This is a genomic window from Taibaiella lutea, assembly GCF_008629695.1.
GTDB lineage: Bacteria > Bacteroidota > Bacteroidia > Chitinophagales > Chitinophagaceae > Taibaiella > Taibaiella lutea.
The window spans coordinates 89,990-147,660 of record NZ_VWSH01000001.1; the positions used below are offsets into that span (position 1 = coordinate 89,990).

The window sequence follows — 57,671 nt, forward strand, 5'->3', positions numbered from 1 at the left end:
TCCAGTAAAGTAATTCTTCCTGCTCCGATTTATCCCAGCGAGCTTTTATAATCAGTTTCCTGCATTCCATTTTTTATCCTAAATTTCTTATTTTGATTATTCTCATTTTTTTTGTGGGGCTGTGGTATTTTTCCCTGTTTTCACAAACATTTTTCCAGCACAGATATGCCGCACACGGCGCGTTCAAAATGAACACGTTCTGGGAACGCTTCTTTTTCCTTTTTGCCTATATTACGCAAGGCTCCTCCTATATGAGTCCGCGTGCCTATGCAATAATGCATCGTATGCATCATGCTTACACAGACACAGATAAAGATCCCCATTCACCTTCTTTTTCAAGTAATGTATTCAGCATGATGTGGCGTACAAAAACCATCTTTGAAGGAATTGAAAAAGGAACTATACCCATTGAAGCCAGGTTCACAAAAAACTTGCCGGAGTGGACGGGTTTTGAAAAATGGGCTGATTCCATATGGTCAAAACTCTTATGGGTGCTGCTCTATGTAGTCTTCTTCATTTTGTTTGCAAACAGCTTTTGGTGGTATCTGTTACTGCCTGTTATTATTCTTATGGGCCCGTTTCACGGAGTGCTAATAAACTGGTTTGCACATAAATACGGTTACCGCAACTTTGGCTTGAAGAACACTTCGCAGAACCTTATTTCAATTGATATATTTATGCTTGGTGAATCCTATCATAATAATCATCACAAACACCCTTCATCAATCAATTTCGGTAATAGATGGCATGAAATCGACCCGATATATCATGTTATCCTTTTCCTGAAACGGTTAGGTATTGTTCGGATAGCCACGCCTACTTATACTATTGTCCGTAAGGAAGATTATAACCAATAAACCAACCGGATTGATTAGTCCTCTATAAGTGACTGGACTGACAACCGTTCAGGTACGGAGCATGCAGGAAATTGAAATGAATATAGAAACAAGCTCAATTCCAGTTATATTGACTTCAATGGAAAAGGAGCTTGAAAAGCGTTACAAGCTTTGCCTAGCCGACAAATTCATTACGTTTCCTTTTGAAATTGAAACGATAATTAAAAAGGTAGGTTTTTTTTTAATTTCTGAAAACATGTTGTTATATAGTTGCTGTTTTCATTTTACATCGTGCAATTACCTTAAATCAAAAACGAAAGGATATTTTATGACTATTATTTCTTAGCCTACGTCCTAAAGATTACCTAAAAGACTCCAATAGAACAACCTTTTCCTTTGATTAGAGTTTGATATTAAACTATAAATATGAAAGCAGCCGTATTTCACAAACCTGGCGATATCACTGTCGATAATGTGCCGGATCCCAAAATTATCGATCCAAGGGATGTTATCCTTAGGGTGACTTCTACCGCAATCTGTGGTTCCGATCTACATATCCTTAGTGGCGCAGTTCCGCAAAAAGAGGATATGATTATGGGACACGAATTTATGGGTATAGTAGAAGAGATTGGCTCCGCTATTACGAACTTAAAGAAAGGTGACCGTGTTGTCGTACCCTTTCCGATAGCTTGTGGGTCATGTTTCTTTTGTACCCATGAAGCATCGCCGGCATGTGAAAATTCAAACTATAAACATTACGGGCCTAATGGCGATATGATTGATCAAAAAGGTGGAGCGCTGTTTGGCTATACTGACTTATATGGCGGTTATTCAGGTGGCCAAGCGGAGTACGTAAGAGTCCCTTATGCCGATATAAGCCCAAGGATTGTTCCGGAGAACATGTCAGACGAGCAGGTTCTATTCCTTACTGATATCTTCCCAACCGGATGGTCTGCTATCGATTGGGCACAACTAAAAGGTGGTGAAGTGGTTGCTATATTTGGCTGCGGACCTGTTGGATTGATGGCACAGAAGGCTGCCTGGATAAATGGTGCAAGCAGGGTAATAGCAATCGACCCGTTGGACTACCGTCTCGAAAAAGCAAAAGCGGTTAATAATGTTGACATTCTTAATCCACATAAGGTTGATGTAGTTGAAGCCATAAGGGAAATGACCGGAGGCCGCGGCGCAGATGTATGTGTTGATGCAGTAGGGTTTGAACCCGAAAGGTCATTAATGGATAAATTCAAAGCTACGATTAACTTTGAGAAAGGATCAATTAAAGTCCTTGAGATGTGCTTTGAAGCTGTAAGAAGAATGGGCACAGTTTCAATAATGGGTGTATATGGATCGCCTTATGATAATTTCCCCATGCACCGGATGTTTGATAAGGGCATAACGATTAAGCAGGGACAAGCTCCGGTTTTAAATTATATAGATAAGTTGATTGACATAGTGAGTAATGGCCAAGTTGTACTTGATGATATCATAACACATAAATTGCCACTGTCGGATGCAGCGCATGGCTATAAGATTTTTGATGAAAAGCAAGACGATTGCGTAAAGGTTGTACTGAAACCATAAGAGCTCTGTGTTTTTTTAAGAAAAGTTCTTGTAATTAAGATTATTGCAATAAGAAGTACGTCTTTATGGGTGGATAAGTCCCCGAACAAAACAGTCGCTTTAAAGCTAAAAAATAACAATTTGAATATAAGGCCATTATTACTTTATTGTAATAATGGCCTTATTGGTTCTCCGTCTAACATTCCTCATACAATAATGTAATAAGATGTGCTGACTTAAAGACAACTTAATCCATATCAAATTCTATATAACTCAAGCGGGAAGCAGTTGCCTGTGCCCCACTTTTGTTATTAGTTCATTAACCTGATGTTGGTCAATCAGCCATCAGAAAGAATTTCAGTGCCAGACGATAAATGCTGAATCATCCGAGGCCAGGAATTGCAATGTGAAATTTGTCGTTAGTTCTTTATTTAAAATATTATATTCAAAGCGAGTTCTGGGTAATTTTTTTTTGTTAGGACTGGGAATTAAAATATTGATTCTGGATATGTTAAATCCGACATCTTTGTTGGAAAATAAGGTGGGTTATTTTGTTTAAGTGCTTTGAATAGCACCTACAACATAGTAACTTTGTTTGAGCTCAGGTTATCAATGACATTTTTCTTGTTACATATATTTGTATAGTGCTTATTCTTGAACTCCAGCTTTTAATAGCAACACAATTCGAAAAGTTCAGCACTACAATTTCTGCAATATAACAGCGATTTGATTTTTGTAATAGCGCCAAAGCTTTCCTCATACCTAATTTCTAATATTCGAGCCCTTCTAAGCATATTCTTAGCTTATTTTAATATGTTGTTATGCCTACAATTCACCAACGGTATCATTCCGATTTTAAAGCAGAATATTCACAAGGCAGGTTGCCTATCGATGTAATCAAAAAAATACCAAGATCCACAAGACAACGGTGGAGTGAAAACGAGAAAAAGAAAATCTGGATGCCAGTCGCTGATCAACATAATGTTGTTGACGAACTTACCATCAGGATTTTGACAAAGGGGCACCTTTCAGATTTACTAACAATTGGTTAGGAGATATGAAGGACATCACGCCGGAATCGAAATCATAATATCGCTGCCCATATTTTATTTTGCCTTCAAAGTTTTTCTTGTGAATCAGCCGACCTTTTCATTTGTTGTCCTTTGTTACTATCAACAGATAAAATTGCACATTTTGTTTCATCCGCGTATGCGGGATAGTTTACCCTTATTTCATGCCTAGGTGCGTAGCGACAAGAATAAAACAGGATTAGAGAAAGTATTAAGGTTGCAACTTTATATTTCATAATAAAAGTTTCGGTGCTGCTATGTTCAATTTTATGAAAACAAAAGCAAAGATTACCTTATGTCGTAATAACCCTCAAATACCCAGGGTACTTAATTACTTGCGATTTCCTTTATGAATTGATCGATCATGTCTCATGTGAAAAATTTTATTAATGGGTATCTTTAACAAGACGCATTTAAATGCCTGATTAGCAAATTTGGTCGCTCATTATTTTGCGAAATGGTATTGGTATCGCTGCCATGATTGACTTCCGGTCTGGAGACAACATAATACCCGTACTTAGTTTATAAAGCAAAATGTTTTCAATGGCTGTTTTGATACTTATATCGCCGCTATATGTGTAAACTGTTAAAATAACATCCATGCCTTTTTTAAAGGCTATTCTGCATTTTCGGTTACAAGTTCTTCTGCAAAACCTGCAAGGTTCTGGCAAATGCTATAAGGGTTACAACCGTATAAATTCAATGCCCTGGCATTTGATATCAGCCTGTCCGTTAATACTTTATTGTCCATTGTAAAAGCTTGTATTTAAAATCAATTATTAGTAATAGTCATATTAAAGTTTATGCATGCTCACATAAAAAGACTTCGAATGAAGGTTGATAACAGGGGCCGAGATAATAAAGTTGCATCGGCTTTTAATAAAAAAAGAGAAATGACGTTAATACTTCACACAAGTTAAAACTATAGATTCCTTAACAGATTCCTTAACAGTTACTTAGCACCTGGAAATAAATTTATGACTGGCATTATAACAGCAAAAACGAATACCGACCTTCGTTAAACCATGACGTCGCATGAAAGTGGATGAAGACGAACTTACAGATGCACGCATAAAGCAAATTGTCCTAACGCAATACGGCTACAAATAATGCAGGCAGGTTCTGTTGCAAAGGATTTAAGAATCACTCATCTGGTAGAACCGTTCGGATAAAAAATTATCTATGTTAAAAATTATTTATGTTGAAATTCAATACTTAAAGTAAACAATAACCTTTTTTATATGGTCATCATTTTATTAGTGATCGATATCAATGAGCGATCGAAGCACCGAAAAATATTCGTTCCATTTGAAATATAACAAGGGAGGAGGATTATTTTTCATCCTTAAACAGTTCTAATTTTTTGGTGTTGATTTATCATGGGCAATAAACAAGAGAAAAATAAATTCAATGGTTTCGTCACCGTTCGCGGTGCAAGAGAGCATAACTTAAAAAATGTCGACCTGGATATTCCAAGAGATGCCTTCGTTGTTTTCACTGGGGTTTCCGGTTCCGGAAAATCATCCCTTGCTTTTGGAACCTTATTTGGGGAGGCACAGCGAAGGTACCTCGAATCCGTGTCCCCGTATGCGAGGCGACTATTTAACCAGATGTCAGTACCAGAGGTAGATAAAATTGATGGCCTTCCACCTGCCATCGCTTTACAACAGCAAAGGGGCACGGCCTCTACCCGCTCTTCAGTCGGCAGTGTAACCACGCTCTCGAATCTGTTGCGTATGCTTTACTCACGTGCTGGTGATTACCCACCGGGGCAAAATATCATTTACGCAGAAGCTTTCTCACCTAACACCCCAGAAGGAGCTTGTACTGAGTGCCACGGACTTGGCAAGGTTTACGAGATATCTGAAGAAAGCATGGTGCCGGATGATACCCTTACGATCAGACAAAAAGCGGTGGCAGCATGGCCATCAGCATGGCAGGGCCAGAATCAACGGGACATCTTAACTACCCTCGGCTATGATATTGATGCCCCATGGAAAGATTTACCTAAAAAAGCCCGTGACTGGATTTTATTTACTGAAGAAACACCTACAGTACCTGTTTATGCAGGATATAACCGTGAAGAGGTTCAACGTTTTATCAAAAACAAAAGACAGCCGGACTATATGGGGACTTTTACCGGAGTGCGACGTTATGTGCGTCACACCTTCGCCAATACCCAAAGCCAGTTAATGAAAAAAAGGGTATCCAAATATATGTTAAGCAGTGAATGCCCCCTCTGCCATGGAAAACGGCTAAGGCGGGAATCATTATCTGTTAAATTTGCCGGGTATGACATCGCGGATATTGCCCGCATTCCTTTAGCCCTCCTTCAAACAGTTTTCGAACCTTTTGCTACACTTGTTCCTAATGCAGATCATCCGGAAAAAGCCATCGTTACCCAAAGGATTGCGGCCGACTTCCTGGGAAGGTTGAATGTAGCGCTGGATCTCGGACTGGGCTATCTTACTTTAGAACGCAGCACGCCTACGCTATCACCAGGTGAGCTGCAGCGCTTACGGCTGGCAACCCAGGTACACTCTAATCTTTTTGGTGTCGTCTACGTACTGGATGAGCCGTCTGCAGGGCTGCATCCAGCGGATACTGCAGCATTGCTCAGGACGATGGATAAATTAAAAGCATCAGGTAATTCGCTATTCATCGTTGAACATGAAATAGATGTGATCCGTCATGCAGATTGGATCGTGGACGTAGGGCCAGCTGCCGGTGAAAAAGGTGGGCATGTGCTATATAGCGGGTTACCCGATGGCTTGAAAAACGTAAAAGAATCTTTAACACGACGCTATTTATATGAACCTAAAACATATGCGGACTTGCAGCCCAGGATTTTAAAAGGAAAGCTAATTCTTGAAGGTATCATCAGGAACAACTTAAACAATCTTGATGTCGAAATTCCCTTAGGGATACTGACCACAGTGACCGGAGTTTCCGGATCAGGAAAAAGCAGTCTGGTCAGTCAGGTACTAGTGGAACTTGTAGCAGGGCAATTAGGCCTGAAAATGGATTTCAATGAGGATGATGCGAACATGCTAGAAAAAGATGACATAAAGACATTAGGTGGGCAAATCATAGGTGGTTTGCAGGGCATCAAAAGGCTTGTAGTTGTTGACCAAAAGCCAATCGGTCGTACACCGCGATCTAACCTGGCAACGTACACGGGCCTGTTCGAACATGTCCGAAAACTGTTTGCCAATACTAAAACAGCTAAGGAACGCAAATATGATGCGGGGCGTTTTAGTTTTAATGTCGTTAAAGGCCGGTGCCCGCATTGCGAGGGTGAAGGCTTTGTAATGGTCGAACTACTTTTTCTACCAAGCGTTTATACACCCTGCCCTACTTGTTCCGGTACACGTTACAACCCAAAGACTTTGGAAGTAAAATACAAGGATTTGAATATTTCTGATGTATTAAATCTCACGGTGGATGCTGCTGTTGTTTTTTTTGATGAAGCACCTCAGATCTCACGCGCGCTGGAAGTTGTCAGAGAAGTTGGTCTCGGATACTTGCGCCTTGGGCAGCCGGCTACAGAATTATCCGGAGGTGAGGCCCAGCGTATCAAACTGGCCACAGAGCTTCAGAGGGCCCAGCATGGCAATACTCTATATATCCTCGACGAACCCACTACCGGCCTTCATGCCTCTGATGTGGAAAGGCTGATGGCCCAACTGAACCACCTTGTTGACGAAGGCAATACTGTCGTTATCGTTGAACATGATATGGATGTAATTGCTCAGAGCGACTGGATAATTGATATAGGCCCCGGGGCGGGTGAGGAGGGAGGCCGTATTGTTATCCAGGGCACACCGGAAAAAATTGTCTCACATCGTAAAAGTAAAACAGCGTATTATCTCAAAAAGCACATGGGAAAATAATCTTCCACCACTGTGATAGATAGATTCTTCGGTGACATTCCAAGCTGCTAATTGACTTTAACGAATTTTCTTGTTGGCTTTGATTTCGAATCTGACCGTAATTTTCTATACGTTGATTTATCTAACAACTTCTCCATCTTTTTTCTATAAATGGAGATGATTAAAAATGTACTCTTTTTTCAATCCCTCTAGTTCAGGCTAAAGTAAATTTACTCCTTCCAGATCCCAAATGTGATGATAGCAGCAGTGAGGAATTATCACCAATTGAGTTACGAATTACTACTTTGAAATTTTGCTTTGCCATCTTGATAGTAAAAGTCAGATGATGATTAAATTGAAAGAGCTCGGTTTGTTTAGTATTGGTCGGATTATACGTACAGAAAATGTACCTTTTCGAAAAATCCTAAATTATTAGGTAAATTCTGAACCAATAATAGGAATATGTTGACGATTTTATTTTCCACATACAGTAAAAGGCATTACCCGAATAGCCATCAATATAGTAGGGGATTATTTCAATCCTTTATATGTCAAACCCAAACGAAACCCCATCATCTAGTCATGAAGAAACTGCCTTTTATAATCAAATAAACGAAGCTGGAAGTTTTTTCAACGGCACTTCTGAAAACACTGTTAAACTATTAGGAGAAAGCCTCATAAGTGAAGAATCTATGGCTGTCTTAATTGTTGTTACACCGAAAAATAGTAGTGACGCTTTATTGCGCACAGAATCAGGCTTGATTGGAATTTGCAATCACCATTCAGAGGAAAAATAAAGTAGAATTTAATTACTATTAGTCAAATACAAATAAAGCTTTAAATCGTATTAATCAATCATTAAATTTGCCTGATTCTGAATTAAAATTTATAATAAATTATGGAAATAAATTTAGTTGTTGAAAATTGTTGTGGTCAAAAAAGAATCACTGTTCGAAACCCGACACGGGGCACTGGAGGAACACTAGCTTATAAGCTGATTATTGATGATGGTAAAGGATCTATGGAAATGGATGACGAAGGCAATTGGGATTCCAGCGAAATACCATATGAAATCTGTAGGTGTATTGGTGAAAAAATAGCTGAAACAGCTAAGATTCGTGATTTGAAATAAAACAATGCCAATTGGGTTATTGTAATTTTTTAATTATTAAAAATTTACGTTTATAAATGCTTTGCCTATGATTGTAAATAATACGCTTTGCCTTAAAATTTTAAAAACCAGAACGGTACTTTTAAAATAGGCTCTACATCTATATCTAATTCAAATTCTCAGTTTTGTCCTCATCCAATTTTTTGTGGATGCGGTTTATATCCGTCGGCTCCTTCATTTTTTCCAGTTCATTATCATTTGATATTTCAACCCCAAGGTGTTGTTGTATCTCATGAAGCATATTGAGGATTTTGGTAATTTCCTCTTCAGCCCTAATGTTGACTTCAAATTCAACCTGGCTACTAATTTTATCTATACGACCTTTTCTGTTTTGATTAATAATAACAGTTACAGAAAGAACTATGGCAAATAATGAAACGGCCATTTCCAACAATGGAAATGGATAAGGATCAAATGGTTCAAGCCCCGGTAGCAGGTTAAGATTCCACAGTGCCCAAATGATAAAAAACAAAACACAAAAAATAAGGAATGAAATACTACCAAAAACATTCATGATGAACACAGTCAGCCTATCAGTTTTAGTTTCAGGGAAATTCAACGATGATTTAAGTTGCTGGTCACAAGTTTCTCTATTATTTGACGGCTTACGTTTCATGAGAGAGATTTTCATTGCAATTAATTATTTTGGATTATTTGAACCATAACTCAAATTACACCAGATGGTTGATTGCAAAATGATAAATGACCTGTTACTGCCCGCTTAAATTGCCCCTGCAGATTAGGCGGATAAGAGATTGAAAGCCTCAAACCAGCATATATCTATTATTTTCCGTATCCCTTTTTATTGTGGCCTGTTGTCGGATAACTTTTTAAAAGGAAAGATTATCAAAGGCAATCACAAGGTAATGATCAGCCAGGATATTTTTTTTAAGGTCAATGGGGTAATTTCTAAAATACCAGTGTCCAACGTCCAACATACTCAATTTTATTATTGCTCAGTGATTGGCTCATCATTCATCTTTAGAACATCAAAAACTTTGTACTAACAAAAAGCATTCACAAATTGGGGAGGCTTTATTATTATGATCTCTTGATACTAATATTGAACCGGTTAATTGAAGTGTATTAAAAACAATGACCTAATAGTATAGTTAGTCTAAACTATCTATACCAAAATCGATTGTAACTGTTGCTGCCGGGTCACTATCAGTTAAATTTACTTCCTGAAAGAAATAGCTGTGTACACCATTAATAAGGCTGTTCATGTCTTCGATCCCTTCACACGTTAACTTGGGTACAAAGACTGATTTTATACTATCAACATATGAAAAGAATCGCTTCATCATTTCTGACTTTTGCTCTGCCCAGCGATCTGCAACTTTCTGTTTTCTAGTTGTAAGCAAATCTATGCTATCGGCTTTTTGTTTATACAAATTCATACTATCTTCCAGTCCAGCGGGTACATCTTTCCAATCCGTACCGTAATAGGCTTTTAGAGGGGCGTATTTCAGCATGCGTATCCCAGTCTGCCAGGTTTGCTTTGTGTCGGCTGATACTGCTGCTATTAAATAATTTCCTGTCTTTAGGTTGTCAAATTTAAAATTACCATTTACGTCAGTCCTTACTGACTTAACAGGTTTAGAGCATCCGGGCGTTAGGAGATAAATCGTAGCACCGGCATCAGGAAAACTCTTTAAGTCATTGTCTTTATGAAACGCGTTTCCTGAGATAGTTTGAGCAAGTCCGTTGACAGACAGACAAGAAATAAGCAGCGAAAAAAGCACGTATTTTGACATGGGATTTTTAAGCCAAAAATAGATCTTTTTTGCTAATTTAAGCATTAATAACGTCGGGGATGTCAGCGATTCATTCGATTTCTAAAACCCATAAAATCCTCTTTATACTTTCATGATTGCCATTTGAGGAAGATGATATATAAGATTGTGTACCTTTTCTTGTTTTTGCTGCACGCCAAAGTGAATTTCTGATTATTGCGCAATGATCAATTCTCCCTCAAGGATATTTTCAATTCGATTTTGGTGTCATCATTCTGAGGAATAGAAATACAAGAATTTTACTCAAATTGGCGTATACAGTTAACTTCGTTTTGTAAACGTTATCAAGAAAAAATCCAACGTTATCAAGGTTGAATTTGTTCTTTATAATTTTAGCAATTCCTTTGTTAAAGAAATCCAAAACAGCTTACATTCATTTGTAGATAAGCAAAAAATTCGTATTAAAGATTTAGGATATTTCAATTACGTAGTTAATAGAACCAAAACATTCTCCTTCACTTTTTTAAATACATTTTATGAAACCGAAAGCCTTTGCAAGCCTTGCTTGCTTATTGTTTCCCTGTGTGCTAATGGCACAACATCCTTGGTTCCCGCCTGTAAGTTTTCCCAGCAATTCTACCATGTGCGACAACTCTGAATGAAAACTGGTGTTATTCGACGATTTCAACGGTACGCAGTTAGACCACAATAAATGGATTGATCATTTCAGTTCTGACGGCATGCCAGATGGCGATAACGACCTTCATTGGGCAGATGCACATATAACTGGCCAACATGCTCTTTGTTCAAGCGACAATGTCGTAGTGAGCAACGGTACCTGCAAGCTATTGGTGAAAAACGAACCTATATCCTGGCATTGTTCTACATGCCCCCTCCCCCTGCGTCCCAAGGATTCGAAATACCTCAGTAGCGGCACGATATGTACGCCATATCACCTCAAACCTGATGAACATAACAATTTTTTTAACAGCGGCCGCTTTGAAGTAAAGATGAAACAACCCAATTTCCCGCATGCGCATACCTGTGTCTGGACATGGTTTGGGAATACTACATGGACTGGCACATATTGGGGGGCTGATGAAATAGACATAACGGAATCCAATGGCAAGGGCAACAGCTCATTGTACCCGGATCTTGAGGACTATGCCACCAATATGTTCTATCGCGATATGAATTATGGACAAAATCATTACTTTTTACATGGTTGGGGCCCGCCTGCAGGGACATTGCCTAATCCATATCATATTGAAGAGGATAATCACAGGAACTATTCTCAGCCTGGCCAGCAATATTGGAACTCCCTCACACATACTTATATTGACATAACCGCCTGGCATACCTATGCCTGCGAATGGGATACGGCGTCCATTAAAATATACTACGACAATGCTTTGTTGAATACCATCTGGAAATACTATAAAAACAGAAATTTCTCAAAGTTTTGGATTGACTTGGGAGGGCTGCATTATAATAGCTATACAACCCAGGTTGGCTCGGGTTGCAATGCCACAGGTATTTACAAGATAACCTATGGCTACCCTTACAACAGTAACAGTTCGGAATGCAACTTCCGTATTATTTCTGATGCAGATATTGATTATCCCCAAACTAATACTTCTACCTTATTGGGTCAATCCGAGATAGACTATGTCAAAATATGGCAAAAGCATCCTGAAAATGACGGGCATGTAAACCAGTGCCCGGATAATAGTTATCCTCATCCTATTATTGACGGCCCAAGTGAAGTCTGCCCTATAGGATCCTATATCCTAAGTCCTTCTACTACCGGCACCTGGTCTTCATTTGATGATAACATTTTGTACCTCATTAATCAATCATCTTCAGGCTGCACAGTCTCAAAACAGGCCGGTGATCAATTCACACAAGGTTGGGTGGGGTTCAGTTACGGAAACGGCAATCCTGCTTGTCCGCTTAAGACGGTTTATAGAAGTGGCCTATATTGCCATGAAAGCACTAATTGGGATATAGTTATGCCTTACGTTTTAGACAACAATGGAAATGGCTACTTTCAGCTTATTTCGGAATTATACAATAAACGTGATATATCGGGTGGTACTACACCGGTTGTGAGTTGGAATATCGCTATTAACTCAGGCCAGGATTTTTATGATGAAAGTACTGCTCTAAACTATACTGTATATGGTCAATATGCATCCACACCATCTTTTTCAATGAAAGAAAGTGAATCTTACAATCTAAAGTGGACTATGAATGTCACTGACGCTTCAGGCACATGGTCCCGCAGCGGTGAACGTAATTCAAAAACGCCATTGATGCAACAGGAAGATGATAATCACACCTACTACCTTAATGCTTATATTGACGACAAAGATTATTATGATGAGGCTATTCATATTGGTGTTGCTGGAAGCATGGTAAGTGAAGAAGAGTTTGATGATACTTTATATATGAACGAAATGGTTGAAAAAATTAAAGCAAGCAATTTACAGCCTTACCTGATAACAGATGGTTGTGATGAATTTGTATCAAAAAAAGCAACTGGTTTTGACAAATCTGCCGAAGAAAACAGAAAGCCGCATTACAAGAGCAACACAAAAATATATCCTAACCCTGTCCAATCGGATATCACTATTATAGCTGGCTCGGGATTCAAAGACGGACAAAACGTCAACCTGAATATTTATGATCTATTAGGTCGTTGTGTGCATTCTGATATTTTGACTTATAGAAAGGGCAATATTATGAAGGCTCATATAAGCGAAATTCCACATGGTAATTATATTCTTGAATTAAAGCAAGGAAGTATTGAGGACCATGTTAAACTAACCAAAGCAAATGAATAGGAAAGGATAGATATTTTTAGCATAATAAACAGAAGATATCTCAATAAAACACATTATTGTAATTCAAATTACTTTTTAGTTTAATTCTGCAGTTTAATAAACAATTTGTGGTATTACCAAAAAGGAGACAATTTTATTTATTGTCTCCTTTTTCAATCCCGCTGGACTCACACCTTAAGTTGCAAGTGGCACCAAATCAATTTATTATGTTGGTCATTTTAACGTGGTCACCATTTGGTCACCATTTTTTTTGACTTTAAATGTATTATTTTGAAGAACTATTGGAAAACAAAAATACAAAACTAATCAATCATTTCCTTAAAATTCGTCGAAAATATTTCGCCGCTTCTGTAGGAAACAGACGGTAAATTGTCGAACTTTTTTGCTTATAGTTTATTGGAAATCGATGATTTTGTAAGTGCGCGTCGTTTGATATAAGAGAGTTAAAAAAGTATCAAATGCTGATTTAGGAAGGTTGCTATATTGGCATACCTGTATATCGATTTTCTATTTTTATTGAAGGTTTTTTATAAATTGGATTTTCTATTGAACCCCTGAATAAAAAAATATCAAAGATTGATTGTCAAGCGTTTTAAGTCCAGATAAAAATTTATAGCTGTTGTCAATGCTTTTACTTTGATTACCTTTTTTAAGTTTGATTGGATTTCTGTCTGTATAACCGTATGTGCTATCTATTGAAGTGGGCAGTTTTGAAAATTCTTTCTGACCATAGGTAACTGGTGAAGAAAAAATAAGCGCTGAAAATATTATAACATATACGCAGCCAGGGGAAATAAACTTCATATAGATTTATCGTCTTAATTTTAGGAATCGTTTTCGTTTAAGCAATAGGTAAGTTGCATGTTTTTAGCATTCCAAGATAAACATTTCAATTATGTCTGTGTTCTTATCTTTCACTTAAAAGCGACAGCAATGAAAAGGTTAATTATATCAGCATTAATCGTGGCAGTTTTGTTTTCTGCTTGCACTACAACCTCTGACTCCGGGGGCCAGCAATTAAAATCAAATGGTCAATCTTTTGATTCTTCGAATAATGTTGGAACGAATAATGATCAAATGACGCGAACACCAAGCAATGCCGGAGGACCTGTCAATGGCAATGATACGCTACAGGACTCTATAAATGCTTCGAAATGATGATAATTTCATCATCATTATAAACTTTTGTGTTGTCTAATGCTATTTCTTTTATTCAGTTTTCCCAATGAATTTTTATTTTATAGAGAAAGGTGTACTTCGGTACGCCTTTTTTGAACTTTTATTTTAATATGATGTGATTAATGCGGTTAACGGTTATCCTATATAATTGTTTAGTGAAATTGAAAAGTATGCCTCCCGGTATGCTTTTCTTTTTTAGCCGTGTTTAAACATTATAACTACCTTTAATAAATGATTGAGATGAAAAGAAAATTGCAGGGCAGGGATTATTTATTTAAAATGTGGGCAAAAGCTTAAAACACCATTAAAATTATATTCGAATCCTTTTCAAAAAGAAATGTCAGATAGGCTGATATTTGATTTACTCGCAAAGAATAGAATACTAATTAAAGAATGCAAAGCTCTAATTCAAAGGATTGACAATTTTTAATTTTCAGATTAATTTAAAATGCCATTTTCTTGTGCATTTTTTTTAGGTAATTATAAGCTATAAGAATTTAAGCCGGCCCAAGAATGAGCCGGCATTAACCGCGTCATAATAATTATGACTTACATACTACATAACGAACTCCATTTTGTTTATTTCCATTTACCAAATCACTAATTGCTTTGTGGAAATTAATAATTTATAAAAATAATTATTCAAAACTTAATCTTATCTTCACCTTCTGTTATTTATTCAGGGTTGAGCTATTTCTTTGAATCTTCTAGCGGATTACCTAATCCATCAAAGAAAATGAATAGTAAAAGCAAAATCACTGGGGAACCTTTTTCGGAAGAAACAAACAATTCCTATCTATTTATAAAAACTGGAATTCGTTATGAAAAATTGAATATTGCAGACTTAAAGTTTGTTAAGACAGAGGGGAAATACATTGGTCTCATTTTTAAGGATGGAAAACGATTACTCAGGATTTCATTGGTTAATTTCCTAAAAGAAAATATTCAAATTAAGTTGGTAAGAATCCATATTCTAAATCGAATTATCATCAATGTAACATCCTATGCAATTCAACATATCATCTCCATGCATTGTGACACTATCTCCGGATACCCACATGTGATTGCCATTCTTTCGCACCGAGAACGTGTTTTCCCCAATATTAACTGAGTAGTTTTTGTAAATACTGTTATCTCCTGGCATCCTTTTTACACTAAACGCATTGATTGAACTTTCGGAAATCATACCAGGTAAATTATTATTTTCCATTTTAATGTATTTTACAATGTAAGACAAGGTAGTTATAATTAAAATACAACTTCTATTATTTAACTGTTATTAACATGCCGATTGGAAGAGAGAATAATTAAAGCACACTTAATGGGAGTTAGGTGTGCTTTAATCTGGGTCAATATCAATCGTTAGGTGGATATGTGCGAAATTTTAGTGATGCTGAATTTGTAATACGGCATTTAAATGAACCAATTATCAGCAGCATGGAGAAGGTGGATATTTCTGAGCCATTTGGGCCCTTTAATTACCTGCTGCGATAAAATGAAGGATATAGTTGAGCTATAGATTACACAGATAAAATGAAAGATATGCAGGTGGACTTAAAACATAGCGTTAAATCTGCATTATCGGCTGATAAAAATGGGAAGGCCAGTCCGTAGGAATAAAATAATAAATACTTTTCATTATTGGAAACCAAGCTTTTTTTCAAATGCAAAAGATGAACCAGACTTAAAACCACCCTGGGATATGGCATATCAAACCTTTATAACATTGATACAGCATTTAAGAATGGAACTATTGAAGAAAAAAGGCGTATTGTTGGTTCGATGTTCCCCGAAAAAGTGACATTTTACAGAACAAGACATCGAACACCATAATAAATGAAGCTGTAAGGATTATCTGCCTTATAGGCAGTTGGTTAGAAGGAAAAAAAAGGGACAAGTTTAGATTTCTCTAACTTGTCCCAAAACGTGAACCCCTTGGTACAAAACTCGAACCATTTTATAGAAGATTTGAAATTGTTAGCGGGAATCAAATCAAACCATAATCTACATTTGCAATAATTTTTTCTGTCGGATGATTTCTAATAAATTTAACGTTCAAGATTGTTCTCCGACTTTTGTAACACGGTCATTTTCCTTGTCCAAATAACCTACACTGCCAGGATCAGGGAGTGTGGTAATTTCAAAAGTTGCACCTATCATTGTCGCCTGTTGACAGTATGATAGCATGGCAGGTAAACAATGGCTTATATAGTGCAACTGATACGACAGGTGTTTTAACTTTATCTGCTAACATGGTATACAAAAACAACCTTGATTCAATAAATGTTGCAATATTCACCTGTGGCGGCCCGGGCCATCCTTGTCCCACAAAAGCCTGAGCTATTGGCAATGTGATGAAGGGTCAGTTCCCAAATCTCAGACACATTTGATTGCTGCATACAGGTCAAAGAAAAAGAAGAAAAATAAAAATGGCATTCGGATCAGACTTGGAAAATTAAGGTGTTAACAAAGGTAGCAGCCACGCACCAAAGCTTATAAGGTACATTAATATAATGTACCTTATTGTTTTAAGATGTCAGTATTTATCCTTCAATGCTTCTACCAGCCTGTCCTGAATATATTGTGTCCATGCCGGGGCACAGTCATTATAACATTGGAACTCCGGAACCAATCCTTTGTGGATAAACGTGATCTTTGTTTTGTCGTTTTCCGGGGCAATCTCAAAGCTGATCTGAGTGCCTTCCCATTCATCGGTTTTCTCCACAAAGTTGAGATCAGCTTCCGTAACCTGCCAAGTCATTTTCTGGTCGGGAATAAGTTCTACTAATTTTTGTTTGTTGTAATGGGCTCCATTACCCGCGCGGAAACTAAACTCATCGCCTACCTTTTCCGAATTGCCTTCAAAAAATTCATTATGCAGACCGGACCACCAGGAACGGACATCTAAAATGGTTTTGTAAGCCTGTTGCGGTGTCTGGTCCACCAGAATGGTGGTTGTAAAATCATTGTTTTTCATTTTATTAACGAGTTTAAATATTGTATTTATTGTTTGGGTTTTAAAAATTGCAATTGTCCTAAATGATAGTCAACATGGCTGACCCTGCTGAGCACAACATTGAGCTTATTGCGGTATGGTTCCTTTTCAAAATCTTCGGCGGTAACGTTAGTGTGTTTCTGAAACCATTCGTTGGCGCTGATCGTGGCCATTTTTTCAGCCAGTTTGGTTTTTACCCTTGTCCAGTCCTGCTTTACATCCTGTATAGTGGGGATAGCATCGGTTTGTTTGTCCGGTGTCAGTACAAATGGCTGAAACATATGCTCTGCTAATTTCTCATAGCCCAGCAGAGGAAAGATCGAATCGGCCAAAGCAGTAAGGTGCCCTAACAGGTATATGCCTCTGTTCCTGCCTGGAGATACTTCTTGTAACAATTGTTCATCAGATAATTCTGACATCAGCTTGTCTAATTGGCCTGTTTTTGAATGCCAGGCATCCAGCACCATTTTGACGAATATTTCCGGTTGTTTTGAGAGATTGATTTCTGTCATGATTGTTTGATTTTAGTTATTAATAGATTGATTTGCTTAAAACATCCGTGCAATAGAGTTGTCATCCTTTATGGAACGGGCGATACTTTCCATTTGATGGTATGTAGCCTTGTATAGCAGTACTGCCATGCTAATCCTTTTCACGCCAAGCCCTGTCAATGCTTCAACAGAAAGCTTTGGTGAACCAACCATGTTTACAGGCAGCGAAACAGATGAGGTGATTTCTTTAATAAAACCGGGGTCTGCAACAGCAGGGACGAACAAGCCGTCCGCACCTGCATCAACGTAACGCTGCGCCCTTTGTATGGTGGTTTCTAATGGTGATGGCAATTTTTGAATAAAAACATCGGTACGGGCATTTATGAAAAGCGACTGATGCGTCCTGGCTAGATAACTCTTTATTCGCTCCAGTTTTTTCAGATAAATGTCCTCGCCCTGCGCATCTTCGATATTGATACCCACAACGCCACAGTCGATTAGTTTCTGTATATTATCCGTAAGTATATTTAGCTCGTTGCTGTAGCCACGCTCCATATCTACCGACAAAGGGAGCCTGGTATTTGCCTTTATCCTTTGTACTATATAAAGCAGTTCTCTAAAAGGGATTTTTTCTCCGTCTTCATAACCAAGTGAATTGGCAATAGCACCGCTCGAGGTTGCTATAGCTTCAAAGCCTGCCTGCTCTATAAGCTGCGCGCTCTTTACATTCCATGCATTGGCCAGCAGAAAGGTTTTGGGTCCATGGTGCAACTGATGAAATTTTTTGTAGTCATCCATATCTTTAGTTTTTGTTGTGATAAGCAGTTATCAGTTTTCTTTTCTCTGATTGTAGCGCAAAGCTATTGTCTATAAACCAGATTCAGGGTCGGTAAAATGGACATTATAGCGGGTTGATTTGGACAACTGAAAAGGTTAGCTTTGTAAGGTAAAATCATAGCGATGAAACATATCACATTATTATACCCGGAAGGGCAATGCAACCTGAGCACAGTAGCCTGCATCATAGGTACAGTAGAAATATTTGCAAGAGCCGGCGACTATTGGAAACAACAAGGAAATAAGCATAAATACAAGGTTGTTGTAGCTTCTACAGCACCCAAAGAAACTTACATTGGCAACCTTGTGTCATTAAAGCCGGACGTTTACATAAGCGAAATAGCCAGAACCGATCTAATTATTATACCTTCTGCAATGCCAGGGAACCCTACAACGGATAGCCAGGCAATGATCGACTGGATAAGCAGGCAACATAAAGCAGGTGCGGAAATAGCCAGTATGTGCTCAGGCGCATTTATACTCGCGGCTACAGGCATTATGGACGGCAGGAGCTGCTCGACACATTGGTCTTACGCAGACAAATTTAAAGAAACATATCCCGATGTACACCTCCATTCCGATAAGCTGATCACTGATGAAAGGGGAGTTTACACCAATGGTGGCGCTTACTCATTTCTAAACCTGGTCATTTACCTCGTTGAAAAGTATTATGACCGGCAGACGGCCATATTTTGTTCCAAGATATTTCAGATAGAACTGGACAGGAACAGCCAATCGGCATTTGCTATATTCAGCGGACAAAAGCAGCACGGTGATGATATGGTGCAAAAAGCCCAGGACTATATAGAACAAAACATCGATGAAAAATTCTCTATAGAAAGCCTTTCCTCAAGATTTGCAGTTGGTCGGAGGAATTTCGACAGGCGATTTATCAGGGCTACAGGCAACACCCCGGTTGAATATGCGCAAAGGGTTAAAATGGAATCAGCAAAGAAGGCATTGGAAAGCACCCGGAAGACGGTTAATGAAGTAATGTATGAAGTAGGCTACTCGGATGTAAAGGCTTTCAGAGAAGTGTTTCGCAAAGTTACAGGACTGTCGCCTTTGGAGTATAAGAACAAATACAATAAGGAAGCCAGAGCCGGTTATTGATGATTCCAATAGAGCATTTTTTGCAGCTTGCGAGTTAGAAAAAAATATCGTCTCTGAGTGAAAAGAATGAAATGGTTTTTCAAAAGCCGTAGATAACTGGCAATTATCTGCCTGTCAGGCATTCATTACGGTAAATTCTATAAAATAAAACAACTTATATTTTACACTACTATGTGTAAAAACAATTTTTGAAGAAAATAAAGGAAACTATACAAATAACAGATCGTCTTTTCAGTGATTTCGCTGGAATTATATTTTTATACTAAAATGCGCGTTTTTAGCGTAATTAAGCAGGTTTTAAAAAATAGGTAACTGATATGGTAACCATTTTCTTTGACTTGTTTTGATTTAATTTAAAGAGCAATTGTCTATCTAAAGATACAGATATTTGAAATTATACGAAATAAAAACTACTATTTTTTTATATTTTTCCCGTTATGTAGTAGGAACTGTAGTAAATTTCAATACTTAATCCGTGATCAAAAATGCACTGAAATGGCCATGGATTAACTCCCGAGACCGGGTTGAACTCGCGGGTGCATTTTATTTTAATGGCCCCGCCAATTTCGGCAAAGGAGGTTTTAAATGTTTATAAAAGAACTGGAGGATTTTTCCGATATTCAATTAGGTAATGTTTTCCGCGCCCGCCTTGGAATGTTTATCTGTAAAAAATACCTCACAACTTTCCTTCATTATCTTGAAGAAGCATTTATACGCAACTGGAAGAGAAAAGCATCTAAAAAGCAATGCAGGATGTTATTGTTTTCCCAATATGACAGGAATTATTTGGCTGTTAATTTCATTAAAATACTTTCACCTTTCATGATGATAGGATTTATAGGGGCTGGTGTATTCTTACATCGGTCTTTTTGTTTCATGAATACTTACTTGTCGGATAGGTTGTAATAACATTAAAATAATCGAATTAAAATTCCGTTTACTACCTCAGCCTACTACCGAAAATTGTATTGGGAAATAAAATAAATACCTTTTGGTGATTTAATTATCCTGACTGTGTTTTATCTAAAAAAATTTTGACAGCAGGCTAAAAATAATTTATCCTATTACAACCTAACAAGGCAATGTAAACCAGAAAGTGCTGCCTTTTCCATGTATGCTTTCCACCCATATATTTCCTTTGTGTCGTGTAACAATTTCGTAACACAGGTATAACCCTATTCCAAGTCCAGCGGCTTGAATATTATTGTCATCAACGCGGTAGTATCTTGAAAAAATGCTATCAAGATCCCCTTTGGCAATACCTATGCCGAAATCTTTGATACCTATCTTTACCTTGTCGGTTTCCAGATCTAAATACACCTCTATATGGTTAGTTCCGGGAGAATAACGTATAGCATTGGTTAGCAGGTTGACCAGCACCTGCTCTATTCGGTGCGCGTCTCCCTTGATTTTATACTCCCCGACAGATGAGTGCAGTGTAACCCTATAACTATCATTGGCGTGGGAAATAAGGTCAACAGCATCGGCAACAACTTCGCAAATATTAAAATCCTCATTTGCAAAACGTAATTTGCCGGCCTCTATCCTAGAAACATCGAGCAAGTCTTCTACAAGTGAGCTGAGCCTTGTAACCTGCTGAAGGCACTTCAGCACAAACATCTTGTTGCGTCCCTCCGTAATTTGCTGAGCAAGGATCTGAAGGTATCCGTTAATGCTGGTAAGCGGTGTTTTCAATTCATGGCTTGCCAGGCCGATGAACTCATCCTTCTGTGCATTGAGTTTCTTTAACTGTCCGTAAAGCCTTTCCGTTTCCTGTTGTAAAGCCTGCTCTGCGCTGATGTCGCGCGCAATCTTAGATGCACCAATTATCTTACCCCTGTCGTCGACAATAGGGGAGACGGATAGGGATATAGGGATCAGCATGCCGTTTTTAGCCCTCCGCAAGGTCTGGAAATGGTCTATCTTATTGCCTTTGCTGACTTCGTTGATAATATAAGCCTCCTCCTCTATACGGTCGGACGGAATAATCAAAGATATATGTTGTCCCACGGCTTCGGTTTCGGTATAGCCAAACATCTTTACCGCAGCAGGATTCCAACTTGTAATTATGCCTTCCAGTGTTTTGCTGAGTATAGCATCATCTGACGTATTGATAATAGCTGCGAGCACGCCCTCTTTCTCTACTGCTTTTATCCGGTCAGTAAGATCCCTTACAATCTTGGAAGCCCCTATAATCAGGCCTTTATTACTTAAAATAGGGGAAATACTGACAGAAATTGGTATCATTCGGCCATCTCTGGCCATGCGTATTGTTTCAAAATGGCTAATCCTTTCCCCTCTGGAAATGCCGTTTATTATCATTTCTTCCTCGCCTATGCGGTCCGGGGGAATAATAAGGGAAATATGTTTCCCAACAGCTTCTTTTTCCGGATACCCGAAAAGCCGCTCCGCTGCAGGGTTCCAGCTCGTAATGATTCCTTTAAGTGTCTTGCTGATAATAGCATCATCAGAAGTGGCTACAATAGCTGACAGCATTGCCTGCTTTTCTTCTGCGGGACTTAAATCTTCCGTTTTTGCCTGTATTGATCCCGCGTCATTTTTCATTGAACGAAGTTAATTATTTCTAATCCCAAAATATATTTCAACAGTCGGACAGTGTTATTGTTATCCTAATTAAGTTTTGAAAATAATGCGATATAAAGTTAAGGTAACCTTATGGGACTTTATTTGTTGTTGTCCTAAATGGTTTCATTTTTTTAAGTAATGGATTCATTTCCTAAACTATGAACAACAAAATATTAGTACTCGATGACGACCAGGATATTTTAAATATAATTTCATTTATTCTTATGAATAAGGGCTACCGTGTACTTACACTTAATAATGGAAAGGAAATTTTCAAAACAATTAAACAGTTCCATCCTGATCTTGTGCTGATGGACATAATGCTGGGAACGATGGATGGACGTATTATTTGCCGGGACATTAAAAATACATCCGGCTTGGAGAATTTACCTGTAATACTGATATCGGCGTCACACGATTTAGCGCATTGCCTTCACCAGAAAGGTGCCCCCAACGATTTTATAGCTAAGCCTTTTGATATTGGCAATCTGATTAAGAAAGTAGGACAGCATTCAGGAATGGCTTAGACCTGCATAGAACAGCGTTTTACTCTTAGACCCCACAGTAAATGGAAAAGATAATGGTAAAATAATAGTACAAGAAAAACTCATTAGATTATTCATAGGATAAGCTTACGTTCACACATTAATTGTATTAGGATTTATAATGACGCTTATAGGTCGGACTGTGCATTAACTACTTCACACTTTTCTGTTAGAAACAACTAAATAATGAAATCATATTTAATTGTGATTATGTTTTGCTCCATATTAATATAAAAATGAAAAAGAATAACCCTCCTGATTTAATATCCAAAAGCTCACCGAAGGAATTTAATGTGGCAAGAATGCCAGGAGATGGCAGTTCATACAAAAATTACGCTGTTAATATTGGAGAACATAACTTAAACTTAAGAAAAAATGGCAATTACATGCCATAATTAATAAAAAGAGCATAACCTCGCCCCCGCAAATCTTACCCGTCATAATTCTCCTCATGGTGTTCCTATCAGTCATTTATAATGAGGTGTGAAGGTGGGTTTAATAAGCTCCGGTATCTGATATGGATATCGGCTATTTAACTGGCAATTCTTATACATTACCTATGCTCCCTATTAATTGACCTGCCATCAACAGTATGGTTTCAGGAGGCTTCACGTTCTATAAAATCTTATATATATATAGTTGAGTAGTGCTCTATAATTACTGTTTGAGAGAAATAAAAGCAATAACTAAAAATTACTAAACCCTTTACAATACTAGCTATTAACAATATTTTCTGTTTGATTTCCAAACTTAAAAGATTGCAAGCCGTTAAAAGCATCTTTAGGAAAGTGAAATTTCCACAAGAATTAGAATCGAAAATAAAATTTTCCGCAAGCAATGAAGCGGTTATATTAAATGCACCGAAATTCATATGTATATACCTGTGAAGCAACCATCAATTAAAGGACTTGCCAGATTATTGAATATCACAACAGAAGAATGCAAAAAATTAAAACACGCACCTATGATAGAACAGAGAAACAATATGGGGGTTATTACAGGCTATTTCATACATATAAGTCCAAATAACGACGCGGCATTATTATCAAAGATAATCATTGTTAAAAGCAATTTTATTTGGTTCAGCGTAAAACAGATTGCAAGTATTGCGAAAATATAATATTGTAAATTCTTTATCTATAGAACATACCGGACATTAATACTGAGAACTCAAAGTTGAGGATGTGGTAATAACCTTTAGTAGCAAAGTCACTCAATAAAGTAAAACCAATAACTATTTGGTTAATTATGAAACCATTAATCCGCTCTGCATGAAGTAAAATTGCTTCTAGAAATTTCGTATCGCTTATACACTGGTCTTTTATTTGGTTGATGAGACTTATTTAAGCGATGCTATCAAGAACGCACCATTCTGCCGAATCTTAACCTTTGTAAGTAGCAATAATCTATAGGACGGTCTGCTCATAATTGACTTGCCGTTAAATCGAAAAGATAGTCGTGAGATACAACTATAAGGAAAGCTTATGAGAAGTACCAAATCAATAAGTCTATTTTTATATAACTATCTTGATTTAGATTCAGATTGCACATCCTTTGGTCGGGATGTGCTTTATTATATTATCTCACATACCTTAATAAGGAACTTGCTTTTAAATCAAATGATATTGTGGAGTTTGATTAAAGGGCGCCAATTATAGCGCCCTTTTCATTTAATAAATGCCGAACAAATTCGCATTTAATCTACTAACTAACTTTCTTTAAACTCTTGATATTGCAGCTTCATTCTAGTTATCAGCTTATTGCTTTCATTAATGATACTCCTATTTTTTGCTAGCAATTCTTTCAAACCACCATCGGGGACCTTTGAGAACAGCTTAAGTTGTGTTTTGTCCCTATCCCACATTCTCAATAAATTATTTCTGTACAGCACTAATCTTTTCGCTTCTATCATTAATCGAAGGTAGAGATAATAATTCATCATAATCGAACAAAAAAAGTGAAACATACCGGGCGGCATGCTCACTAATTCACTAAGTGATTATAATGTAGGTATAATCACTAACCATCTTAATTACCTAGCATATTGTTTATAATTCAAAAAAATTGATATTCACTGTTCTAGCTATGTCTAATCCAGACGATTTAATGGATACGCAGGTCGACGGAATTTGAAATATATTACCTAAGGAACCTGAAATATAAGATTAATTCATTTGTGGTTTTTTTAACTCTATTTGTGTTACCTTTAATACTCATGAGTTCAGTAAAGTAATTCTTCCTGCTCCGATTTATCCCAGCGAGCTTTTATAATCAGTTTCCTGCATTCCATTTTTTATCCTAAATTTCTTATTTTGATTATTCTCATTTTTTTTGTGGGGCTGTGGTATTTTTCCCTGTTTTCACAAACATTTTTCCAGCACAGATATGCCGCACACGGCGCGTTCAAAATGAACACGTTCTGGGAACGCTTCTTTTTCCTTTTTGCCTATATTACGCAAGGCTCCTCCTATATGAGTCCGCGTGCCTATGCAATAATGCATCGTATGCATCATGCTTACACAGACACAGATAAAGATCCCCATTCACCTTCTTTTTCAAGTAATGTATTCAGCATGATGTGGCATACAAAAACCATCTTTGAAGGAATTGAAAAAGGATCTATACCCATTGAAGACAGGTTCACAAAAAACTTGCCGGAGTGAAAGGGTTTTGAAAAATGGGCTGATTCCATATGGTCAAAACTCTTATGGGTGCTGCTCTATGTAGTCTTCTTCATTTTGTTTGCAAACAGCTTTTGGTGGTATCTGTTACTGCCTGTTATTATTCTTATGGGCCCGTTTCACGGAGTGCTAATAAACTGGTTTGCACATAAATACGGTTACCGCAACTTTGGCTTGAAGAACACTTCGCAGAACCTTATTTCAATTGATATATTTATGCTTGGTGAATCCTACCATAATAATCATCACAAACACCCTTCATCAATCAATTTCGGTAATAGATGGCATGAAATCGACCCGATATATCATGTTATCCTTTTCCTGAAACGGTTGGGTATTGTTCGGATAGCCACGCCTGCTTACACTATTGTGCGTAAGGACGATTATAGCCAATAAACTAACCGGATTGATTAGTCCTCTATTTTCAGGGAAGCTTAGGCAACAGATGTCTGTAACCAAATATCTGTTAAGATACGTTATTATATATCTATGGATAATCCATCCTGAACCCTCAAGGGAGTTATCGAACCAAATCCTTAAATACTTCGCCGCAATCGACGATTTTGCTAATCAAATGGCGATTTGTTTGCTATTCAAAAAAATATTGAGGCAAGTGAAAGCCGGAAGGTGTTCCTTTTTTTATTTAATAACCTTCACTTTATTTAAAATGACAATTGTCAAAGAGTTAAGGTATAAAATGACAAACAGTTAGGTATAGCGATCTGCAGATAAGCAATCGGGTTAGTATTAATCTTGTGATATGCTATAGTCAACTGAACGGTTTATGATGAAGGTGTAGCTCTGCCATTGTAATAATCATTCAAGGATTAGGCGCAAGATAATAGCAAGTACGACAGATCCTTTTAATATTAATGACGACAATGATTTTGAACACTAATAGATGTCATTGTTTCCGGCACTCGCCGAGCATAAATTTGTAGTTTAAACAAAACGAGCAGATACAATTGTATCTAATAGGTTAAAAGAAATTTATGCACTTAAAGAAACCTTTCCTGATTTGCAACACCGACCATTACCAACTAAGCGATGCAAATATTAACCTGACTCAACAGCCTGCAATGGTTATAATGCGGGATCTCAAAAATCAATATGAATTGCAGGTATTTTTAGGTGCAATAAATATAAATGAGATATTGATTTACAGGGAAAACGAATCTATTAAAATTTATAAAAATGACAGCAACTCTAAAATATGTAGTAATACACTATTGTATCATTTTTATATGCCTTCTAATGTAAACACAGATGCTCTAAAGGTAAAAAGGTCACAATTTGGAATCTGTGTGATATTGCCTAAAACCCAGAGCACACACCCATCCGTTGTCCGGCTATTGCCAATTGAGTGATAGATTAATGTGGCCAATAGTCGTTTGCCGAAAAAGTAAAGTAAGTAATAATAGGTTTCACAAATATCAAATAAAATCATGGGAGTAGCCTATTTAATAGTTGCCATAGGTATAATTGGATTCATTTCCATCATTACATTTTTAATAGGAAAGGCAAAATTCCGGCAGTGGTAGCTATGCCTTTTTATTTTGGTTCTTTGATCCTATGTATAAAATAATATTTACTTAGGTTGTAGGTTTTAATTCTGGATTGGAATTATCAAGGTTTAGTGTATCTGATGTTACAGACATAATAGGGAGGCATAGATGCCTCCCTATTATTGTTTTAGAAAAAACGGACTCCCATGATGCCATGCTGATTAAAATCAGATAGTATCATGGGAGTAAAATTACAAGTCCTTGCTCTTCTAATGGTTTATTGTCATTGCATGGTGAGGCCATTCATTGTTTAGAGGGTTTCTTAGTGATTCAAACAAATTGTTTTGCATCAAGTTCACTAATCCTTAAAAGGATAACCCGGAATCAAAGCAAGTTGGGATTGCTGGCTTATAATTTCGTTTTTCAAATCTGCAATTTCCCTTGTCAAATCACTTGCATCATCACTTGCATCAGTTACCTTATTGGAATCATGCTTCGCATCGCTTGCTGATTTTTTTGCATCTTTTGCGTTCTTCTTATTGCTCACATTTTCTGAAAGTTTATCTGCCGCGGCCACATTTTGATTTGCTGAACTCTGGGCTTTTAATATTGTGGATTGGGAATTCTTGGTCTCCTGAACTAATTTTCCTTCAAGTTCATATAGCTTGATCTTATTCTCATTGATTTTTTTACTGATCTTCAATGCATCGCTCTGATTGTTGAGCATCTTAACGTATTCCGGATTAGACCCTTGGGCAGTTGCTGAAACTACTGAAATCATAATCAAGGCCATGATGGGAAATATCCTGTTTTTCATATACTTTGTTTTATTAAAAATTAAAAATAGAAATGGTGATTAAAAACCAATACTAGCCTCTGCGATAAAACCACTGAAGCGGCCTGCCGAAAGTATATTGCTGGCATCATAATGGTCGTACTTTTGGTTAACATACTCTGCTTTCATCATTATATTTTTAGTGACGAACCAGCCTACTGAACCCACAAGTCTCGTGATAGCAATATCCTCTGTATTGCCAGGTATCGACCCTATAACTTTATTGTATCGTGCGCCTATCCAGAATAGATTGTTTGCCGGGAAGCGATATATGATGTCGGCTCCATATTGACTTACTGTCCTATTATCTGCTTCTGTTACTTTCCTTCCTTGTACCCTTTCATAAGTACCGAGCAATTCAAGTCCCTTATAATTCAAGTAAGGGTTTATTGAAAACGAAGTAACCTGATCGCTGAACTGGGGATTGAATCTTCCCGACCATGCATTCCCGTCCGTAGTCGCGGCAGTATTTTCCATGGCATAGAAATAATGGGAGCCTGTCCTGTCGCCCCAAAACAAAGTATTACCCGAAGAACTTTTGTCTGTGTAAACCGAACCTGTAATCCTCAATCTGAAATCTTTATTTACTTGTTTATCAAATCCTATTTTACCATGAAATGCAGGGCCGTATGTATTCTTTTTTCCTGTGTTGGCATCAATCTTGGAGGATTCTACTACAGTAGGATTTAATGCGCCATTAGTTACACCCACCATTGCTATAAATCCGCTTTTGGGATGAAAGTAAACCTCACCACCTATTTCCGTTGCGAATGCATCCATGATATAATTTTCTACAAAAGGATTGTAGATGCCATTGCCACCATCACTCCTGCAAAAATGCTGGTCGCCATAATCCACATCATAATCCCCGATTTTAATGGTAACACTTTCCATAATCTTATTGATAAGATTACTGTTCAGGAAAAGTAATTTATCAAACTGTACGTATCCGCCCTTCACCCATGTTTCTTCATGGTGTCTTGCAGAAAGATACATGGTAAGGTTCATCCTGATACCATCACTGAGTTGTGCATCGATATTAAGGTTTGCCATAGCCAGATTGAATCCGTTGGTAAGTGAAATCAATTGATTCGTATTGACCCCTGCATCCATGATTACTGATGCATTGTTTTCATGTTTTAATGACTGGAAATCCTGACTGAAATTACCGCCCACCTTCACTTTAAAGCCTTCGAAAGTTGTAGTGTCATTTTTGGTTGTTTCAAAAGTCCTGATACCTGTTTTATCATTGGGACGGTAATATTGCATTTGTCTTTGTGCGCTTAATGAAGGGCTTATCAGAAGCGCTGATATAAAAGCTAATTGTTGCAGAAGAATAATTTTATGTTTCATCTCAGGTAGTATGTTGTGCGCATGAACATGCGCCGTTAAAAAGATTATGAGCTTACTTTGAAATTAATGGTGATATCGTTGCCTGTCTTTAATGTACCAAGTATGGCTGTAGGAGGTTTCACTCCGAAATCGGTCATCCTTATTTTGTATATGCCTTCGAATATTAACTTTCCACCTGCAGCAGATGTAACTTTTATCTGCATCACAACAGGTTTTGTAACACCTGCAATTGTAAGATTGCCCCTTGCTGTTATGATTTTTCCGGAAGCATTTGATGTAATAACTGCAAGAGGAGCAGCAAGTACAAAAGTGATCTGTGGATGGGTGTCTGCCTTTAATGCCTTATAGGTATTTTTATTCATGGTGGAGTTGTCACTCTTGATGGATCGGACTTCCATTTTGATATTCATTGCATTCAACCGGAAGCTACCATCCTTAAACCAATTGACTATAGCATTACCTGAAACTGTTTCTACATTTTCAGCCCAGTCATGTAGATTGGAAGTGCCGTGGATGGTAACTTTATAGTCTTTGGAAAGAGGATAAGTGGTTTCCAATGCATGGGACGTAAAAGCTCCTGACATGAAAATTAATATCGATAGATACCTTGTAAGATGTGACATATTTTTATGTGGTTTTAATAAAGATTAATTAGGATGATGATTAAATTACTTTGGATGCTTAAGCATTTGTCAATATTACTTTCAATGCTTTTTCTTTGGCAGCATTACCAAAAGTGTCATAGGCTTCCATTATCTCGTCTAACCTGAAGTGATGTGTTATTAATTGCTTTGGCTTTAACTTATCAGCCTGTACAGTTTTAAATAACATAGGCGTACTCACAGTGTCCACCAGACGGGTCGTAATCGTGATGTTTTTTGACCACAGCTTTTCCATGTGCAGCGTAACGCTTTTGCCATGCACCCCGATGTTTGCAATATGGCCACCAACACCGATGACGGCTTCGCACAATTCAAAGGTTGCAGGTAAGCCTACCGCTTCTATGGCTACATCAACGCCGATACCATCTGTTATTTTCATTACTTCGATTTCAGCATCTTCGTCCACACTATTTATAGTATGCGTTGCACCAAAAGTTTTAGCCACTTCAAGTCGGTTGTCGTCCTGGTCTATTACTATAATAGTTGAGGGTGTAAAGAACTGGGCAGTCAATAGTGCTGCTATTCCTACAGGCCCTGCACCTACAATAGCTAAGGTATCGCCTGGCTTAACCTGTCCATTCAATACACCGCATTCAAAACCTGTGGGGAGAATATCACTGAGCATAACAAGTGCTTCTTCATCGGAACCTTCAGGGATTATATAAAGGCTATTATCAGCATGGGGTATCCTTACATACTCTGCTTGTGTGCCATCAATCAGATAGCCTAAAATCCAGCCACCATCTTTACAATGAGAGTACATGCCTTTTTTGCAATACTCACATTTGCTGCAAGATGTAATACAGGAAATAATTACATGGTCCCCTTTTTTAAATTTGCTTACTGCCGAACCAACCGACTCTACTATACCTACGCCTTCATGGCCAATGATCCGGCCATCGGCTACTTCAGGTAAGTCACCTTTCATTATATGGAGATCGCTACCGCAAATAGTAGTCTTTGATATTTTAATGATGGCATCCGTTTGCGCTGCTATAACAGGGTGCGGCTTTTCTTCCCACGCTTTCTTTCCCGGACCATGATAAACCAATGCTTTCATTTTATAATTTTAAAAGATGAGATGGTTAATGCTTCAATGTTTAACCAAGATGCAAAAGTCACCTAAAGCATAAGCCGGAACAATGATTGGGAATAGCGGATAAGATGAGTCTGGTTATTGGAGCCGAGCAGGCCTGAAATAATGTAAAGAGATAATGGAATCAAGGGCCTGCTTTCCTGAATAAAGGATACAATGGGAATTAAGATCAGTTTAAGAACAAAGGATACAAAACTGATTTGGATCATTGCTGCCCTTTGCACATATCATTGAACAGGTACCGGATTAACAGCAACTTTGGTGCAATCGGAAATCCTGAAGCAAAAAAAGCGATACTAATATTTTGAACTCACCACAAATGAATACAGCAATAGAGAGTGATACCCTGAAGGATATCAGGGAATGGCAGGAAAGGATAGACCAATTGGGTACTGAAAACAACCAGATGAAGGATCGGTTGGCTAAAGAAATACTTAAAGAAGTAAGCGATTCCTTTTTAGAAGGGTCTGAGGATTTTTATCAGCTGTTGCTGGATAAAGATCAGTCGATGGGCTTACTAAGGCATGAAATTGGGGGCCTGCTTACACTTGTATCCAAGACCAGTGCCTTAATGCAGTTGCATAAATACGCAACGCTCAGAAGGGACCTGGTACGTTTTGAAAAAGAATTTTATACTTTGAAATTAAGCTTCCTTGAGCATCTTATGCATTAGCTGTTGCAGTTGGCTCAATTATACATCTCCTCTAATATCCTCAGGTTAATAATTTTGATGCGGCTGCTTTCAATACTGATCAAGTTTTCGTCCTTAAGTTCCCCCAGCATGCGGATAAGCGATTCCTTTGCAACACCGGCAATAGCAGCGAGGGTATCCCTGGAAAGGTCAATAGTGTAATCCTCCTCTTTTTCGGAGTTGTATTTCCTTTGGAGGACAATAAGTGTATCTGCTACTTTTTTTCTTAAAGAATTATACGCTATTGCGAGCAATTGTTCTTCCTTGTCATTGATGTTACGTGCAAGTATGCCAATGAACTTTTTCATGATCTCCGGATTCTTTTCAATTAAATCGTCAAACTCAGATCTTGGGATAACTGCCAGCTCTGTGTCTTCCAAAGCTTCCGCGCTCTGCCTGTAAATATCACCTTCCAACAAGGCCATGTATCCGAGGAAATCACCCTTATTATAAAGCCCCACAATAAGTTCTTTCCCTTCTTCATTACGCTTATAGGTCTTGACCTTACCTTTAAGGATATAGAATAGCATGGAAGGGTGATTGCCTTCTGCATAGATAAGTTGTTTTCTCTTATGGTTATTTGTGTTCCGCCCTTCTTTCAGTTCGGACAAATAATCTTTGTCAAAAGACAATTCAATGAGTTGGTGTACCCCATCCATTGTATCGGATAACTGCTTTTTGAGTGCAGCGGCTTTCTTCAACCTCCTTGCCACGGCATTTAACAAGTCTGTGCCATCAAAAGGCTTTATGATGTAGTCATCGGCACCCAATTCCATGCCCTTTCTTACTTCACTTCTTTCTGATTTTGCCGTCAAAAAAATAAATGGGATATTTTGAAGGCTTTGATTTTCCTGCAACATATGCAGTACGCCATATCCATCCAACACCGGCATCATGATATCGCAAATTATTAGATCCGGCACCAGCTTCTTTGCTATAGCGACACCTTCCTTTCCATTCCCGGCTGTTGACACCTCATAGCCTGCAAGGTCAAGTATTTCAGCCATGTTTTCCCTTATTTCAGCATTGTCTTCAATGATCAGTACTTTTTGCATGGTTTGGCTATTGATTCAGGTTAAAGGTTAAGATGAAAGTCGTGCCTTCGTTTATGGCACTTTTGCAGGAAATATTCCCATTCATTAATTCAGCATATTTAGCTACGATATGCAATCCAAGGCCGGTTCCCTGGATGTTGACCACATTGGCACCCCTGAAAAAACGTTCGAACAAATGCTGCTGGTCATCTTTGGATATACCAAGGCCATCGTCTTTTATAGTTAAGGTTAAAATCTCATCATTTCGTTCACTATTTATATTTATCAAGGCATTATCTGCTGAAAATTTCACTGCATTCGACAACAGGTTCATGATGATATGCTTAAGTAAGCTTTGGTCTAAAATAGTTACTGCCGGCCCATTGTGCCGATACTTGATTTGTTGTTCTTTCTTAAACAATCCGGTCACTTCTTGTATGATACTTTCAATGTATTCAGGTAAATCGAAAGTTGCATATCTGACCTGAATCTTTCCTTCTTCGATTTTGCCAACCGACAGGAAATCGTTGAGGATATCCGTCAGCATATTTACAGATGAAACTATTCTTTCTATATGCTTCTCCCGCTTGAAATTATCTTCTGTTTCAGTGTATTTTGAAATAAGATAGGCAGAAGAGAGCACGGTACTTAACGGTGTCCTGAATTCATGTGAAGCCATGGAAACGAACCGGGATTTTAGTTCGCCCAATTCCTTTTCTTTTTCAAGGGCAAGCATCAGGTCTCTATCCTTTGCCTGTGTCTCTTCATTTAATTGGGCAAGCCGTGTTACAGTGCTCGTTAGGGTTTGGGTACGTTCTTCTATCTTCTGTTCGAGTTCTTCATTTAGCAGTTTCAATGCCCGCTCTACTTCCTTTCTAAGCGAAATATCACTAAGGAATCCGATGACATATTTGCCTGCATCCGTTTGATAGTGACCAAGACTTATTTCGACTTCAAATTCACTGCCATCATTTCTTCTTGCAAAAAGGTCCATGCCGAGGCCCATTGGCCTGCTTTTGGGTAGTTGATTATATTGCTGCAAATGATTTTCATGTGCATCATGGAAACGCTGTGGTATTAACATCGATAAAGGTTGACCTATCAGCTCGGCCTCGGTATAGTTGAATTGTGCAAGTAAGAAAGGGTTGGCAAGAACAATGTCGGCCTTGTCATCAATTACGATAATGCCCATCGCGCCATTGCTGAATAATGCGTCGAATCCGATTCCTGTTCCTTTGTTCATGGCGATACATTGTTTTTATTAAAAAGAACCATTTATATTTTTGTTTTTCGCCAGAAATAAACTGTACACCTTGGTATCTTAAATAATCTTAAGAGTAGTTTAAAAATGCGGTATTGTGGCTTAGGAGATTAGTAGGTGTCTGCAACACAAACTTGCAATTGTTGCTTAATGCCAGCTATTTGGGCGCATACCTCACTCACCATTTTTTTTAATTCAATATTCCGGACCCTTAGCTTCTGACGGTGCCTTAAAAGTTCATAAATATAATCAACATCGGCTTGCAATAAAAACGTTAACTTTTCATTTCTATTCAAGGCTTCCCTAAATAAGTCCTGATTTATTTTAAATAACGTATAATCTTGAAGCATGCTATTTTTGTGAATTCTGATGAACTAATAATGGAAATAATATCATCGGTTGGATTATATGGTTTGGTAACTTTAAGGTCGGAGATTTCTTATAACTTATCATTTCGATGATGCAATACAAAGAAGATAGAAGGTGGGATCTCTTAAAATTACGGCAATAATATTATCTGCAACAATAATATAACATAAATTAATGAATATAGTTCGGGCAGTTGTTGATTTAACGGCAGAAGCTTATTAGTAATGATTCAATTGAACGATTTGTTTAGGCCTTGATAGTCAATGTTAAATTAATGGAATCAATTAAAATACCTGAGACTGTTTTTTCGATTTCAATATTTTCTCGATGGCTGTATACCTGGGAGCTTGTAGAGCAAGGCCCTTTTATCTTTATCTTAGTGGTATAGGATTAATCGATTGAGCTTATCTTTAAAACCCACCACCAAGTGAGCGATAAAATTCCGACATGTTTATGCTTAATTCAACCAGTTTCAGTTAGCTTTGAAGTGCTTTACTTTGGGCAGTTATTAACTCCAAGTAGTGGCAATGATATTTAATACAAAAGGTTAGCGTTTCCGATAGCTTGGTGCATCACCTATAAGTTTTCTGCGGTTTTAATAAATAGGTCACCCTATTAAAATCTCCATTGGCCTCTTCTTCCTCCTGATTCAACGTGCACATAGCTAAAAAAAGAAGGTAATTACCTTCTTTTTTTTCTCATCAGGAGCTTAGAGAACAGATTAAGCTGTAATTTATCTTCTTACCATATCTTATTAAACAATTCTGGATTACACTAATCTTTTCGCATTTATCATAAATCGAATGGTAAATAATAATTCATCATTATGAAAAAAAGAGAAACATACCGGGAGGCATGCTCTCTAATTCACTATGTGATTATAATGCAGGTATAATCACAAAGCCCAACATTTAACAAGCTTGTACGTTTTATCTGTAACTCCATTAAATTGAAAAATATAATATAGACAATGACATGGCTAAGAAAATACTGATTATTGATGATGACAGCAGACGAAGCAAAAGCCTTAAAACCCGATATTATATTATTAGATGTCATCATCAAGGGGTATAATATAACAGGTGACGAGATATGCAAAGAGATCAAATCACGCGAGGACTACATAAAAATATTGCTTGTTTCCGGTGAGGAAAATTTACATGACCTAGCTAATAAATGTTCTGCCGATGGCTATCTCCCCAAACCTTTTGATATAAAAAGCTTAAAAGTTTTGATAGCTGACGGGGCAGATTAAATTTTCAGGCCAAAATATAGGACTAGGAAAGAAATACTTGTATAAACATCCAACTAAGTATCGTAAGTCATCCTGAAATAAGCGCAATATAAATTAAAACTTCCTATACCGTACTTAAGTATTTTGTAGTAATCAGCAGCATCAAAGCTTTATCCGCTTTTGCCTCGTTATAATTTTCCTTGATAAGTTCTTTGATCCGCTCTTTACGTATTTTCACCGCCAGGAGTTGAAGCACCTGAAATGAGGCTATCTCGGTCGCTTCAATATTTGTCATATAGAAAAGTATCGACATGTCCCTTAGCTCTGGATTGTCCTGATGTGTTTTGATTTCTTCAAAGGAATCATCTATCAGCCCGGTAAGACCACTGATGCTACCCTCATTTTTCAATGCACCCATCAATTCGTAAATAGCCGCCATACGTTTTCGCTGAAGCTCTACCACCTTGATGGTTTCAAATATTGCTTCTTCCAGGTCTGAAAAATGTACCTGGTATAAAATTTCAGGCAGCCGCTTGAGCAGATGCGATTTTGCTGAATATACTTTGTCCAGGTGATGAATAAAAAATGTTATAAGGTCATCTTTATCCAGATTGATTTGTTCTGCCATGGCAGCAAATTAATGAAATTATATAAACCTGCATCTTACAGCAGACATCAAATTCTTCACATCAAAAGGTTTCGCAATATATCCGTCAGCGTTGCAGTCTTCTGCAAGTATTCTTAAATTATTCTCTGATGACACCAGCAACACCGGTATATAATTCATGTCCTCTCTCGACTTGATCTCCATACAGATTTCATCGCCGTTAAGCTTGTAGTTTCTGAGTTTGACATCAAGTAATACAATATCAGGATGGATAACTTTTATCTCATCAGCCGTCATCCCTGTATTACTTAGCACCACATCAAATTCTGAATCCTGAAATACAATATTTAACATCTCCAGTATGTCCTTGTCATCATCAATAATCAGTATTTTCTTAGCCATAGGAACTCATTTATTTATACCTGCACCTTACAAAATTAAAAGTGTGTAACCAAACCAACATGATATAATGCTTTTAGTTCGAACTCAAGCCAGTTAACAGCGGTGAAACTATATCCCATAGTGGGATTCAATAAATTTTTTTAATGATAAGCCATGTTTTATTATCTGTGTAATAAAATTAATTGTATTTTGTTTTACCCCACTTATATTTTAGGATAGATTTACTTAAAAAGTCGCTTACTGCTGGACGCTTCCTTATTATTATTAATTTAAATATTATATTGGTGATTACTCAAACTCGTCTGCAGTGGTATACGTGGATTTCTGCAAGCTAGTATTCCATATTTCATAATTAAATCCCACTCAAATATCCTACAAATTATCTTTTGCTAAATCTGGTAAATGTGTAAGAAATAAAAAAGTTTATGTAACAATTCTCGCGACAGCCGATATAGCTTTATTTCAGATCAAAACGTATTCATGTGAGCAATTTTACAAAATGTATTTTCTAGCAACCGTTTTTTTTTAATACCAGAGAAGGGAAAGGCGCAGGCGCCCAACCTTGGGTCAGCAGCTAATTTTGCCTTATTTACACGGTCGGCGCCATGGGAAATAACGGTACTTCGCAAATCACCGGAAACGTTGGAACCAACAGTGGGGGGATAACGGGATTTGGAAATGTAAACGGTGTGATGCACAATAATTCCGGTGCTACGCTTGCCGCTGCGGCAGACCTTTTGCTCGCAGCCATTCGGCAGGTATTATGCAAGCAACAAGCAGATAGAAATCCTTAAACATGCTCGCTTCTTCGGGGAAGCAAGCTTTGGTATCAATGGTAAGAATACGATTGTTACGGGTAAGCCGAATTCCTCTACAAATGGTTTGGACATCGGTATGGGACCGGGAATTGCTTATTTCCTTACGCCAAATATCGGCCTCGGGGCTTTAGGAAAGTGTAATGGAATAATGGGATTTGGTAATGCCTTGACCGCACATTCGTTAAACATAGAATTAGGTTTTCAGATTTATTTGCCTCCAGCCAAATGAAAAAAAAAAGGCTGACAATAATACAGAGGACGAAGATTAATTGCCTCATTTCGAACATAAGTGACTGCTTTACGTTGCAGTAGGAGTTAAAGTAATAATTGCATTTGCACCAATCTGGTAAATTGGGCAATGTTTTGATTCAAGGGAAGGCTCATCTTTTTGATGGGCTTCCTTATGTCCTGAACTATATATACGGAAATGCGCTGTATTCTAAACTTTCAATTAATAGGATAAGGTATTATCAGCCGATTGAGGTAAGGGCAGTGAAAAGAAGAATGTGGATCCTTTTCCATGCACACTCTCCACCCAGATCTTGCCTTTGTGTCTTTGGATGATTTCAGCTGAAAGGTAAAGGCCGAGCCCAAAGCCTGAGATACTTTTTGTGTGCTCATTTTCAACTCGGTGGTAGCGGTCAAAGAGCTTTTCCTGTTCCGTGCCTTTTATGCCAATCCCGTTATCCCTCACACTTACCTCAAGCATTCCTTTGTGCTCCTTAAAGCGAACCCCTATATCATTTATTTCAGGTGAATACTTTACAGCGTTGATGAGAAGGTTGTTTATTACCTGCCCTATCTTATCTCTGTCAGCGTATACCCAAACTGGTGCATAGGGTTCAAATAAAATAGCATTGCCCGGCGTTGATACCGAAACGCCTTCCAGCGTTTCATTTATCAGGGCACCGATTTCAAACAGTTCTTCACTTAGATAGATCCTGCCAGCTTCAAGGCAGGCCATATTCAGGAACCCTTTGATGAGTCCGGACATTTTCTTTACCTGTGCGATGGCCTTGGAAAGCGATTCGCGGGCGAAACTGTCATCTTGTGCTAATGCCCTTTCAGCAAGTATCTGGATATAAGCCTGTATAATGGTAAGGGGTGTGTTGAGCTCATGGCTGACCAGGGCAATAAAGTCATTTTTACGGATGTTACCCAGTTTCTGTTCGGTAATATCCTGTATAACGCCGGTAAAGTAGGCAGGGCTGCCATCGTTGTTTTTGGAAATATTCCCTACTGCCCGTAGCCAGCGGACAACATTGTCATCGTGACGCTTTATCGGATATTCCATGTCATAGTTTCCTCCTGTACAGATGCACTCTTCAACAGAATCGAGAATCGTTTTCTTATAATCCCCAACTATCTGTGCAATAGCGTCTTTATAGGATATTTCTTCTTCCGGCAGGAAGCCAAATATCTCTTTGAGGCGCTGTGAAGGTACGAACTCGCGGGTCCTGACATCTATCGACCATATACCAAGCGATGCTGAGTTTATCGCTATTTCAAGGGCTTTGTTGCTGATGTCGAGTTCCTGCTGGATATTTTTCAATAAAGTAATGTCATTAAAGGTTATGATTGCCCCATCATTGTTATGGTCAGGAAGCCGGATATAGGGCATCGTCATGATCTGGTACCATTTTCCGTTATTGGTTTCCACTTCTTTTGTAAGCACAATTCCTTCTTCAATCACCTTTTTTACATCATCAATAATCGTTTCGAGTTTTATATTGGTGGAGATATTGCTCAAAGGCCTGCCTATATCCGAGTCCAATAGGTTAATCTGTTTCACGGTTCCTGGTGAAAACTTCATCAGCAAGAGGTCTTTATTTACAAATAACTGGCCATTGAGATTACTGCGGAAATAGTTATTAAGGTCGTCATTGATTTCGAGCAGTTCTTTATTCTTTAGCTGATAGTCGGCATTAATAGTGTGAAGTTCCTCGTTTACCGATTGCATCTCTTCATTTGTGCTTTGCATTTCTTCATTAGCCGATATAATTTCCTCATTAAAGGACTGCATATTCTCAATTGTGCCATTAAGTTCTTCACCTGACTCGGCCAGTTTATCCTTCAATTCCTTTAGTTCCTGCTCCAGATTGAATATATATTGGTCCTTATGGAGGTCCTCATTGAAAATGGTTTCCGTTTTAACAGCGCCAATCGCAACATCCTCCTGGAAGGTTACCAAAAGCAGCCGTTGACCGCCTTTGATCATCAATGGGCTGACAGAGAGATTTACGCTAAAGACATGTCCTTGCGATTTGAACACGATTCCACTGAGAACCGAAACCTCACCTGTATTTAAAACTTTTCTGCACAGTATATTGAAAGCCACTGCTACAGGCTTTGGTAAAAGTTCCTGTAGGTTTGATATAAAATTCTTTTGGAGCAGGTATTTGGATGTATCGCCATAGGATTTTATGACATGGTGGTCTTCATCTATACATATGGCAAGATAGCCAAGTTTAACGGCGAGGCTATCGTGCATCGCTTCCCCCAATGTAAGGGTTTCATTTACCGCGCCATGCCTTGGCTCAGGATATGCTCTTATGTTTTTAGTTTCCAAAAGTTCGGGCAGGGAAAAGAAATCAAGGCTAATGGCCTTGCTGCTTTCGAGGTTCTTGTATATCCTCCATTTCTTATCGACTACCTGAAGTTTGTCAAGGATCGGGACCGGGTTTTCGCTGGAACCCAGAAATAGATAGGCATCCCTTTTCAACCCGAAGAGCAACATCGAAAATATCTTTTTTTGCAGCACAGGGGCCATATAAATTAACAGGTTGCGGCAGGAGATAAGATGCATATTGCAGTATGGAGGATTCTTTACCATATCATGCAATGCAAAGATGACCATTTTGCGTATGGAAGGCTTCACCTTATAACCACTATCCTCTTCAATGAAGTATTTCTCAAGCAGATAGGAGCTGATGTTTTTCGATATCCCCTTACCATAAACACCTTTGCCCGCATGCAGCAATGCATAGCTGTCCATATCTGTTGCGAAGATCTTGACTACTGTATTTTTCAGGTTGCCGGTTAATTGTTCTGCTATCAGAATAGCGATTGAATAAGCTTCTTCACCTGTGGCACATCCCGCAACCCAAACCTTTAATTCTTCACCGGGCCCGAGGCTTTTCAGCGTTTCAGGAAGTACTTCTTTTTCTATGATATCAAAAGCTTGCTTATCCCTGAAAAATGAGGTCACGCTAATGAGAAATTCCTTGCAGAGTATTTCTATTTCCGCAGGCGTTTTTCTTAGATAATCAAGGTATAAACCCATAGTTTCGAAATTGCAAAAACCTGCCCTCCTTTTCGTCCTGCGAAGTATAGTGGCATGTTTGTAATCAGAAACGTCAAGAGCAGAATTCTCTTTTATCAGGTCAATGATTGCGGTAAGGTTCATTTCTTCTTCTTTCTGGCTAAAGATCAGTTCCTCTTCTTCTTCAATGTAATTTTCTATTGCCTGAGGCATCATTGCAGGTTCCAAAATAAAATCTACAAGACCTGTTGCTATGGCATGGGAAGGCATGCTGCTGAACTCAGAAGTTGCCGGGTCCCGGGCAATGACCATGCCGCCTGCATTTTTAATTGCGATAATTCCTTCTGTCCCGTCTGTACCTAAGCCTGAGAGGATGATGCCAATGGATTTGCTGCCATACTCTTCTGCAAGTGAACTGAAAAAAGTATTGATGGTTAAATGGGGAGGGGCATTTTCTTTCTTGTCAGTCAGGTAAAGGGAGCCATCTTTGATGGTCATATATTTATTGCTGGGTATAAGGTAAACCTCATTGTTTTTCACAACTATGCCATTTACCGCTTCTGTTACTGTAAGCTTACTGTGCCTCGCCAGCAGTTCGACCATCCGGCTCTTAAAATCTGCCGACAGGTGCTGTACGATCACATAAGATACTCCATCCATCGGAGTATGATCAAAGAAAGTGATTATTTCTTCCATGCCGCCCGCGGATGCGCCAATGGCAATGATATGATGTGGTATTGCCTGGGACATAACTTAAAGTTCTAAAGGGTGAAACGGAGCCGGGAAACTTTGGGAAGAAAAGCCAGATGTGTTACCAAATATACACTTTAAATACGGCACCCTTTAATTTAAGGTTTCCTTACGGATAAAGGTCTATAGGTCAGGATGGATGGTATAATAAAAGAGCAAAACCATGTTTGCATTCTTTTAAGGTTACATTGCTTCTTTCTTTTAGATCCAAAGTTATCAATAATCTGGTTCTTATAGTTAAATATTATATTTTTATCATATAAGATATGATATGAATTAATTTTATTAAGTATTCTGTAGACTTAAACGAATCAATTCTCCGTATTCCCAAAATTTAATAAAATAAGATTAATGCCAAGTTAACTTCAGTAAAAATCTTTGACTTATTTTTGATATCGAAAAAGAATTGCAGAAAAAAGTTAATAGAATCAAGAACTATATGCAGAAAATCTGTGTGATATTATAAGCTAAGTTTTTAGCCATTACAAACTTGAATCATTTGCATTACTAAACATGATTGATATTAATTTAATGAAACTTCAACATTTAAGTGCGGCCAAAAAGCAAAGTTAGCCAATAAATTAAAAGACTGCGGGAATATCACTTATACTGTAATAACTGCAGAGCCGGATTTTCGAAAAGTTTCATTAAAACAAAGACTAAGGAATGTATTTGAACCGAAAAAAAAGGAAATTGAAATCATTAGCTATAAATACCGTTGCAAGTCAGTTGTAGATATGAAGGATTTCTGCAGTCTTTCGTATAACGATTCGTTGATAAATGATTTGCTGGTTCGCCCGAAAGAATTTTTGTTGAGGAAGGCTGTTCTCTACATGATCTAGAGTGTTACTAATAAAAAAATCTTTGACGTCGCCCGTCCTCAAAAATTAGTGTCTCATCTCTAAAAATACAGGCGATGGAATTATCAGAAAAAATTAGCTACCTTACCCCAAAAATATCTTAATCATGTCTTTAGCCAGCGACACAACTATTACATTATCATCCGGCATATCTGCCTTGTCAGAATTAAAAATAGGCGATATGGTCTTAGCATGGAGGCCGAAGGAATCTATAAATAAACCGGTTATATTCAGTTCTGGTACTGAAGGCGGCAGTCGAGGGCAAATGGTTATGTATATCGAATTTGATGGTAACTCCCTAATTACAACGATGGATCAGGTTATGATATTATCTGATCAGACTTTAAAAAGGGCAGACCGGTTAATAGCCCATTTTGACCGGCTCCTGCGGGCGGATGGTCAACCAGTAAATGTAAGCAAGGTATCTGCTGGTATGTACTCAAAGGGATTACATCACGTAGCCATTGACAGTTCTGGAACAGGAGGTGATCACCTTATTATTGCAAATGGTGTCGTTTGTGGGGATTATTTGTTGGAAACGCGTATTTAAGCCCGTTGCCTCTAAGGCAGAATAAGTATTGCCTCTTGCAATCGAAATTTATAGGTTATGCGGCCTAATCGATCCACTTTTTAAATGCCAGAGCGCGTTTTTGACTAATGATTATCCAAGTTAAAGAAAGGATGCTGCTCTGCTTTTAATTTACCATACGACAGCAAATCAAACTCTTAGCAGGTTTGTCGGTGGTCAATCATTTGCCGGTTGACCCTAAAAATTTCGTTTCTGGAAGCTGTTCATAAAATCCCACAACTCTTCAGTTTGAACCTTACTTTGTTGAAAACCGCATAAAAACAAGAAAAGTGCACCTAAGTGCGCTTTCCCTACAAAATTCAGCGGTTCTCTTTCAGACCTGCGTGAACCCCTTGGTACAAAACTCGAACCATTTGATAGAAGATTTGAAATTGTTGGCAGAGATAAAATTTAAAAATAAATACAATTCATAATAAATACCCAATACGTTCCGGTATGACAAATGTGGGTGCATACAATGTAAGAGCCGGATGCAGTGTAAGTATGCGTTGGATTGGGATTATTGGAACCCGGCGTATTGTCCCCAAAATCCCAACCGATACTTGTATAGGGATTGCTACCAGTATAATTAAAGTTGTAAACATTATCTGAATTGGTATAGGTGAATTGGGTTGCAGGAGTAGGCAAATGCCGAGCTTTACCACCCAATAATCGAAATTTCCATGGTTCCCCGAAACATCGCCGTCATTGGATTTTGAATATCCTGCCAATATAAAACCCCCATCTGTTGTTTGCTGAATGGAATGGGCACCATCTACCTCGTTAGGAATATTATTATAGCCTTCCTGACCGGTTTACGCCTAGGTCGGTTCGGAATTATCAAACAATCAAAAAAAGCTCAGGCCGATAGTGTTTATAATCAATAACCACTTTATTGAAAAGCAACTAAAACCAACTTACACTGAATTAAAGCGCAGCTTTATGTTTAATAGGGATACAACCTCAGAAATATTGTCAAAGTCATTAAATGTAGTGATTATAGATGACGAGCCAATCGCGTGCACGAACATAAAAAACATCCTTTTAAACTATATAAAAACAACCGATAAATATCTGCGGCCTTGCCTATAATACAAACGATGCTGCGTTGTTGATTGAAGCGTTTCAACCGGATCTTGTTTTTCTTGATATCGAGATGCCCAACGAAAACGGGTTGCATTTTCTTGAAAGAATATTTCCATTCAATTTCGAAGTAGTTTTTGTGACCGCATATGATACTTTTGCAGTGAAAGCATTCCGGTTAAATGCATTGGATTACATCATGAAGCCAATCGACATTGATTACCTGCAGGATGCTATAAATAAGGTAGCAGAGAAACTTGTCTTTAAGAACCTTCTTCATCCAAAGGAAATTATAAATCAAAATACACCAGATAGTAAAATAGAGAAAATGTTTTTCCGTACCGAGAACAGTATGGAGCTTGTAGAAATCTCTCAAATTATTTATATTAGTGCCGATTGGAGTTATACGAACATCTTCTACCTGAAAAATCAGCAGATAAATAAAATTACTATGAGCTATTCAATTGCAAAATATGATCAGCAATTATCGAGCCATTCCTTTTACCGTATTCATAAATCTTATCTTGTGAACATTGCATTCGTCGAAAAAATAATCAAAGATTCGAATACGATGCTTCAATTAAGTAATGATATTAAACTGCCCATAAGCAGAAGAAAATACGCGGCACTACTTTCATTTATGGCTAAGAAGTAGATAATATATAAATTTATTACGCCATAAAAAGATACCGTCAAACGTTTTTCGTTAAAGACTTATGTATATACATAATTATAATAAATACTTAAATCCAAGCTATGTTTTTTTCTCCCGTTTGACGCGCCCAATTTTTACATCATATTGCTGGTGTTAGTTTGCAGTTTCTTGGGTGTTGTAGTAAATGGCCGCATCTTTTTAAAGACATCTTCACCGATGGATTTGCCATATTCATCAAATAAAAATAACCTACACTATTACAATTGGTTCTCAATAATGCACTTCTATTTTGTTAAACATTTTGAATTGTAACCTACAACAATAGTAATTTCAATAGAATCAAGGTATGTCATCTGCTATTTTCTTGTTTCCAAATTAGTTTTAACGTTTATTTTCAACTCCTCTTTAAAGACAACACGACCCAAAACTGTAGCGCATTAGCGATTTGAATTTTGAATACTTGCCAATTTTCAGTTCACCTTTTTCTACTTCTAATAATCTTGTAATAAAGCCATTCTTAACAATCGCAAATACATTATTATGGCTCACGCACAACAGAGGTATCATTCCGATTTTAAAGTCCAATATTGCCAGGGAGGATTACCACCTGAAATGGTCAAAAAAATCCCAAGGTCCACCAGACAAAGGTGGAGGGAAAAAGAAGAAAAAAAGTTCTGGATGCCTACACCGGAACAACATAACATTATAGATGAGTTAACCATCAAAAAACTTCAAGCCGAAAACAGGCAGTTAAAGATAAAGCTAAAGGCATTGTATTATATTGTTATGCTTTATAAGGAACTGATTGCTTTATTAAAACCAAAAGCCAGGCATGGATTGCAGATAAAAAAAGGAGTTGAACTGATTTTGCGGTTTTGCTGGGAAAATAACCTGGATAAAAAGGTTTGGAGATTCCTCCCATTTTCCTTTAAACAATGGCATTCATGGGAAGGATTAAGATCTTGCCTAAACTCACTTCAAGGTTATTGCCGCAAACAAAACGTCGGGCAACTGACGCTTCAGGAGCAGGTCGACCTCCAACGCGGTTGCTCTGAAAAGGAAATCAAAAACTGGCCCCTCATCAGCGTATATTATTATCTGCTACGTCAAAAGAAAATCAGTTTTAGCCTCGGTGCTTTTTATAAATACTGCCGACTATTAAAGATTACAAGGCGGAAACACAAAAGGAGGAAACATTATGTTCCTATTGCAGCAACCGCGCCATTAAAGATTTTACATCAGGATATAACGATCTTCAGGACATTGGACGGGGTAAAGCGATATGTCTATGTAATTAAGGATAATTTTAGTCGTGCGATACTAGCATGTAAAGTCACAACGGAATATAGCAGCGAAATTGCCCGGCAAACTTTTGATGGGGTTTTGCAACGCTTCGGCCTTTTGAAAGAAGAAGGATTTCTCATCACGGATGGAGGCATGGAAAACAAGGGAGCACTCGATGAGATGCTTTCACGACCAGGGATGCTCTGGAAAAGATTGACTGCACAAATAGATATAATCCAAAGCAACTGCATGGTTGAAGCTGCCAACAAAATCCTCAAATACCGATACCTATATCCCAAACATATCTTAAACGGAGTTGACTTAGCTTACGAACTAAAAAAGGCAGTAGAGGAATTCAACTCAATGCCTAATGGCCAGTTATTGGGCCTTACCCCCAACGAGGTATTGTCTGGCGAAATTCCAACCAGGGGAAATTATAAGGAGCAGATATATTTGGCAACGCTAGAGAGGATGGAGGAAAACCGGCAATTTGAATGTGGATTAAGCTGTCATTTTTAAAATATCGATAAGATGTAAGATATTTATTTACAAATCACTTCATAAAGAGATTTAAATTAATAAAAAGCACTATAATTAAGCATTGGAACACGTGAAGGAGAGGAGTAATTTTTAGCGTACGCAAATGCGTACACTAAACTGTGAAATGTTCATGAAACGTGACCGTCACGGAATGGTCACCATTTTTATTGATTTCCTTTGTTTTGAAATAGCCTGCTTTTTTGTGCCCACTCAGCAAAAAATGGGACTAAACGCAAAAAAGGCGCTTTTCAGCGCCTTTTTTTCAACTTAATCGGTAACGTCGTTGGAGACGTTTGTGATTCCGCTGGGACTCGAACCCAGGGCCCATACATTAAAAGTGTATTGCTCTACCAGCTGAGCTACGAAATCAAACCATTGTCCCGTTTCGTTGGGAGTGCAAAGGTAGGAGTCCAACTTTTATTTTCCAAAAAAATGAGAAAGAAATTCAGAAAAAAATTTCATCGTACTTTGCAGGCCAATAAAGAAGGTATCATTTCATAAAAATCAGAAATTCATGCTAAAGGTTGCTGCGTTTACATTTAACCCCTTTCAGGAAAATACTTATATCATCTCTAACGACAAAAGCGAATGCTGGATTATTGACCCGGGCATGTACGGAGCCGATGAAGAAAGGAAGTTGATTGACTACATCGAGAAAAATCAACTAAAGCCGCAACAAATTATCAATACTCATGCGCATATTGACCATATACTTGGCATTGATGCCATAAAACAAAAGTTCAATATCCCGTTTGGAATGCATCAGCAGGAAAACCCTGTTTTAGCAAATGCTACCGGCTCTGCAATGTTGTTTGGAATAAAGATGGGGGCTGCTCCCGTTGCAGATTTTCATATTTCGGAGAACGAAAAACTGAAATTAGGTGATGATGAAATAGAAGTAAGGTTTGCGCCGGGTCATTCACCGGGAAGTATTGTTTTTTATTATCCTGAAGGAAATTGGGTAATAGGCGGCGATGTATTATTTAGCGGAAGCATTGGCCGTACGGACTTACTGGGAGGTAATCATGAAACGCTGCTTAACAGCATTGCCACGCAGTTATATACATTGCCGGATGAAACAATTGTTTACAGTGGTCATGGTCCTGAAACAACAATAGCACAGGAAAAACGCTCTAATCCTTTTGTACGCGGTTAATCATTAATTGCTTTGTAACGGACACTGACTATATATTGGCATAACAATGATAATATCATCACCAATACTGCGCCAATAACATTCAGCCAAAGAAAAGCAACTACATTACAGATATAGATTATTAGTACAATTGCTTCAGAAAGAATGGCAGCATAAAACACTGCCGTTCCTCTTACTTTCTTCAGAAAAAAGGCTGTGAGAAAAATTCCAAGTATAGCGCCGTAGAAAAGGCTTCCAAGTTCATTTACAGCTTCAATCAATGAACCCATCTTGGTGGCGAACATGGCAACTGCAATACTAAAAATCCCCCAAAGCAAGGTATAAAGCCGCCCATACTTCAACTGCTGTTTTTCATCGAGCGCTGTGGTTTTGAATACCTGATGAAAGTCTATGAGTGTAGAGGATGCGAGCGCGTTAATGGCGGCAGATATAGAACTCCAGCTTGCTAAAAATATTATTGCAAATATCAGGCCAACCATACCAACAGGCAAATAATGTCTTACAAAATGAAGAAAGATATAATTACTGTCATTATCAGGCTCTGCAATAGCTACTGTATTTTGCTTGATAAGGGCACTCATTTGCTTACGTTGCCTGTCAACAAGCCTTTGCCCATAATGTAATCTGGCCAACAAATAATCTTCCTTGTATTTATTGAAAGTATTTGGATTCTTTCTAAGCTCCAACAGTGACAGCGCGGTTCTTTGATTATAATCGGCTGCAAGTTTATTTTGAATAGATAAGGGAAAATATTGTTTGGGCGCAATAGCAGCAACTTTCTTTTCAGCAGATTCATTAAAAAATAAAGGTGCTTTATAAATGGTATAGAAGGAAAACAACAATGCGCCAATGAGCAGAATCAGGAATTGCATGGGTATCTTAACTAAACCATTCATCAATAAGCCTAACCTGCTTTCCCTGATGTCTTTAGCTGTAAGATAGCGTCCTACCTGACTTTGGTCGGTTCCAAAATAAGATAGCGCCAGGAAAAAGCCACCGATAATTCCCGACCAGAGATTGTATTTATCTTTTACATTAAATTCTGTTGTGATAACATTCAGCTTCCCTGATTTACCGGCCAAATATAAAGCATCTGTAAAGCTGACATTGGAAGGGAGCAGGCGTACTACCATGAACCCTGCTACAGCCATAGAAAGCATGATGATAGTAAATTGTATCTTCTGCGTATGGGCAATAGCTTTTGCGCCGCCTGTATAAGTGTAAATAATCAACAAGCCGCCGACGAGCAAATTGGTTATATAAATATTCCAGCCGAAAATAGTAGAAAGTATGATGGAAGGCGCATACACGCTTATACCTGTTGAAACACCTCTTGAAAACAGGAACAAAATTCCGGTAAATAACCTTGTCTTTCTGTTGAAACGTTTGTCAAGATATTCATAAGCTGTAAATACATTGAGTTTTTGAAAGATGGGCACAAAAACCATGCTGATGACTATCATCGCCAATGGCAAACCAAAGTAATATTGTACAAAGCGCATGCCATCTGAATAAGCCTGACCGGGGCCGGAAAGAAAAGTGATGGCGCTTGCCTGTGTAGCCATAATACCAAGCAAAACGGCATGCCAGGGCATTTGCTTTCCTGCACGCAAATAGGTCTCCGAACCTGTCTGTCCACGACCTTTCCAGATGCCGAAAAGAATGATCAGCACCAATGTGGTAAGCATAATTATCCAATCCGGAGTACTCATGACCAATATTTAGTAAACCAGGTTAATAATAAGATTAGTACCAGCAACCATAAGAAGACTGCCCAATACCAACGCTTCCAGTAAGATTTGCTCATTTTGCAAGTTTAGGATAATTCCGTTTTAATTCCTATTCAATAGGGAATGGTTAACTATTTTAAACTAGTCCTTTTGTATAAAAGACAATATTTCTGCAAAAAAATTTGCCAACTTTTGAAAAGCTGGCAAATCAGAAAAGGCGCTAAATAATTTACTTCTTTAAATATTCATGCAGCATCTCTACGATATAATCATAATGTTGTTCTTTTAACCCGGGCCAGACACCAAGCCAGAAGCCTCTGTTCATAATGATATCTGTATTGGTCAAATCACCGACAATGCGTTTTTCAATATTTTTATAAGCGGGCTGTTTGGTAAGATTGCCTGCAAATAATAATCGTGTGCCAATCTTCTTTTCTTCAAGATAGCTTACTAAATCATTTCTGTCGATGGGACTGTTTTCTCTTATGGTAATCATAAACCCAAACCAGCTTGGTTCACTATTGGGAGTTGCTTCAGGCAGAATAAAGTGTTCTTCAAATGGCTTTAATTTCTTTTTCAACAAATCAAAGTTTGCACGACGTTGCGCTACGAATGTATCTGCTTTATTTAACTGACTTAAACCAATAGCGGCCTGCATATCCGTAACTTTCAGATTGAATCCGATATGGGAATAAGTGTATTTATGGTCATAACCAAAAGGTAATTCTCCGAGGCACTGTTCATAACGCAAACCGCAGGTATTGTCTTTGCCTGGCTCGCACCAGCAATCGCGGCCCCAATCCCTGAAACTTTCTACAATCTTTTTAAGCTTGGCATTATTAATTAAAACCGAACCACCCTCGCCCATTGTAATATGGTGTGCGGGATAAAAAGACACGGTTGCCAAATCTCCGAAGGAACCTGTCTTTTGATCGTTGTAGGTTGCGCCTAAAGAATCGCAATCATCTTCAATCAACCAAAGATTATACTTTTTGGCAAGCCCTTTTACAATGTCCAGATTGAACGGATTACCCAGGGTATGTGCCAGCATAATGGCTTTTGTCTTAGGTGTTATGGCAGCTTCAATAAGTTCCGCTTTGATGTTATAAGTAGGGATATCGACATCAATAAAAACAGGAATACAACCAAACTGGAGCATCGGGTTTACGGTTGTAGGGAAACCAGCAGCAACTGTAATTACTTCATCGCCGGGCTTTAATGCTCTGTCACCAAGCTTTGGAGAGGTTAAGGCGTAAAAAGCAACCAGATTTGCGGAAGAACCCGAATTAACCAATGCAGAAAAACGGCTGCCGAAATATTGCGCAAATTTTCTTTCAAATTGCTGCGCATAACGACCGGTGGTCAGCCATCCGTCCAATGTTGCATCAACTCCATATAATATATCGTCTTCATCCAATATCTTACCTGTAACAGGTATATAATCCTGCCCGGGAACCATGCTGCGATGAATATTTCGGGAGGCTATTTCGCGCAAAAGAGGTTTTAAATCCTCATTGATATTCTTAAAATCCATTTTAGGAAGAGGCAATACAGATTAAACAAGATTGCAAAGAAAAGAAATATTAAGGGGATATAAGTTATCTGAACTGTGATTTCTTTGTGTTTTATAATAAATATTGATTCCCCCTGAACAACATTAAAATTAAGGCATATATCTATATGATTTCCATTTTCTTCATCAGGAATGTAGCGCTTTTGTTTTTGCAGATGCCTACTCTCAATTTATAATCAAATACCAATTCGTTGTTTATAATTTCCACTTCAAAACATTGGTTGGTAAGAATACCGGGATGTTGGTCTGTTGTGAGGCATACTTCCAAATCGTGTGTTGCAATGGCTCCTATAGCTTTTCGCTTAATTATTTTCTCTATGACGCCGATAGTCCCGCTGCGTTTGTCATCCGAATTGGTGCCTCTTAGTATTTCGTCCAAAAGCACAAAACAAACCTCGTCTTTCAACTGTTCCATGATATATTTCAGTCTTTTCACTTCTGCAAAAAAGTAGGATTCGCTATCGGCTAAAGAATCGGACTGGCGCATGGAGACAAATATGCTCAATGGATGAATATCGGCCGTTGTTGCACAAACCGGAGCGCCCATTCCGGCCAGAACCATGTTGACGCCTAAAGTGCGGAGAAAAGTGCTTTTACCCGACATATTAGAGCCTGTAAGTATTATGAAGCGGTTATCCTCAAAGCTTACATCATTGCAAACTCTTTTATCATCGGCAATAAGAGGATGCCCTAAGTTTTCAAATGAGATTTTATGATTGTTATTTATTCGGGGAAAACAAAAGGAAGGATTATTATATTTCAGATTGGCAATACAATTCAGCATTTCAAAAGAGCCGATAACCTGCAGCCATTGTGTTACTTGCTTTTTATGTTTTTGTTTCCATTTATTCAGATTATTTAACTGGTGGATATGGTATAAAAACAAACCATTCATTGCAAAAGCAGAAAAAGGGTTCTGAACGGTTTCCATTTTCGAAAAGATGCCGCCTAATTCTTGCAATAATACGCTGGCTTGGGTTTTATCGGTCTTTAACTTTTCCTGCAACCCTTTAAGATAGGTACTTTCATAAGAAGCAGTTTCAATCTGAAATAACATTGAAGCATAGGATTTCAGCATTTCATTTATTTTTTCTGTGCTGAATAAAGCTTTCCTGATATTTTTAAATTGAATGAAATAGATAACAAGGTTTAAGGGAACTAATTTATTGATGATGCTCCAATAAATGTCCTGTTTTGTCATGAAATACATGGCTATTGCAATTATCAAACCGGCAGGAAGTATATAACACAATACCAATAAGGTCTTTGGAACATTAGAATTGTCTTCTTCCGTCCAATTTACCAATTGCTTATAAATACCCTCATTATCATTTGCTATTTTTCCTGCGGCATATAATGCCTGCCTGTCTTCTAATTTTGTCGTTAATTCAGCAGTTGCTTTCTGTACTTCAATTATTGTATCGGGTGCAGCTGCTTTTAAAAGGTTATCTGCCAATACTTCCCTGCCCATTTCTGTAGCAGTTCTGTTAAGATGCTGATAAAGCGAACGTTTACCGAACAGATCCAGATCAGCGCTATAAGCATGGTTATCCTGAGCAAAAACGGCGCCATCATAAAAGGATAGCTTCTGTGTCGTTAAATAAGCAAATTCTTCTTCATTGATCGTCTGAAGTGTTTTGGCAAATAATTTCTTATTTCCCGTTTGCTGATGAATTTTCATCAGCATTAGGAATGCGAGGGTAAGTATGATGGCAATGACAAGACTTATATAATTGTAAGTTGTACCAAAGTTGTAATATAAGGCGATGGCTGCTATTACTATAACAAGCCTTAAAATGCTTAAAGCATTATGTCTTTTTTGTAAGGTTTCGTATTGTGCTTTATATTGTTCACTAAGTGTTTTATAAGTTTCAATAACAGTAGGTGCAGGCATGAAATTTTTAATTGTAAGAAGACAAAGTTGTGGTATTTTATTTTAAAAGCACGTTTCAAGACATGGTTGAACGGGGCCTATTCAATAAACGGTGTTATTTATTGAATAAACTCCGGTATAAACATTTACTTCAATTTCTATTTTGCCACAAAAACAGGAATAGAAACCATGTGCCTTACTTTATTAACTGTTTCACCAAAAATAAAATCTTTTAATCCTCTATGGCCATGACTACCAACAATAAGTAAATCTGCCTTTTTTTCTTTACAAATACGTGCAATTTCATCTGTTCTCTTCAAAAATCCCATTTCAGAATCGGCTTTAAAGCCTTTATCTGTAAAAACTTTAATATAGGCATCCATTCTTTCCTTGTCTTTTTTGGTTTCAAAGTCTTCCGCTTCCGATTCCATCATGGTGCTTGATGCGCTTTCTGTAATATGTATGAGTACAAAGGATGTATTTTTTTCGGCAAGTTTCAAAGCGTAAAGGATAACATGGTTATCGGTTACAGAATAGTCGAGCGCCAATGCAATAGTTTTAAAATCAGGAAGTTGGGAGTCGAATATTGGCTTTATCTGACTGTGTACGTCTATTGTATGTTTTCGCCTTCTCAACAATAACGGATAAATAACGGCCATTATTAAAAGGAGTACAAGCCCAAGCACGCCTAATACAATGAGTAAGTCCAATAACCAGTTTGTGCTTGCTTCCAGCCAACTTTTCACTTCTTCAAAAACCAGTTTGAAATTCAAAACAACAATCAATGCTGCTACTGTCCATGATATGATTTTAGTTTTAGCAGTAATTACAAACTTGCCCATCCGTTTACTATCGCTTACAAAATAAATCAGTGGAATAACGGCAAATGCGAGCTGCATGCTTAACAGTACCTGACTGAAAATCAATAATTGCCCGACTTTAGATTCACCTGCAATCAGGATAACCAAAACGGCAGGGATGATGGCAAGCAGCCTTGTTATTAATCTACGCAGCACAGGGCTGATGCGCAGGCGCAGGTAGCCTTCCATAACAATTTGCCCGGCTAAGGTACCTGTAATGGTGCTGCTTTGTCCTGCTGCAATCAATGCTATGGCAAACAATCTCGGAGCCCATACATTGCCAAGCATTGGCGCTAACAAACGGTGTGCATCCTGCAATTCCGCCACTTCTGTCCTACCGCCTTTATGAAACACGGCAGCAGCCAATATCAGGATTGCAGCATTTACAAATAACGCGAGGTTGAGCGCGATGGCGCTGTCCCAAAAATTATATTTAATTGCTTTTGCTATGGAGGCTTCGTCGCGTTTAATTTTGCGTGTTTGCACCAAAGCCGAATGCAGGTACAGGTTATGCGGCATTACGGTTGCCCCAATAATACCGATAGCTATATAGAGTGCTGCATTATTGGGAATAGAAGGTACAAAACCACTTACTATGCCGGTTATTGCCGGTTTTGCAAACAACATTTCCACAAAGAAACATCCACCGATAATGGCTATCATGCCAATGATAAATAGTTCCATTTTACGCATCCCTAATTTTTGCAGCCATAACAGCAAAAAAGTATCAAGCAGACTTATCAACACACCCCATATCAAATCAAGGCCAAAAAGCAATTGTATGCCTATTGCCATACCCAATACTTCTGCAAGGTCACAGGCGGCAATGGCAATTTCCGCAAGTATGTATAACATGAAGTTTATGCCTTTGGGATAGGTTTCGCGATTACATTGCGCCAAATCTTTACCCCATACGATGCCCAATCTTGCACTAAGGCTTTGTAATAATAAGGCCATCAGATTACTGAGCAATAGCACCCAGATAAGTGTATAGCCAAATTGGCTACCGCCTGCAATGTCGGTAGCCCAATTACCGGGATCCATATAACCGACGCTTACGAGATAAGCGGGACCAAAAAAAGATATGATTTTACGCCACCTGGATTTACTGTTGCTGACGACAACACTTCCATGGACTTCGTGAAGAGAATTATTGTGATTGTTCAAAAGTTTTGAATTTATTTTTAGGCAAATCTAAAAATATTTAACCTAACTGCCTATAATTAAATGTAAACACGTTATCAGCAGATAGCGTTTATGCTCTCTACGGATAGGAGTTGGTACCCTATCCTATTTTATGTCATCCTTTCAGGACTTGATGTAGAATCAATGCAATGTCTCTACAAACAGAACCTTTAAGTATATAATATTGTATTTGGTATAACCTATATCTTTGCCCACAAAATACGCCTGCTGACTTGCGATTTATCCTGTTATTTGTTGTTTTGCTTTTTTCCTCCCTGCTTTCATCCGGTCAGGGAAATGAGGCATGTTACAATATTCAAAAAATAACGATCACAGGAAGGCATAAGACTAAAGACAGGATTATATTAAGGGAACTGAGCTTCAGGGAAGGTGATTGTATTCCCAAATCGTCTTTCGACACTTTGAACGACCCGAATCTTTTACCTGTAAATGAATTTAACAGGAAACGACTGATCAATCTCAAGCTGTTTAATGAAGTTAAACTTACCTGGCATTTATTGGAGGGCAATGCTTATGAACTGGAAATAAATGTGGTTGACAGGTTTCCTGTCATTCCGGATCTGGCATTTGATTTTGCCGACAGAAATTTTAATGTGTGGTGGACAGAGCATAATCATGATTTTTCAAGAATCAATCTTGGCGTTGCGTTGGTGAATAATAACTTCAGGGGGAATCATGAAACGATAGCGGTTCTGGGTCAAATAGGCTATACACAGAAAGTAGGCCTGACTTATGCGCGGCCATTTATAGATAAGGATCAAAAACATGGTTTCGGCGCTTCGGTATTCGGTTTGCAGAACCGGGAGATTGCCTATAAAACAGAAAGCAATAAGCTTAAATTCCTGCGGAGCGATAATAACTTCATGCAGCGACGTTTCGATGCTGCTGCATGGTATACATTCCGGCCTAAGTATGCTTCGACACATTTGCTCCAATTGGGTTACCATCATTACTGGATAAGCGATACGATTGCTTACCTCAATCCAAATTATCTGGGTGATGGACATACACAGGAAAATGTAGTGCAATTGACATACCGGTACGAATATAACGGGGTTGACAATTGGGAATACCCTCTGACGGGTAAGCGGTTTATAGGTACACTGGACAATAAATATGCTTTGGTAAATCAGAAATGGCAATCGTCGTTAAATATTCAGTTCGACCATTATTTCAAACTGTCGAAAAAATGGTATTTAGCGACGATATTGCGGGCAAAGGGCTCTGTACCACAGGACCAGCCGTATATTTTCAGGCAAAATCTGGGATATGATTATAGCTATGTGAGGGGCTATGAATATTATGTCATTGACGGTTCCTGCTTTGGGATTGTGCGGTTGGATCTTAAACGGGAATTGCTAAACAAGAAAATTCTGCTACCTGTAAAGTATTTTGAAGTAATACCTATAAGGATTTATGCCAAGGCATTTGCGGATGCAGGAATAGGCTATAATAAATATGCCGCTCTCGATGGTGATCAATTAAATAACAGGTTGCTGTATGCTGCAGGTTTTGGCATCGACATCATAACTTTGTATGATATTAAGGTGAGGGTTGAATACACGGTTAATCACCTGAATGAAAAAGGTTTATATTTACATAGAAATGGAGAATAAACAAGCCATCAGTTTATAGTGGTCAGCCGTTAATGAATAGAGCACCCGCGCGGGCATCTCTGTTTTTATCAAACAATAAAAAGACATTTCAAATAAATGCTAATTGCTTTATACAATCGTGTGTTTGAAGAATCAGACATTCCATTGCTTCAACATACTTTTCAGATTTTAAGAGAGAACCATGTGCAGGTTACGGTTTATAAAGATTTTTATGAACGTATGCAGCCGCATGTTGAATTTAAAGAAACGCCTCTGCTATTTACAGGTTATGATGATCTCTGCCGTAATACCAATTGTATGATCAGCCTTGGCGGCGACGGTACGATGTTAGATACTATTTGTTTTATAGGGGATACAGGTATTCCGGTGATAGGCATTAATCTGGGCAGGTTAGGATTTCTGGCTGCTATCCCTGAAAATGAAATTGATATTGCATTGGGAGGATTAATCCGCGGGGCTTATACAATTGATAAAAGGAGCTTGCTGCATCTGGATTCAAGCGTTCCGTTGTTTGGAGAAAGCCCTTTTGCGCTGAATGAATTTACATTGCACAGAAAGGATTCTTCTTCGATGATTAAGATACACACTTACCTGAACGGAGAGTTTCTGAATACTTACTGGGCTGATGGGCTGATTGTCTCAACGCCTACAGGCAGCACAGGTTATTCCCTGAGCTGTAATGGCCCATTGGTTTTTCCGCAGACATCAAGTTTTGTAATTACTCCTGTTGCGCCGCACAATCTAAATATAAGGCCTATTGTGGTTCCTGACAATAATGTTATTTCATTTGAAGTGGAAGGCCGTACGGATAACTTTCTTTGTACACTGGACAGCCGGGTGGAAACTATTACAAGGAGTGTTCAACTGGCTATTAAAAAGGAAGATTTTTCTATAAACCTTATCAGGCTTGATGAGCATAATTTTCTTAAAACAATTCGCCAAAAGTTGTATTGGGGAATTGATAGCCGAAATTAAAATAGTATTACCCGAAATTTTACCGAAAGGGGTTTGGGAACTCAATTTTATACTTATTTTTGAATAAATAAAATACATAAAAATGAAAAAAGGTCTTTTAGTAACGCTTGCTATTTTAGCCATTGTACTCATTGGAGGATGCAGCATATACAAAAGTTATCAAAATGGATTAAACAAATCATGGAACGAAGTAGAAGCCAAATGGGCTGATGTTCAGAATCAGTATCAACGTCGTGCTGATCTTATAGACAATTTAGTGGCAACAGTAAAGGGCGCTGCTGCGCACGAGCAA

General features: G+C 38.1%; 42 protein-coding genes, 1 tRNA gene and 1 pseudogene (1 of these 44 cut by a window edge). 21 read left to right on the forward strand and 23 right to left on the reverse strand.

Annotation, left to right across the window (positions count from 1 at the left end):
- Positions 1 to 92 precede the first annotated feature (92 nt).
- Positions 93 to 857 carry an acyl-CoA desaturase gene (locus tag F0919_RS00395; RefSeq protein WP_150030737.1) on the forward strand — a complete coding sequence of 255 codons (765 nt, stop codon included), beginning with the start codon at positions 93 to 95 and terminating at the stop codon, positions 855 to 857.
- A gap of 405 nt (positions 858 to 1,262) precedes the next feature.
- Positions 1,263 to 2,420, forward strand: a complete 1,158-nt coding sequence (locus F0919_RS00400; protein WP_150030738.1) for a zinc-dependent alcohol dehydrogenase — start codon at positions 1,263 to 1,265, stop codon at positions 2,418 to 2,420.
- A 1,665-nt stretch (positions 2,421 to 4,085) separates the two neighbouring features.
- Here F0919_RS00400 and F0919_RS18690 read toward each other — a convergent pair.
- Positions 4,086 to 4,220, reverse strand: coding sequence for a hypothetical protein (locus F0919_RS18690; RefSeq protein ID WP_262713938.1), 135 nt, complete (start codon positions 4,218 to 4,220; stop codon positions 4,086 to 4,088).
- Between the two features lie 628 nt (positions 4,221 to 4,848).
- Between F0919_RS18690 and uvrA the strand changes: the two genes are divergently transcribed.
- From uvrA to F0919_RS00425, 3 genes are all read left to right on the forward strand, one after another.
- The gene (gene uvrA, locus F0919_RS00415; RefSeq protein WP_150030740.1) at positions 4,849 to 7,362 is read left to right on the forward strand and encodes an excinuclease ABC subunit UvrA; all 2,514 of its coding nucleotides are present in this window, start codon (positions 4,849 to 4,851) and stop codon (positions 7,360 to 7,362) included.
- 527 nt (positions 7,363 to 7,889) lie between these two features.
- Entirely contained in the window at positions 7,890 to 8,138 is a 249-nt protein-coding gene (locus F0919_RS00420; RefSeq protein ID WP_150030741.1) for a hypothetical protein, read from the forward strand.
- Positions 8,139 to 8,239: 101 nt separating this feature from the next.
- Positions 8,240 to 8,473, forward strand: coding sequence for a hypothetical protein (locus F0919_RS00425; RefSeq protein ID WP_150030742.1), 234 nt, complete (start codon positions 8,240 to 8,242; stop codon positions 8,471 to 8,473).
- A 145-nt stretch (positions 8,474 to 8,618) separates the two neighbouring features.
- Here F0919_RS00425 and F0919_RS00430 read toward each other — a convergent pair whose 3' ends face one another.
- Complete coding sequence (locus F0919_RS00430) at positions 8,619 to 9,128, reverse strand: DUF1003 domain-containing protein (RefSeq protein ID WP_190277199.1); 510 nt, start codon at positions 9,126 to 9,128, stop codon at positions 8,619 to 8,621.
- Positions 9,129 to 9,624: 496 nt separating this feature from the next.
- Positions 9,625 to 10,269, reverse strand: a complete 645-nt coding sequence (locus tag F0919_RS00435; protein ID WP_150030744.1) for a carboxypeptidase-like regulatory domain-containing protein — start codon at positions 10,267 to 10,269, stop codon at positions 9,625 to 9,627.
- 647 nt (positions 10,270 to 10,916) lie between these two features.
- On the opposite strand from F0919_RS00435, the gene F0919_RS00440 reads away from it, so the two are divergent.
- A complete protein-coding gene (locus tag F0919_RS00440; RefSeq protein ID WP_150030745.1) occupies positions 10,917 to 13,094 on the forward strand; it encodes a T9SS type A sorting domain-containing protein in 2,178 nt (725 codons plus the stop codon).
- Between the two features lie 3,234 nt (positions 13,095 to 16,328).
- Here the strand turns inward: F0919_RS00440 and F0919_RS18695 are convergent.
- The 4 genes from F0919_RS18695 to F0919_RS00455 form a co-directional block, all read right to left on the reverse strand.
- Positions 16,329 to 16,460 (reverse strand): hypothetical protein, encoded by a 132-nt coding sequence (locus F0919_RS18695; protein ID WP_262713939.1) that lies wholly within the window; start codon positions 16,458 to 16,460, stop codon positions 16,329 to 16,331.
- 349 nt (positions 16,461 to 16,809) lie between these two features.
- Complete coding sequence (locus F0919_RS00445) at positions 16,810 to 17,250, reverse strand: SRPBCC family protein (RefSeq protein ID WP_150030746.1); 441 nt, start codon at positions 17,248 to 17,250, stop codon at positions 16,810 to 16,812.
- Between the two features lie 26 nt (positions 17,251 to 17,276).
- Entirely contained in the window at positions 17,277 to 17,780 is a 504-nt protein-coding gene (locus F0919_RS00450) for a DinB family protein (RefSeq protein ID WP_150030747.1), read from the reverse strand.
- Positions 17,781 to 17,816: 36 nt separating this feature from the next.
- Positions 17,817 to 18,557, reverse strand: coding sequence for an isocitrate lyase/PEP mutase family protein (locus F0919_RS00455; protein ID WP_150030748.1), 741 nt, complete (start codon positions 18,555 to 18,557; stop codon positions 17,817 to 17,819).
- Between the two features lie 162 nt (positions 18,558 to 18,719).
- On the opposite strand from F0919_RS00455, the gene F0919_RS00460 reads away from it, so the two are divergent.
- Positions 18,720 to 19,709, forward strand: coding sequence for a GlxA family transcriptional regulator (locus tag F0919_RS00460; protein WP_150030749.1), 990 nt, complete (start codon positions 18,720 to 18,722; stop codon positions 19,707 to 19,709).
- A gap of 585 nt (positions 19,710 to 20,294) precedes the next feature.
- Entirely contained in the window at positions 20,295 to 20,615 is a 321-nt protein-coding gene (locus F0919_RS00465; RefSeq protein ID WP_150030750.1) for a hypothetical protein, read from the forward strand.
- A 165-nt stretch (positions 20,616 to 20,780) separates the two neighbouring features.
- Here the strand turns inward: F0919_RS00465 and F0919_RS00470 are convergent, their stop codons facing one another.
- Complete coding sequence (locus tag F0919_RS00470) at positions 20,781 to 22,274, reverse strand: sensor histidine kinase (protein WP_150030751.1); 1,494 nt, start codon at positions 22,272 to 22,274, stop codon at positions 20,781 to 20,783.
- Between the two features lie 179 nt (positions 22,275 to 22,453).
- Between F0919_RS00470 and F0919_RS00475 the strand changes: the two genes are divergently transcribed.
- From F0919_RS00475 to F0919_RS00485, 3 genes and pseudogenes are all read left to right on the forward strand, one after another.
- Positions 22,454 to 22,822, forward strand: coding sequence for a response regulator (locus F0919_RS00475; RefSeq protein ID WP_150030752.1), 369 nt, complete (start codon positions 22,454 to 22,456; stop codon positions 22,820 to 22,822).
- 2,330 nt (positions 22,823 to 25,152) lie between these two features.
- A pseudogene (locus F0919_RS18795) lies at positions 25,153 to 25,917 on the forward strand (acyl-CoA desaturase).
- Positions 25,918 to 26,513: 596 nt separating this feature from the next.
- The gene (locus tag F0919_RS00485; protein WP_150030753.1) at positions 26,514 to 26,888 is read left to right on the forward strand and encodes a hypothetical protein; all 375 of its coding nucleotides are present in this window, start codon (positions 26,514 to 26,516) and stop codon (positions 26,886 to 26,888) included.
- 496 nt (positions 26,889 to 27,384) lie between these two features.
- Here the strand turns inward: F0919_RS00485 and F0919_RS00490 are convergent, their stop codons facing one another.
- Genes F0919_RS00490 through F0919_RS00505 form a run of 4 tightly spaced genes read right to left on the reverse strand, consistent with a single transcriptional unit; the run spans position 27,385 to position 30,936 of the window.
- A complete protein-coding gene (locus F0919_RS00490) occupies positions 27,385 to 27,843 on the reverse strand; it encodes a hypothetical protein (protein ID WP_150030754.1) in 459 nt (152 codons plus the stop codon).
- A 39-nt stretch (positions 27,844 to 27,882) separates the two neighbouring features.
- Positions 27,883 to 29,214 carry a hypothetical protein gene (locus tag F0919_RS00495; RefSeq protein WP_216629345.1) on the reverse strand — a complete coding sequence of 444 codons (1,332 nt, stop codon included), beginning with the start codon at positions 29,212 to 29,214 and terminating at the stop codon, positions 27,883 to 27,885.
- A gap of 44 nt (positions 29,215 to 29,258) precedes the next feature.
- Entirely contained in the window at positions 29,259 to 29,837 is a 579-nt protein-coding gene (locus F0919_RS00500) for a YceI family protein (protein WP_150030755.1), read from the reverse strand.
- A gap of 58 nt (positions 29,838 to 29,895) precedes the next feature.
- Positions 29,896 to 30,936: a zinc-dependent alcohol dehydrogenase family protein gene (locus F0919_RS00505; protein ID WP_150030756.1), complete on the reverse strand. Its 1,041-nt coding sequence runs from the start codon at positions 30,934 to 30,936 to the stop codon at positions 29,896 to 29,898.
- A gap of 355 nt (positions 30,937 to 31,291) precedes the next feature.
- On the opposite strand from F0919_RS00505, the gene F0919_RS00510 reads away from it, so the two are divergent.
- A complete protein-coding gene (locus F0919_RS00510) occupies positions 31,292 to 31,645 on the forward strand; it encodes a hypothetical protein (protein WP_150030757.1) in 354 nt (117 codons plus the stop codon).
- A 14-nt stretch (positions 31,646 to 31,659) separates the two neighbouring features.
- Here F0919_RS00510 and F0919_RS00515 read toward each other — a convergent pair whose 3' ends face one another.
- The gene (locus F0919_RS00515; RefSeq protein ID WP_150030758.1) at positions 31,660 to 32,718 is read right to left on the reverse strand and encodes a response regulator; all 1,059 of its coding nucleotides are present in this window, start codon (positions 32,716 to 32,718) and stop codon (positions 31,660 to 31,662) included.
- Between the two features lie 7 nt (positions 32,719 to 32,725).
- Entirely contained in the window at positions 32,726 to 33,940 is a 1,215-nt protein-coding gene (locus F0919_RS00520; RefSeq protein WP_150030759.1) for a PAS domain-containing sensor histidine kinase, read from the reverse strand.
- 1,387 nt (positions 33,941 to 35,327) lie between these two features.
- Between F0919_RS00520 and F0919_RS00525 the strand changes: the two genes are divergently transcribed.
- A complete protein-coding gene (locus tag F0919_RS00525; RefSeq protein ID WP_216629346.1) occupies positions 35,328 to 35,582 on the forward strand; it encodes a response regulator in 255 nt (84 codons plus the stop codon).
- 103 nt (positions 35,583 to 35,685) lie between these two features.
- Here the strand turns inward: F0919_RS00525 and F0919_RS00530 are convergent, their stop codons facing one another.
- Both F0919_RS00530 and F0919_RS00535 read right to left on the reverse strand, forming a co-directional pair.
- Positions 35,686 to 36,189 carry a DUF892 family protein gene (locus F0919_RS00530; RefSeq protein WP_150030760.1) on the reverse strand — a complete coding sequence of 168 codons (504 nt, stop codon included), beginning with the start codon at positions 36,187 to 36,189 and terminating at the stop codon, positions 35,686 to 35,688.
- A gap of 18 nt (positions 36,190 to 36,207) precedes the next feature.
- A complete protein-coding gene (locus tag F0919_RS00535) occupies positions 36,208 to 36,570 on the reverse strand; it encodes a response regulator (protein WP_150030761.1) in 363 nt (120 codons plus the stop codon).
- A gap of 708 nt (positions 36,571 to 37,278) precedes the next feature.
- Between F0919_RS00535 and F0919_RS00540 the strand changes: the two genes are divergently transcribed.
- Positions 37,279 to 37,617 carry a hypothetical protein gene (locus tag F0919_RS00540; protein ID WP_150030762.1) on the forward strand — a complete coding sequence of 113 codons (339 nt, stop codon included), beginning with the start codon at positions 37,279 to 37,281 and terminating at the stop codon, positions 37,615 to 37,617.
- A 222-nt stretch (positions 37,618 to 37,839) separates the two neighbouring features.
- Here F0919_RS00540 and F0919_RS00545 read toward each other — a convergent pair whose 3' ends face one another.
- Complete coding sequence (locus F0919_RS00545; protein ID WP_150030763.1) at positions 37,840 to 41,400, reverse strand: chemotaxis protein CheB; 3,561 nt, start codon at positions 41,398 to 41,400, stop codon at positions 37,840 to 37,842.
- A gap of 966 nt (positions 41,401 to 42,366) precedes the next feature.
- On the opposite strand from F0919_RS00545, the gene F0919_RS00550 reads away from it, so the two are divergent.
- Positions 42,367 to 42,810 (forward strand): hypothetical protein, encoded by a 444-nt coding sequence (locus tag F0919_RS00550; RefSeq protein ID WP_150030764.1) that lies wholly within the window; start codon positions 42,367 to 42,369, stop codon positions 42,808 to 42,810.
- Between the two features lie 429 nt (positions 42,811 to 43,239).
- Here the strand turns inward: F0919_RS00550 and F0919_RS00555 are convergent, their stop codons facing one another.
- Positions 43,240 to 43,497 carry a PKD domain-containing protein gene (locus F0919_RS00555; protein ID WP_150030765.1) on the reverse strand — a complete coding sequence of 86 codons (258 nt, stop codon included), beginning with the start codon at positions 43,495 to 43,497 and terminating at the stop codon, positions 43,240 to 43,242.
- 403 nt (positions 43,498 to 43,900) lie between these two features.
- Here F0919_RS00555 and F0919_RS00560 point away from each other — a divergent pair, with 403 nt between their 5' ends.
- Both F0919_RS00560 and F0919_RS00565 read left to right on the forward strand, forming a co-directional pair.
- On the forward strand, positions 43,901 to 44,566 hold the full coding sequence (locus F0919_RS00560) for a LytR/AlgR family response regulator transcription factor (RefSeq protein WP_262713941.1): 666 nt from the start codon (positions 43,901 to 43,903) through the stop codon (positions 44,564 to 44,566).
- Between the two features lie 540 nt (positions 44,567 to 45,106).
- Positions 45,107 to 46,369: an integrase catalytic domain-containing protein gene (locus tag F0919_RS00565; RefSeq protein ID WP_150030767.1), complete on the forward strand. Its 1,263-nt coding sequence runs from the start codon at positions 45,107 to 45,109 to the stop codon at positions 46,367 to 46,369.
- 317 nt (positions 46,370 to 46,686) lie between these two features.
- Here F0919_RS00565 and F0919_RS00570 read toward each other — a convergent pair.
- Positions 46,687 to 46,759: transfer RNA gene (locus F0919_RS00570), tRNA-Lys, on the reverse strand.
- Positions 46,760 to 46,904: 145 nt separating this feature from the next.
- On the opposite strand from F0919_RS00570, the gene F0919_RS00575 reads away from it, so the two are divergent.
- On the forward strand, positions 46,905 to 47,546 hold the full coding sequence (locus F0919_RS00575; RefSeq protein ID WP_150030768.1) for an MBL fold metallo-hydrolase: 642 nt from the start codon (positions 46,905 to 46,907) through the stop codon (positions 47,544 to 47,546).
- Here F0919_RS00575 and F0919_RS00580 read toward each other — a convergent pair.
- The 4 genes from F0919_RS00580 to F0919_RS00595 all read right to left on the reverse strand — a co-directional run bounded on the left by F0919_RS00580 (position 47,543) and on the right by F0919_RS00595 (position 54,749).
- On the reverse strand, positions 47,543 to 49,258 hold the full coding sequence (locus F0919_RS00580) for a sodium:solute symporter (RefSeq protein WP_150030769.1): 1,716 nt from the start codon (positions 49,256 to 49,258) through the stop codon (positions 47,543 to 47,545). The two genes, F0919_RS00575 and F0919_RS00580, sit on opposite strands and share 4 nt — an antisense overlap.
- A gap of 247 nt (positions 49,259 to 49,505) precedes the next feature.
- Entirely contained in the window at positions 49,506 to 50,810 is a 1,305-nt protein-coding gene (gene rfbH, locus F0919_RS00585; RefSeq protein ID WP_150030770.1) for a lipopolysaccharide biosynthesis protein RfbH, read from the reverse strand.
- Between the two features lie 142 nt (positions 50,811 to 50,952).
- Positions 50,953 to 52,743: a MutS-related protein gene (locus F0919_RS00590; RefSeq protein WP_150030771.1), complete on the reverse strand. Its 1,791-nt coding sequence runs from the start codon at positions 52,741 to 52,743 to the stop codon at positions 50,953 to 50,955.
- A 137-nt stretch (positions 52,744 to 52,880) separates the two neighbouring features.
- Positions 52,881 to 54,749 carry an Nramp family divalent metal transporter gene (locus tag F0919_RS00595; RefSeq protein WP_150030772.1) on the reverse strand — a complete coding sequence of 623 codons (1,869 nt, stop codon included), beginning with the start codon at positions 54,747 to 54,749 and terminating at the stop codon, positions 52,881 to 52,883.
- 251 nt (positions 54,750 to 55,000) lie between these two features.
- Here F0919_RS00595 and F0919_RS00600 point away from each other — a divergent pair, with 251 nt between their 5' ends.
- From F0919_RS00600 to F0919_RS00610, 3 genes are all read left to right on the forward strand, one after another.
- Entirely contained in the window at positions 55,001 to 56,404 is a 1,404-nt protein-coding gene (locus F0919_RS00600; protein WP_150030773.1) for a BamA/TamA family outer membrane protein, read from the forward strand.
- A gap of 96 nt (positions 56,405 to 56,500) precedes the next feature.
- Positions 56,501 to 57,379, forward strand: a complete 879-nt coding sequence (locus tag F0919_RS00605; RefSeq protein WP_150030774.1) for an NAD kinase — start codon at positions 56,501 to 56,503, stop codon at positions 57,377 to 57,379.
- A gap of 82 nt (positions 57,380 to 57,461) precedes the next feature.
- On the forward strand, positions 57,462 to 57,671 hold the 5' portion of the coding sequence (locus F0919_RS00610; RefSeq protein ID WP_150030775.1) for a LemA family protein. The gene runs 384 nt beyond the window's last position; 210 of the gene's 594 nt are visible here — the first part of the coding sequence; it begins with the start codon at positions 57,462 to 57,464; the stop codon falls past the right edge of the window.

What these genes read in the sequence shown, in the direction of transcription:
- uvrA (WP_150030740.1), top strand. Translation starts at nt 4,849, where the DNA reads ATGGGCAATAAACAAGAGAAAAATAAATTCAATGGTTTCGTCACCGTT.
- F0919_RS18690 (WP_262713938.1), bottom strand. Translation starts at nt 4,220, where the DNA reads ATGGACAATAAAGTATTAACGGACAGGCTGATATCAAATGCCAGGGCA.
- F0919_RS00445 (WP_150030746.1), bottom strand. Translation starts at nt 17,250, where the DNA reads ATGAAAAACAATGATTTTACAACCACCATTCTGGTGGACCAGACACCG.
- F0919_RS00565 (WP_150030767.1), top strand. Translation starts at nt 45,107, where the DNA reads ATGGCTCACGCACAACAGAGGTATCATTCCGATTTTAAAGTCCAATAT.
- F0919_RS00455 (WP_150030748.1), bottom strand. Translation starts at nt 18,557, where the DNA reads ATGGATGACTACAAAAAATTTCATCAGTTGCACCATGGACCCAAAACC.
- F0919_RS00450 (WP_150030747.1), bottom strand. Translation starts at nt 17,780, where the DNA reads ATGACAGAAATCAATCTCTCAAAACAACCGGAAATATTCGTCAAAATG.
- F0919_RS00460 (WP_150030749.1), top strand. Translation starts at nt 18,720, where the DNA reads ATGAAACATATCACATTATTATACCCGGAAGGGCAATGCAACCTGAGC.
- rfbH (WP_150030770.1), bottom strand. Translation starts at nt 50,810, where the DNA reads ATGGATTTTAAGAATATCAATGAGGATTTAAAACCTCTTTTGCGCGAA.
- F0919_RS00535 (WP_150030761.1), bottom strand. Translation starts at nt 36,570, where the DNA reads ATGGCTAAGAAAATACTGATTATTGATGATGACAAGGACATACTGGAG.
- F0919_RS00495 (WP_216629345.1), bottom strand. Translation starts at nt 29,214, where the DNA reads ATGAAACATAAAATTATTCTTCTGCAACAATTAGCTTTTATATCAGCG.
- F0919_RS00470 (WP_150030751.1), bottom strand. Translation starts at nt 22,274, where the DNA reads ATGAAAAATGACGCGGGATCAATACAGGCAAAAACGGAAGATTTAAGT.
- F0919_RS00475 (WP_150030752.1), top strand. Translation starts at nt 22,454, where the DNA reads ATGAACAACAAAATATTAGTACTCGATGACGACCAGGATATTTTAAAT.
- F0919_RS00490 (WP_150030754.1), bottom strand. Translation starts at nt 27,843, where the DNA reads ATGAAAAACAGGATATTTCCCATCATGGCCTTGATTATGATTTCAGTA.
- F0919_RS00425 (WP_150030742.1), top strand. Translation starts at nt 8,240, where the DNA reads ATGGAAATAAATTTAGTTGTTGAAAATTGTTGTGGTCAAAAAAGAATC.
- F0919_RS00505 (WP_150030756.1), bottom strand. Translation starts at nt 30,936, where the DNA reads ATGAAAGCATTGGTTTATCATGGTCCGGGAAAGAAAGCGTGGGAAGAA.
- F0919_RS00465 (WP_150030750.1), top strand. Translation starts at nt 20,295, where the DNA reads ATGTTTATAAAAGAACTGGAGGATTTTTCCGATATTCAATTAGGTAAT.
- F0919_RS18695 (WP_262713939.1), bottom strand. Translation starts at nt 16,460, where the DNA reads ATGCTATCATACTGTCAACAGGCGACAATGATAGGTGCAACTTTTGAA.
- F0919_RS00400 (WP_150030738.1), top strand. Translation starts at nt 1,263, where the DNA reads ATGAAAGCAGCCGTATTTCACAAACCTGGCGATATCACTGTCGATAAT.
- F0919_RS00580 (WP_150030769.1), bottom strand. Translation starts at nt 49,258, where the DNA reads ATGAGTACTCCGGATTGGATAATTATGCTTACCACATTGGTGCTGATC.
- F0919_RS00420 (WP_150030741.1), top strand. Translation starts at nt 7,890, where the DNA reads ATGTCAAACCCAAACGAAACCCCATCATCTAGTCATGAAGAAACTGCC.
- F0919_RS00550 (WP_150030764.1), top strand. Translation starts at nt 42,367, where the DNA reads ATGTCTTTAGCCAGCGACACAACTATTACATTATCATCCGGCATATCT.
- F0919_RS00510 (WP_150030757.1), top strand. Translation starts at nt 31,292, where the DNA reads ATGAATACAGCAATAGAGAGTGATACCCTGAAGGATATCAGGGAATGG.
- F0919_RS00590 (WP_150030771.1), bottom strand. Translation starts at nt 52,743, where the DNA reads ATGCCTGCACCTACTGTTATTGAAACTTATAAAACACTTAGTGAACAA.
- F0919_RS00515 (WP_150030758.1), bottom strand. Translation starts at nt 32,718, where the DNA reads ATGCAAAAAGTACTGATCATTGAAGACAATGCTGAAATAAGGGAAAAC.
- F0919_RS00430 (WP_190277199.1), bottom strand. Translation starts at nt 9,128, where the DNA reads ATGAAACGTAAGCCGTCAAATAATAGAGAAACTTGTGACCAGCAACTT.
- F0919_RS00520 (WP_150030759.1), bottom strand. Translation starts at nt 33,940, where the DNA reads ATGAACAAAGGAACAGGAATCGGATTCGACGCATTATTCAGCAATGGC.
- F0919_RS00500 (WP_150030755.1), bottom strand. Translation starts at nt 29,837, where the DNA reads ATGTCACATCTTACAAGGTATCTATCGATATTAATTTTCATGTCAGGA.
- F0919_RS00545 (WP_150030763.1), bottom strand. Translation starts at nt 41,400, where the DNA reads ATGTCCCAGGCAATACCACATCATATCATTGCCATTGGCGCATCCGCG.
- F0919_RS00530 (WP_150030760.1), bottom strand. Translation starts at nt 36,189, where the DNA reads ATGGCAGAACAAATCAATCTGGATAAAGATGACCTTATAACATTTTTT.
- F0919_RS00525 (WP_216629346.1), top strand. Translation starts at nt 35,328, where the DNA reads ATGATGACAGCAGACGAAGCAAAAGCCTTAAAACCCGATATTATATTA.
- F0919_RS00605 (WP_150030774.1), top strand. Translation starts at nt 56,501, where the DNA reads ATGCTAATTGCTTTATACAATCGTGTGTTTGAAGAATCAGACATTCCA.
- F0919_RS00575 (WP_150030768.1), top strand. Translation starts at nt 46,905, where the DNA reads ATGCTAAAGGTTGCTGCGTTTACATTTAACCCCTTTCAGGAAAATACT.
- F0919_RS00435 (WP_150030744.1), bottom strand. Translation starts at nt 10,269, where the DNA reads ATGTCAAAATACGTGCTTTTTTCGCTGCTTATTTCTTGTCTGTCTGTC.
- F0919_RS00485 (WP_150030753.1), top strand. Translation starts at nt 26,514, where the DNA reads ATGCACTTAAAGAAACCTTTCCTGATTTGCAACACCGACCATTACCAA.